The organism is Thioalkalivibrio sp. ALE25, assembly GCF_000377285.1.
Taxonomy (GTDB): Bacteria; Pseudomonadota; Gammaproteobacteria; order Ectothiorhodospirales; family Ectothiorhodospiraceae; genus Thioalkalivibrio.
Genome location: NZ_KB897931.1, coordinates 145206 through 201290 on the forward strand (window position 1 = coordinate 145206; position 56085 = coordinate 201290).

Consider the following 56085-nt stretch of genomic DNA (forward strand, 5'->3'; position numbering starts at 1 on the left):
GGGCTGGCCAAGGGCAAGACCGTGCTCGAGGTGGAGAAGCGCCTGATGCGCCTGACCCCGAAGGCCTACTTGCAGGACGCCCATCACTGGCTGATCCTGCACGGCCGCTACGTCTGCAAGGCGCGCAAGCCGGAGTGCTGGCGCTGCCCGATCGCCGACCTGTGCGAATACAAGGCCAAGACCCCACCGCCCGCGGGCGCCTGACACCCCCAACTCCGAGGACAACCCGCATGTACGGCAACCGCGACCAGATCCGCACCCAGTTCGTCGACGCCTGGCAGAAGGCGCAGGCCGGCGAGCCAGTCACCGACCTGGAGCAGCAACTGGTGGACGTGATCTCGGAACACCCCGAGTACCACGAATACCTGAAGGACCGCGAGACCGCGCTGACCGGCGAGTTCCCGCCCGAGCTGGGCACCTCCAATCCGTTCCTGCACATGGCGATGCACCTGAGCCTGCGCGACCAGGCGCGTACCGACCGGCCCGCGGGCATCCGCGAACTGCACCAGGGCCTGTGCGCCCGGTTTGGCGTGATGGACGCGGAACACCGGATGATGGAATGCCTCGGCCAGACCCTGTGGGAGGCCCAGCGCAGCAACAGCGCACCGGACGAGAACGCCTACCTCGAGTGCCTCAAGCGCCTGGCGAGCCGGTAGCCGACTGTTCGGCTGGCGCCGGCTGCCGGTCCAGTCCCAGCCGATCCAGCAGCACCAGCATCGCGGGGGTGAACAGCAACGTCAGCGGCGTGGCGACAAACAGCCCCCCGGCGATCGCGGTCGCGAGCTGCACCCAGAAGCCGGTCACCGGCGCCCCGACGTAGAAATCCCTTCCGGCGAAGTCCACGGTCCAGGCCAGCACCATCGGCATCAGGCCGAGGATGGTGGTGATCGCGGTCAGCAGCACCGGCCGCATGCGCTGGGCCGCCGCGCGCAGGGCCGCCTCCAGGGCATCCAGCCCGCGCCCGCGCTGCTCGTTGTAGGTGTCGATCAGCACGATGTTGTTGTTCACCACGATCCCGGCCAGCGCCAGCACCCCGATCCCGCTCATCACGATGCCGAATGGCTCGCCGCGCAGCAGCAGGGCCAGTAGCACCCCGGCGGTGGAGAACACGATCGCCGACATCACCAGCAGCGCCTGCGAGAACCGGTTGAACTGGGTAACCATCATCGCGAGCATCAGGAACAGCGACAGCGCAAAGGCCGCGAGCAGGAAGCGCGCCGCCTCGGCCTGCTCCTCGGCCTGGCCGCGAAACCGCAGCTGCACCTCCGGGTCCAGGTCCATGCCGGCGATGCGCGCCTCCAGCGCGCGCTGGCGCTCGTCCACCAGGTAGCCACTGGCCGCATCCGCCTCGAGGCTGTAGGCGCGATCGCCGTCGCGGCGCTTGATCAGACCGGTGGCCGGTACCGGCACCAGTTCCGCGAAATGCGCCAGCGGCACCAGCCCGGTCGCGCCGGGCAGGTTCAGGGTGGCCAGTTGCTGCAGGTGGCGCTGCTCCGCCGGCAGGCGCAGGCGGATATCCACCTCCTCGTCGCTGTAGTCCGGGCGGTAGCTGCCGAGCTGGATGCCGCGGGTCAGCAGCTGCACCCCCTCGCCCAACAGCGGCACGTCCACGCCGAAGCGCGCCGCCTGCTCACGATCGAAGCGCACCTCCAGCTCCACCCCGGGCAGTGGCAGGTCGTCGGTCACGTCCTCGAAGCCGCCCAGCTCGTCCATCGCACTGCGGATCTCGCGGATCACCGGCGCGATGCGGTCAGCCTGGCGGCTGGAGGCCTCGACCACGATCGGCCGGCCCTCGCGCGGCCCGCGTTCCTGGGCGCGAAACTGCAGGCGGATGCCCGGCAGGTCGGCGGTACGCTCGCGCAGGTCCTCGATGATCGCGGCCGCCGGCGGGCGCTCGCGCCAGGAGATCAGTTCCAGCTGGATCAGGCCGACCAGGTCTTCCGGGTAGTCGCCCTGCAGCCGCCCGAGCTGGGTACCGATGGTCCGCGCATAGACATGCTGGATCTGCGGCACCCCCTGCAGGCGCCCCTCCACCTGTCTCACCAGGGCGTCCGCCTCCCACACCGACAGGTCGCCGCGCGCCTGTACCTGCACCTGCACGAAGTCGGGCTCCACCTGCGGGAAGAACTCCACCCCGCGCCCCTGCTGGGCATACAGCGCATAGGCGGCGGCGACCAGCGCCAGCGTGCCCGCGAGCGTCCAGACGGGGCGACGCACCAGCGGCTGCAGCAGGCGGATATAGGCGCGGGTCAGGCCCTGCAGTTCGTCATAGCGGCCATCCTCGGCCGCGCGCACGTAGCGCGTCTGGGCCGCGTTGATCGGGTGGCTCTGGCCGATCACCGACCCCAGCGCCGGAATAAATACCAACGCCATCGCCAGCGAGGCGATCAGGGTCACAATCACCGTGGCCGGCAGGTAGACGATGAACTCACCGACCATGCCGGGCCACAGCAGCATCGGCGCGAACACCGCCAGCGTGGTCCCGATCGCGGTGGTGATCGGCCAGGACATGCGCTGCGCCGCGGCGCGGAAGGCCTCCCGCCGCGGCATGCCCTCGGCCACATAGCGGTCAGCCAGCTCCACCACCACGACCGCGCCATCCACCAGCATGCCGACCACCAGAATCAGCCCGAACAGCACCACCACATTGAGCGTGAAGCCCATCAGATAGATCGCCAGGATGCCGCCGAGGAAGGCCCCGGGGATGGCCACCCCCACCAGCAGGGCCGCGCGCGCGCCCATCATTGCCAGAATCACCAGCGCCACGATCAGCACCGCAGCGATCACGCTGTTCTCGAGATCGCCCAGCAGGTCGTCGACATCGCGCGCCATGTCCTGCAGGTAGGTGACCTCGACCGTCTCCGGCCAGTCGGCCCGCGCCACCTCGATGGTCGCGCGCGCGGCCGCCACCACCTCCAGGATGTTGGCCTCCGAGGCCTTGCGGATCTCCAGCGACACCGAGGGCTGGCCGTCGATGCGGGTGAAGCCTTCCGGGTCCAGATAGCTCTGGCGGACCTCGGCGACATCGCGCACTCGCACCACCGCGTCGCCCTCCACCCGGATCGCGGTATCCAGCACGTCGTCGACGTCATCGATGGTGCCCGGCACCCGCAGCGGGATGCGCCCGGCGCCGGTATCCAGCGCCCCGGCCGCAACCAGACGGTTGTTGCGTTCGATCGCCCGGGTCAGCTCGTCGAACGACAGCTCGAAGGTCTCCAGCACCAGCGGATCGACCAGCACCTCCATCTGCTCCTCGCGATCGCCGCCGACATCCGCCTCCAGCACCCCGGGGATCGCCTCCACGCGGTCGCGCAGGTCGCGCGCCAGACGCACCAGCGTGCGCTCGTCCAGCGGCCCGGACAGGTTCAGCGTGAGCACCGGGAACAGCGACAGGTCGACCTCGGAGACGCTCGGGTCCTCGGCCCCGGCGGGCAGTTCCGGGCGCACCTGGTCGACCTCCTCGCGCAGGTCCGACAGGGCCCGGCGGTTGTCCCAGCCGGGCTCGAAGTCCAGCCGCACCAGGGCAAAGCCCTCGCCGGCCCAGGACTGCATCTCGTCCACCCCGGGCAGGGTCTGCGATTCGCGCTCCAGCGGGCGCAGCATCAGGCGCTCGGCATCCTCCGGACTGACCCCCGGATAGGGCACGGACACGAAGAAGATGGGGATGTCGATCTCGGGGGCCGCCTCCTTGGGCACCACCTGGTAGGCGGTCGCGCCCAGCACCAGGATCAGTAGCAGGAACAGCAGCACCGTCCGGGCGTGCTCCACCGCCCAGGCGATCAGGGCCTTCACCGCAGGGCCTCGCCCACCGGTTCCGGCCCGGCCGCGCCCGTCGATGCCTCCATGGGCCGGGGCCGCACGGTCTCGCCCGGGGTCACGAAGCCGTGGCCGATGGTGATCACCCGCGCGCGCTCCGGCAGCCCGGTAACCCAGACGCCGTCGGTGGCGGCACGGATCACCTCGACCGCGTGGAAGACCACCCGGTCGTCGTCATCCACCGTCTTCACCCCGACCCGGCCGCTGTCGTCCAGCCCCATCCAGGCCGGCGACAGCTTGTGCGCCGCGACCGTCTCGGTCGGGATCTCGACCCCGGCGCTGATCCCCGAGGGCAGCGCCTCGTCGGCATTCGGGACCTCGACCTCCACGCGGAAGGTCTGGGTGCCAGCCTCGGCCACCCGCGAGACGAACCGCACCTCGCCCTCGGCGCGACGCCCGTCGAGGAAGCGAATACGCGCCGCCTGGCCCGACTCCACCCGCCCGATCTGGTGCTGCGGCACGTGCACCACCGCCAGCAGCGGGTCGTTGTCCACGATCTCCGCTACCGGGTCTCCACGGGCCACGAAGTCGCCCCGTTCCGCCAGACGCTGATTCACCACCCCGGCCACCGGCGCGATGATGCGCGTGTTGCGGATATCCAGCTCGATCGCCTCCAGCTCCGCGCGGGCGGCCTCGCGCTCGGCCTCGCGGGCCTCCAGCTGGGTGCGCGACACATGGCCCTGATCGTGCAGCCGCTGGGCGGCCTCGAATTCGCTCTCGGCGCCGCGCAGCCGCGCGATCGCCTGGCGCCGGCGCGCCTCGCGGTCATCCATGCGCAGCCGCGCCAGCGGCGCGTCGGCCGCCACGCGTGCCCCGCGGGCCACCTCCCACTCGGCCACCTGGCCGGCGGTCTCGGCGCGCACCAGCACGCGCAGATCCGGCTCCACCCGCCCCTGCAGCACCAGCAGGCGCTCCACCGGCTCCGCCTCCAGCGCGGTCACGGCCACGGCCATCGGCTGCGGCTCGGCCGCCCGCGGCGCCTCGTCGGCCTCGCGCCCGAACATCCCCGAGGCGATCCAGAGGATCACCAGCAGCAGGATGCCCAGCGCGATCAGCACGCGCGCCTGCCCGCGCAGGCGCTGCCACCAGGAATCAGCCATCGCCGCGCCTCCGCTGGGTACCGGCGGTACTCATTTCGCCCCGCCGAACAGACGCTGCCACCAGCGCCGGCGGCTCCCGGTCGGCGGCATCGCCGCCTCCAGGTCCACCGGCGGCACGCGCGACAGCACCCAGCCCGGCAGCACCCGCAGCCCCGAGGAGCCGCAGCTGGAGCCGAGGTTGTTGGGGTCGAAGATCTTCACGAATTCCGGCGCCTCGCGGTCATCGACGTAGACGATCCCGCAGTAGTCCTCGTCGTGATCCTGCCGCAGCAGGGTGTCGACCTCGTCGATGAAACGCCGGAAATCCTCTGCGGAGACCGGTTCCACGGGCACGGTATCCCCTACCGCGTAGATGTACCAGCCGCCATCGGCGCGGTCGCGCAGCCGCGTCCACAGCCGCTCCAGCTGCTCCCAGTACAGGATGCCGGTGGAACCGGCCTCGAAACGTTGCAGGAAGTCGGGCACGGGCCCTTGGGACGCTGGATTCATACGGAGATCCGTTTATCCGGAAAAGACCCTTATCCTAGGGAAACACTGATCAATGTACACACTCGCGTTGGCACCCCAGGTTCTTCGAGACCAGGCGCGTCGTGCGGCGGGTAGTGGTTCTACCCGCCCGTTTTTGATGGATTCGGGGCGCAACGCAGGATCGGGGAACCTGGGGTGCCAACCCCACAACCTATTGAACGAAGGGGCTCGGCCGCCCGTTGTTGACAAAAACGGGCGCGGGAACGGCGTTGCGGCTCCCTTGTGCAGAATGACTGCACGGCAGTCACCGCGCCTTGTTCGCACGCAAAAGCGACTCGAGCGCGAGCGTGCACATTAATCAGTGTTTCCCTCGGGAAACAGCGGTGAATGTACACGCTCGTGTAGTTCCCGCATGGCTTGCAGGGAACCCCCGACCGGGGCCAGGCTCTTAAACGGAAAGCCTTTAGCCAAGAAGACTGCGCCATGCGAACCATCTCCCACGCCACTTCCCTGCGCGCCGAGCCGGAACGGGTCTTCGAGTTGCTGAGTCACGTGCCCAACTTTGTCGACCTGTGCGACCACGTCGAGCATATCGAGTGCCTGGGTGACGACTGCTATCGCTGGACCATTCGGGCCGCCGGGATGCGCATGGATTTCGATGTCGAGGTCTGCACCGCGATCGCGCCGGAGCACTTTGCCTGGCGCTCCATCCGCGGGGTGCAGAACCGGGGCAGCTACCGCCTGAGCCCCGAGGGCGAGGACCGCACGCGCGTGGAGTTCGAACTGGAGTACAAGCTGAACCCGCTGCTCGACGCGGCCGTGCGGCGCGCGGCCCAGTCGCTGGTCGACCGGGTGTCGGGCCAGCTGATGGCACGGGCCCAGCAGCGGCTGGACGCCGAGGCGGCCCGTTCCTGACCCCAAACCTGAACCCAGCGTGGCCGGGTGTCAGGCGGTCTCCGCCGCGGCACTGGCATCGGGGCGCGCCAGCAGGTCGCGCAGGGTGCGCCCGTTCAGGCGCTCCTCGCGCGCCTGATCCACCTCTTTCAGCGTCGTCTCCACACTCAGGCTGCCGCGCAGACGACGAATGGCGTGGTCATCACTGTCCTCGCGCAGCGCCTCCAGGATTTCGTCCACGCGGATCGCGTCCAGGTCGCGGGCCGGTACCAGATGCTGGCCCTCGCTTCCCGCCTTCAACAGCAGACCGGCCTCTTCCAACCGGCGCGCCGCATCACCCAGGGCATTGCCCGGCACCGCCAGGGTCGCGGCCACCTCGTCCAGGGTGGGTGCCGGGCGCCCGTCGTGAAAGCGCTGGCCGACCTGCTGCATCAGGTGCAGCCCCATGCGTTCGCGTGCCGCCCCGGACAGGCGCAGGCGGATGCCGCGCACGTTCATGTACTCCGGGTGCTGGACGAAGAAGGCGACATTGGCCCCGATCAGCAGGATCAGCCAGGCGAGGTAGATCCAGATCAGCAGCATGATCATGATGGCGAAGCTGGAATAGATCGCCGCATAGCGCGTTGAACCCGCCACCATGTTGGCGAATACCCAGCCCACGCTCTGCCACAGGAAACCGGCCACCACCGCGCCGATCAGCGCCGGGAGGATCTTGACCCGGGTGTTCGGCACGAACACGTAGATGAACGCGAACGCGGAGATGATCAGGATGTACGGCACCAGCCGCGAGATCTCGGTAATCAGCATGCCGAAGGGTTCGACCCCGGCAATCGCCTGCATCGCGGCCGATGACATCACCGTGGCGGTCAGCCCCAGCGCCGAGACCACCAGCACCGGACCAATCAGGATCACCGACAGGTAGTTGGAAAAGCGCTGGGCCAGGCTGCGGCTGTTCTCCACCCGCCAGATGGTGTTGAAGGCCAGCTCGATCTTCTGCACCAGTGCGATCACGGTGTACACGAGGAACAGCAGGCCCACGAAGCCGAGCACGCCCACGCGCATATTGTCGACAAAGTCGAGCACGTTGTGGGCGATCTCCACCCCCTGCTCGCCCAGCGGCTCGAGCACGCCCAGCAGGAACGGCTCCACCGCATTGTGGGCACCAAAGGCCTTGAGCACCGAGAACGACAGCGCCAGCAGCGGCACCATCGACAGCAGGGTGGTGTAGACCAGGCTCATCGCCCGCAGCGTCAGCTGGCCCTCGGAGACCTCGCGGGCCAGGCCGAACAGGCCCCGCACGACACCCAGCGGGACCGCCTTCCACCAGGGCAGCGCCGAGAGTTCCATGTCCTGGACCAGCTCGACCAGCTGGCGCCGGCGGGCATCCAGGCGTTCGGCCCAGGCTACGCCCGCCACGCATTACTCCCGTGGGTATGTGGCCCCGTCACCAGGCCCTACTTCTGCCGCCACTGGCCGTTACGGTCCTGGTACCAGTAGCCCGCCGGGGCCTCTTCCACCCAGACGCGGGCAAAGGTCTCGCGGATCTGGCGTTCCCAGTCCGGGCGGTCATTGGCGCGCGCGATCTCGCGGTAGAGCGAATCGCGGTCGGAGTTCTCCTCGCTGACCTGGCGCTGTACGGTGCTGCGGTCCCGCAGCGGCACCTCGGAGAGGTCACGGATCACCACGTCGCCGTTGTTGCCGAACCCGATCGCCCCGCTGCGGAAATGCGGCGCCAGCTGCGGCGCCCGCTCACGCATCGAGGCCCGGATGCGATTGATCGCCGGGGTCTCGATCTGCAGGTCCGGGCTCTGCGCCGCGGCCGGGCTGACCAGACGCTCCAGCACCCAGGCCAGCACCGGCGTGCTGCCCGTCGCGGCGCCGGCATGACGCGGCTGGGCCGGAAGCTGCGCGCCGGACTCGGACTGCGGCGCGGCCTCGCTGTCCGGCACCTGCAGCGCGTCGCGCACGATGGCGCGCGCCGCCTCCTCCGCCGCGGCGGTGGGGAAGTAGATATTGATGGTCACGCAGCCGGCCAGCAGGGCAAACACCAGCGCCAGTCCCGGAACACTCCACAAAGCCTTCATGCCTGTCATCCCTTGTTCGAGCGGGTCCGTCCCGCATGTGCCCAATCTACACCATCATCCTGAATGGCAACCAAACGCTGAATGCGTGGTTACTGCACCACCGGGTCCTCGCCCGCCTGGATCGTGGCCAGGCGGTTGATCAGCTCCGGCCAGTCGACCCGCCGGTTGTACCCGATCACCTGGATCTGCGGCAGCCCGCCACCCTGGACCAGTACGAACCCGTCATCAGGGCGATCGGCGACGCCAGAGGCGGTGCATACGTCCCCGCGCAGCTCGCAACGGAAACCCAGGCGGCGATAGCTGAAGTTCTCGAAGAAGCGCAGAAAGATCGACGACGCCGCCGCCTGGATCCCGCCGCCCAGCTCGGTGATGTTTTCCACCGCGCGCTGGCTGATGCGCCGCCGCCCCGGCGCGTCCATCGGCGTCATCAGCTCCAGATCCATATGCACCGGCGACCAGTCCACCATCACCAGGTCGTTCACGTGGCCCGACAGACGGCCCTGGATACGCCCGAAATCGAAGGCACGGGTGACCAGTTCCAGATCCAGGCGCTGAATCTGCGTCGACAGCCCCAGCTCCGGGGCGTAGCCGAACAGATCGTGGATGTAGACATCGCGCAACACCACCTCGCCGTCAAACACCTGCACCAGCAACCGCCCGTCCACGTTCAGGTCGCCATCCTCCAGGCGGACGCGCGGGATCATTCCCGCCACCTGCCCGGAGAACCGGGGCCATCCCAGCACCTCGGTCAACGGCTCCAGGCTGATGGCCCGGATGCCGCCCTGAAACTGCACATCCGGCCCGGTCTCCGTCTGCTGCAGACTGAAGGCCCCGACCCGCAGCCCACCATCGAGGATCGGGATCTCGGTCGCCTCCAGTAACTCCAGTCCCTGTGGCCGCGCCCGCACCTGCGCGCTGAAGGCATCGAACGGGAGCCCGTAGAGATGGGCGGCATCCACTTCGATGCGCCCCGGACCGCCCGGCACCGTGTCCGACCAGTCGAGACCACCCCGCGCCCCACTGAGACCGAAGCGTCCCCGGCGATCCTGCGCCTCCACCCCGGACCACTCCGCACGCATGTAACGCGGCATGGAATCCTGCAGTTCGATCTCGCCCGCCAGGTGACCCGCGACATCCAGCTCGCCCAGCGGGGTCCCCACCAGCCAGGGCGACAGTAGGGTGTCGTAGATCACCCCCAGCGCCGCGATCTCCGCCTGGACCCGGCCCTCCAGCCCGCGCCCGGGCGCGAACGCCAGGTCCTGCCCCTGCAGGGCCGCCGCCGCCCCATAGTCCAGCGAGAGCGAATCCGTGCGCGCCGAGCCGTTGTCGGCGTCCGCCACCAGGCCACGGGCCTCCAGCACGACCGGCCCCTCGGCGTCGAGATCCACGAACCAGGGATCCACGAACACCACGCCTGCCGTCACGGCCGCCTCCACATCCCAGCCGTTCGCGTCCCCCGCGACCCACAGTCGCGCATCCAGCTCCTCGCCCGCCTGCAGCCCGAGGTCATCGCTGAAGGCGAGGTCATGGACCCGCAGGGTGCCTTCCGAACGGCCGCGTTCACGCCAGCGCAGCGCAACATCCGCCCGGCCCTGCCCGAGGTGCACGGGCAGCTCCATCGGCAGGCGCGGGGAGGCGGCCAGCGCCGCCAGATCAATGCCGTCGAGATCGGCCCGCACATCCCAGCCGCGCGCCGGGTCGCGGTGCACACGAACATCCCCGCTGGCCCCGAACCAGCCCGGCCAGGCGCCCGCCAGGGTCAGCTGACCGCTCTCGCGGCCCCAGACCAGGCGCACCCGCGCGCCGCGCAGGTCCAGATCCCCGGCATCCCCCCAGAGCCGGGCGGCCTCGCAGCGGACCTCGGTACGGCCGAGCCGCAGGTCGCCACATTCCACCCGCAGTCGTCGCAGGGTCCCGATCGGGGCGGGAAGCTCGACGCGTTCCGCGCGGATTTCCAGCGACAGGCCTTCGCGCGTCCATTGCACCCGCGTACTCAGGCCGCGGGCATCGAGATCCTCGCGCAGCAGGGATTCGATCTGCAGGTCGAGCTGGACACCGCCGGCAGCCGATGGGGATTCGGCGGCCGTCACCGACCCCGCCAGCAGGAAAAACACCAACCCGGCCGCCGCGGCCACTGCGCCCGGTGCACCGCGCCGCGCGTGCATCAGGCCGGGTCGCCCCGCTCCGGCAGGCGATCGCGCAGCGGGCGCGCCAGACGCGCCAGCCACTCGCGCAGGGCGAAGCGGGAGGTCTCCAGGGCGTCCAGTCGCGGCAGGAAGTCCTCGACCCGGATCGGGTCACCGGTCGGGCCGCGGAAACCGGCCGGGGCCGGGTCGGCGGCCAGTCCCGCGCGCTCGAAGCAGGCCAGCGCCCGCGGCAGATGTAGCGCCTGGGTCACCACCAGTACCCGCTGCACATCACTGTTCTGGAGTCGCTGGCGGGTGTGGGTGGCGTTCTCGCAGGTGTTGCGCGAGGTGTTCTCCAGCCAGCGCACCGGCACCCCCAGATCGCCCTGCAGGCTCGCCGCCATAAGCTCGGCCTCGGAGCGCCGCCCCGGCAAGGCACCCGGACGCCCGCCGGAGACCAGGATCGGCAAGCCGGTATCGCGGTGCAGCCGCGCCGCATGGCGCAGGCGCTCGTGGGTCTGCGGGTTCAAGGCGTCACGCCCGCCGTCCTCGGCGCGCCCGGGCCAGCGGCCACCCCCCAGCACCACGATGGCATCGGCCCGACCCACCGCGATCACGCCGTCGCGCAGATCACGCTCGATGCTGTGGGCCAGCGGCTGGGCCACGATGTTCAGGCTTGGCAGCACCAGCGCCAGCAGGCCCAGGGCGAGCAGCGCCCGCCCGCCCCGCCAGTCGGCGCGCCACAAGGCCACGCCCACAAGGGTCAGCGTGATGCCCAGCCCGGGCGGCAGCAGCAGGTGCTCGGCGATCGTCTGCAGGGTGGCGAGCACGAGAGTCTCCGCCCGCGACCGGGGTTACTTCTTGCCCGGGGAGTAGAGATAGTGGGCGTAGGTGGCCACGTCCTCGGAGACCCGGCGGATCAGGTGATCCAGGCTGATGATGGCAAACTCGAGCAGGTTCACCGCGATGTACGGCTGCTCGACACGCAGGCGGTCGTACATGGAGCGCGACAGGCGCAACAGGCGGGTATTGTCGCTCAGGGCACGCATGCGCACGCCGCGCGGCACGCGGTCGAAGAACGACATGGACCCGGCCAGTTCGCCGGTCTGCATGCGGCCGACCTCGATCTCCTGGCTGCCGTCGTCGTGGTACAGCGCAGCGGTCCCGCTGACCACGAAGAACAGCGACTCCCCGACCTCGCCGATGTCCGCGATCACCTGCTTGTGATGGGTCTCCACCACTTCCAGGTACTCGAGCAGGACTTCGACCTCGGCCGGCGTCAGGGACGCCGAGATCGGGTGCTTGGAGAGGAATTCGGTCAGCAGTTCCTTGGACATGGAGAGGGTTCCTTCTGACGGGTCCGCGGTAGAAGTGAGAGTGCTTTAGAGTATAACGAACACGGCCCCGGGACGGGGCCGACACGCCACGGAACGCCGGGGAGGTAGCCCTTGATCGACATCGACGTCCTGCGCCGTAACCTGCCGCGACGCCTGCGCGAGGGGCGCACCCTCCTGCTGGTCGCCGCCCCGGAGACCACGGACAGTCCACCGGATGTGGAGCAGGAAACGGTGGCAGCGTTTCTCGAGCATCCGCCCGAGCCACGAGTGCCGCTGGTCCTGCTCCCGGACACCCTCAGCGCGCTGGATGTGACCACCGGACAACAACTGCTGGGCGGCCTGCGCGACCGCTGGGCCGACGAGGTGCTGATTCTGCATCGGCTGGACGACCAACGCTGGGACCTGAACGACTTCCTGGCGCTCGGATTCCGGCGCGACCCCGAAGCCGAGACCGCCGCGCCGGATCACGCGGTCTATCGCACCAGCCTGTACGACTACAAGCTCACTCCCGACTGGCTGAACGCCCGGTTCTGGGCGAACCCCGAGATGTGGGACAAGGCCCGCTGGTAACGCTGTGCCGGGCGAATCGCGACGCGGGGACTACTCGTCGCGGGGGTTCAGGCGCGGATGCGTCTCGTCACCCCACCACCAGACCAGCGCACCGGATGCAAACATCGCGATCACCACGAACCAGAAGCCCCAGATCACCGAGCCGCCCAGGTGGGCCACGATGCCCAGGCCCAGGGCCCCAACGCCGTAGCCGAGATCGCGCCAGAAGCGGTAGGTACCGATGGCCGAGCCGCGCCAGTTCGGGTGCGCAATGTCCGCCACCGCCGCACTGAGGTTCGGGTACAGCAGCGCCATGCCGAACCCGGTCACCGCCGCCGCGAAGGACCACCACAGTACGCCCTCGCCGAGCAGGGTCAGGGCGACCCCGCCGCCACAGATCCACATCCCCCAGATGATCGGCTGGCGTCGCCCCACGTGATCCGACAGGCGCCCGGTGAGGAACTGCGAACCGCCCCAGACGAAGCCGTAGATCCCGACGACCCAGCCGATCGCCGCCAGACTGAGCCCCTGCTGATACAGGAACACCGGGTAGAACACCCAGACCAGCGCATCCACGAACTTCTCCACCAGCCCGGCCTGACTGAACGCCGCCATGCGCCGGTCGCGCCAGGACATCAGGGTGAACACCTGCCAGGTCGTCGGCGTGTCGGGGATATTCGTCGGGTAACGCGGCACCGGGCCGGTGGACTGACCGGCCGCATGCCGGGCACCCTCGGCCTTTGCCCAGTCGAGGGTCTCGCGCACGAACACGGCGGTCATCACGATCGCCAGGGCGATCACCACCAGGCCGAAGATCAGCAGGCCCCAGCGTGGCCCGAACCCGGCCGCCATATAGCCGGTCACGATCCCCGCCACGGCAACCCCGACATACCCGGAGAACTCGTTCATGCCCATGGTGAAACCGCGCTCGTCGGCGCGGGTGATATCCATCTTGGCGGTCTGCGTCATCGACCACGCCAGCCCCTGGTTCACGCCCAGCAGGACGGTCGCCGCGACGATCCAGCTCCAGGACGGTGCGTAAAGGATCATGAACGGGATCGGGATGGCCGCCACCCAGCCCAGCATCAGGACCGTCTTGCGCCCCAGCCGCTCGGACAGGCGCCCGGCAACGAAGTTGAGCGCCCCCTTCACGACCCCAAAGGCGACCACGAACGCGGTCAGCAGCATGAACGAGCCCTCGGCCACACCGAACTCGCTCTCCGCCAGCGCCGGCACGACCGTGCGCATCATCCCGATGGTCAGACCAACGAAGAAGACCTGGATCAGTTGCTGCCCGAACTGCCCGAGGTTCTCCCGAATCCCGTGCGTCAGATGGGCGTAGGCCTCCGCGGTCTTGTGATGGTCCGTCATGAAGAGTCCCTCTGCTATCGGATCAGGAGGCGATATTCGCCGCGACGTAGGCATCCATTCCCACCGGGCGCGGGGGGATGTTCTGGGTCAGAAAATCGACGAACGCCTCCCGCTCACCGATCGCAAGCCCCGGGTTGAAGCGCTTTTCGAACCCGAGCGTCGACGACGGCTTCCCGGACAGCCCCGCGCCGCAGGCACTGCCGGCATAGTGACCGGGATAGATCTCCAGTTCGTCCGGAAGGCCCAGGAGGCGCTCGTGAAGGCTGTCGAACAACCGTCCCGCCATCTCGCGCTCCCGCCCGGCCAGATCGGGGCGTCCAACACTGCCGATGAACAGCGTATCGCCCGTAAGAACGAACCAGGGCTGGTCCCCGCGGCGTTTGTCGGTCACCAGAAGACACAGGCTGTCCTCCGTGTGACCGGGGGTATGGATCACCTCGACCTCGACGTTGCCGACCTCGAGCCGATCGCCATCCTCCAGCGCATGGAAGTCGAACTCCACCACCGAACGATCCGACGCATGCAGGCAATACTCCGCCCCGGCACGTCGGGCCAGGTCACGGCCACCGGAATAGTGATCGGCATGCACATGCGTGTCGATCACATGCGTGATGGCAACACCCGCCTCGGCGGCCCGCTCCAGGAACCATTCCTGGTCCCCGTCCACGACATCCACCGCGATGGCCTTGCCCAGCGATCCACAGCCGAACAGGTAGGACAGCGACGACTCCCGGGTGGGCAATTGATGAAAAAACATGACACTCCTCCTGGACCGTTCACCGGTCGCGTTCTTTTTGTCGGTTGTCCTCATCGGCGCTCACGGGCAGACCGTGGTAGCGCCACTCCGCGATGCCGTCCTCGAGCCGGCTGGCCCGGATGCCGTGCCGACCCAGGATCTGGACGGCCTCGCTCGCCATCAGGCAGTACGGTCCTCGGCAGTACGCCACCACGGGGCGGTCAGTCGGCAATTCGCCCAGCCGGTCGCGCAATTCGCTGACGGGGATGGATCGGGCATAGGGAAGATGGGCGCTGGCGTATTCCATGCCCGGACGTACGTCGAGCACGATCACCTCGCCGCGCCGCGCCCGCTCGAGTAGCTGTTCGCCCGCCATGGGGGCCAGATCGCCCGCACCCTCGGCGATCTCTCGAGTGGCGGCCTGCAGCTCCAGCAGCCGTTCTTCGGCCAGTGTTCGCAGCATCACCCAGAAATCGGCGACATGCCGATCGACCAGGCGGTAGAACATGTACCGGCCTTCGCGCCGGGCCTCCACCAGCCGCGCAAGGCGCAGCTCCTTCAGGTGGGCACTGGCCAGCTTCACACTGATCTCCGCGTCCGACGCCAGTTGTTCGACGCTCTTCTCCCCCTGCACGAGGATCTCGATCAGCTCCAACCGCTTGGGACTGGCGGCCGCGCGGGCAATGCGGGCCACCTGCTCGTACAGGAGATCTTTGAGTTCGCGTCCGGACACCGCACACATTCCAATATTCGTTGGAATATAAGCTAACCAACGCGCGCCGCCAACGCAAGCCCTGCTTACGCACCCGCGCGGGACCGGACCCTCCGGTTTTTGGGGCATTCTGGCGAACGAAGTAATTCCTGAGTACGGTACTCGGGAACTTCGATTAGAAGTTGCTTACTAACTGAATGACTATCCCGTGCCCACGGGCACCCTTCCCCTGCAAAAGGAGGACGTCATGAGTCAGCTGATCAACAACTTCCCGGCCGACGGCGTGGTCACCATCAACCGCGTGATTCTGAAGCCGGAGTACACCATCGACGACCTGCAGGAGCGTGTCGCGGTCCTCTGCGAGAACGTGAAGACCTACCACTCGGATACCGGCTTTGTCGGCGGCTTTGTCGCCCTGAACTCCGGCGCGGTCTCCAACGAGGGCTCGACGATCGGTCAAGCGGTCGAGAGCCCGATGAAGGACAAGGAAGCGCTGATCATTACCTTCTGGAACAGCTTCGAGGAACACGAGGCGTCGCATCAGAGCGAGACCTTCCAGCCCCTGTTCCAGCAGGTCCTGGAACTTTGCGAGAACGGGAACGAGGAGATCGCCTACGAGATGCTCTGGTCCGGCGCGGCCTACGACCCGGAACAGGCCAAGGCCGCCCGCCAGGCCAAGGAAACCCACGCGGCCTGACGGCTGCATGCCGGGAGCGATCCCGGAACAAGGAACTGTCGTCTCTCCAACGACTGTACCCATTGCCGGGGCCTAACGCCCCGGCTTTTTTGTCGGCCGCCCTGGTCGCGCCTCCATAGCGCCCTGCAGGAGCCTGCTTGCAGGCGAATTCCCCTGACCACGTCTGACTTTGGCAGGGGCTTCGCCTGCGAGCAGGCTCCTACGATGTTTGGGGTGTGCTGAACCGGGGGTCATCTCAAGCATCCGGGCTCTTTCTGACGCCGGAGATCCCGGCTCTGCGCTTCACCCCGGCCGGGTGACCGCATGGCCTCCGAACGCAGATGGGTGTCCTCTCGCCCCGGCCGCGCCAGCCCCAAACGAACGAACCCCGCGGCATGGCCACGGGGCTCACTGGGTATACCGAAAAGCATCGGTCTCAGCGCGATGCGTCGTCCCGATCCTCGGGCTCGTGCATCTCCGGCGGCGAAGACAGGGTGTGAGTCTTCTCGTCGTAGCGTCCCTTCAGCTCGTCGGTCTTGCTGTGTTCCCACAGCGGGACACCGACGAAATAACCCGCGCGCCCGATCGCATGGGCGGCCACCGGCGCGGTCAGCAGCAGGAAGCCGATCACCGCCACCGCGCGCGTGGTCACGCCGCCGTCACCGAAGTACACCGCGACCCCGACCATCATCAGGCCAGCCCCCAGCACGCCCGCCTTGGTGGTCGCGTGCAGGCGCATCGGCAGGTCGGGCATGCGCACCAGGCCCAGCGCCGCCACGACCATGAACGCCGCACCCACCACCAGAAACAGCCCCGTGAAGAACTCAGTCATCGTCGCGATGCCCCCCTTTCTCCAGATAACGGGCAAAGCCGACCGCCGCGAGGAACGCGGTCAGCGCCAGCACCATAGCCACGTCGATGAACGGGGTGCGGCCGCTGGAGATTACATACACCGCGATAAAGCCAATCGTCAGCGATGCGATCAGTTCCAGCGCGACCACGCGATCGGGCAGGGTCGGCCCCAGATACAGCCGCCAGAACCCCAGCAGCAGGGCGATACTCAGCAGCACATTGGAAGCGATGATGGCGATATCGAACATCTGCATCCCCTGCGCCTAGCGCAGGACCTCCAGCGCGCGGTGTTCCAGGTACTTGATGGAGCGGATCACCTCGTCCCGATCCTCGATGTACATCACGTGGATGTACAGCACCTTCTTGTCGGTGGACACGTCGAGGCTCAGCGTTCCCGGGGTCAGCGAGATCAGGTTGGCGACGATGGTGATCTCGCCATCGGTCCTGGCATCCAGGGGGAAGGCGATCACGCCCGGCACCATGTGGTGGGTCGGCGTCATCACGTCATACGCCACCTTCAGATTGGACAGGAACAGCTCCCAGAGGAAGTAGCCAATGAACGCGATGAACTTGGGCACCCGCCGCGCGTAGCTCGAGAAACCCGGCTTGTCGCGCAGCGCGAAGGCCAGCAGCACATAGCCGAGGAAGAACCCCACGAGCAGGTTGCCGGTGCTGAACGTGCCGGTCAGGAAGACCCAGATCAGGGCCAGCGCGATATTCCAGGTCAGCGCGATCATGGCTGTGCCCCCAGTACCGCCTCGATGTACTGCGACGGATCCAGCAGCTGTTCGGCCGACATCAGGGCCATCTGGTAGATCGGCTCGCCGTACAGGCCAATGGCCACGGTCATCAGCGCCAGCATGATCACCGGGAGCCACATCCAGATCATCGGACCGGAGGTCACGTCATCGGTCTCCACGCCTTCCGGCTGCGCCTTCCAGAATACCTCGGCCCAGATCTTGATCATCGAGTAGAGCGTCAGCAGCCCCACCACCAGCGCGACCGCCACCACCCAGTAGGCCTCGGCCTCGATGCCCGCGCGGATGATGATGAACTTCGCGAAGAACCCGGACAGCGGCGGCAGCCCTGCCAGCGACAACGCCGGGATCAGGAACAGCACACCCAGCATCGGATTCGTGCGGTAGATCCCGCCCATCTGCTTCAGCTCGTGGGTGCCCTTCATCACGAAGGTGATCCCGCTGATCAGGAACAGATTCGCCTTCACGATGATGTGGTGCATGATGTAGAACACCCCGCCGACCAGCGCCAGCGGCGTAAACAGCGCCAGCCCCATGATCATGTAGCCGATCTGGCTGATGATGTGGAACGACAGGATGCGCCGGAACTCGTAATGCGCCGCCGCCCCGAGCACGCCGGTCAGCATGGTCGCGGCCGCGACCCACAGCAGGATCTCGTGGGTGTAGTCCACGTCCTGATTGAAGATCAGCGTGAACACGCGGAACAGCGCATATACCCCGACCTTGGTCAGCAGACCCGCGAAAAGCGCGGATACCGCGACCTTGGGCGTGTGATAGGAGGCCGGCAGCCAGAAGAAGAACGGGAACGCCGCCGCCTTCACCCCGAACGCGACCAGGTACAGCATCGCGATCACGGTGATCAGCCCGGTGTCCTCCACCGTGGCCAGCTTGTCCGCGATGTCGGCCATGTTCAGCGTGCCGGTCAGACCATAGGTCAGGCCGATCGCGGTCAGGAAGATCATCGACGACAGCAGGTTCAGGGTGACGTACTTGATCGCCCCCTCCATCTGCGCGCGTTCCCCGCCCAGGATCAGCAGGGCGAAGGACGCGACCAGCATCACCTCGAACCACACGTAGAGGTTGAAAATGTCGCCGGTCAGGAAGGCGCCGTTCACCCCCGCCAGCAGCAGGTGCAGCAGCGGGTAGTAGCCGAACTTCTCCGACATCTTGCCGATGCCGGAGAGCGAATACAGCGCGGTGGCAAAGCCGATGATCCCGGTCAGCACCACCATGATCGCGGCCAGCATGTCGGACACCAGCACGATCCCGAACGGAGCGGGCCAGGAGCCCATCTCCATCACCACATGGCCGTGCTCCCAGGTATCCGCCAGCAGCCAGACGGAGACCGCCAGCATTGCGCCGGTGCCGAGCACGCCGAGCGAGCGCTGCGCGAAATGCGAGCGCCAGAACATTACGGACAGTGCGCCGAACAGCAGCGGCAGCACGACCGGAAGGGCTACCGACATCATCATCGATCGGTGTCCTTCATCTGATCCATGTCATCGGCCTGCACCACCTCGTAGGCGCGGTGAATCAGCACCACGGCGAACGCCAGCACCCCGAACCCGATCACGATCGCGGTCAGCACCACGGCCTGGGCCAGCGGATCGGCGGATACGCCCTCGGGCACCGTGTCGCCCGGCGCGATCAGCGGCGGCGCACCGGAGGTCATGCCGGCCACGGTGAAGATCAGCAGGTTGGCGGCATTCGACAGCAGTACCAGCCCGATCACCAGCTTCACGATCGAGCGGCGCAGCATCATGTAGATGGCCGCGGCATACAGGCCGCCCACCACAAAGGCCATGACGACTTCCATCAGTCTTCCGCCTCCGCGAGGTTCAGCATGATGGTCAGCACGGACCCGATTACCACCAGGTACACCCCGATATCGAAGATCAGCACGGTGGAGAGCTTCATCTCGCCGAACAGCGGCGCGGTGAACTCCCACCACTGGGCGGTGAAGAAGGCCTCCCCGCGGAACACCCCGGGGATCGCGCTGATCACGGCCAGCACCATGCCAACGCCCAGCACGTCGCGCGGGTCCACGCGCAGCACCTTGCGCGCCGACTGGATATCCATCGAGAACAGGTAAAGCACGATCGCCGCGGCCGCGACCAGGCCGCCGATGAAGCCGCCGCCCGGTTCGTCATGACCGCGCAGCAGCAGGAACACGGAGAACAGCAGCAGCAGCGGCAGCAGGAAATGCCCCGCAGTGCGCAGGATCAGGGAATGCATGTTCATCGGCGGTCCTCCGCGCGGAAACGCAGCATCGCGTACACCCCGATCGCCGCCAGCGCCAGCACGAAGATCTCGCCCAGCGTATCCAGCGCACGGAAGTCCACCAGGACCACGTTGACGATATTGCGGCCGTAGCCGGAGGGCACCGACTCGTCAATGAAGTACTGCGAGATCGACGGGAACAGGCGCGCATCCAGGGTGCTCAGGATCAGCAGCGTGATCATGCCGCCCATCACCAGCGCGATCCCGGCATCGCGCACCCGCAGCGCGGTGGACGACAGGTTCAAGAAACCCGGCAGGCGGAACAGCACCAGCACCAGCAGGATCACGGTCAGGGTCTCGACGAGCACCTGGGTAATACCGACATCCGCCGCGCTGTAAAGCACGTAGACCAGGGCCACGGTAAAGCCCAGCGACCCCAGCGCCGCCACCGCCCCCAGACGCGAGCGCGTCAGCACCGCGAACAGCATCGAGGCCACCAGGATCGCCAGGATCGCGACCTCGTGGATCTTCAGCGCGGCCCAGTCGAGGCCGCCCACGCCGACGTCGAACAGCTGCGCCGTCACCCCGACCAGGCCCGCGGTCATCGCGACGATCACGATCACGTAATAGCGCAGATAGCCGTTCTGCAGCACGCGGGTCTGCCACTCCGACAGTGCCACCAGGCCGTCCATCATCTTGAAGTAGCCCTTCTCCGGGCCGTATTCGGCCGCGCGATCCACCCACGCCAGCGCGCGGCGCGCCTGCTCCCAGCGCCAGTACAGCACCCCACCGGCCACCAGGCTGAACGCGGAGATCGCCAGCGGCCAGTTGATCCCGTGCCACAGCGCCAGGTAGCCATCCACCGGCGCGCCCTGCACGCTGGCCGCCGCGGCATTGATCAGGCCTTCGTCCGCCAGTCCCGGGCCGAGACCGAAGATCAGCCCCAGACTCGCAAGCACCGCCGGGCCGGCGAGCATGGCCACTGGAGCGTCATGGTGCGGCGTCTTCGGCGTATCCACCTTGGGCCCGAACCACGGGCGAATACCGACGATCGCGGCCACCGCGACCCCCAGGATCGCGGTCAGCACCGCCAGCAGCGCGAGGATGCCGCCCAGGCTCGGGGCATCGAGCACGGCCTCCAGCATCAACTCCTTGGCGACGAACCCGAACAGCGGGATCACACCCCCCAACGACAGCGCCGCGAGGATCGCGAACGCCGCCGTCACCGGCAGCGCGCTGCGCAGCCCCCCGGTCTGCAGGAAGTCCTTCGCCCCGGCCTCGTGATCCAGAATGCCGGCGACCATGAACAGCGCACCCTTGTACAGCGAGTGCGCCAGCAGGAAGGCCATTGCCGCCATCAATGCGGTCTCGGTGCCGATCCCGATCAGCATGGTCAGCGTACCCAGAGCCATCACCGTGGAGTACGCCAGCACCTTCTTCACCCCGGTCGAGCGGAAGGCCAGGAACACACCGGTGAACATGGTCACCGCACCGAACAACGCCAGCGTGGTGAACCAGATGTCAGTGCCACCCAGCGACGGGTTCAGGCGCGCCAGCAGGTATACGCCGGCCTTCACCATGGTCGCGGAGTGCAGGTAGGCGGAGACCGGGGTCGGCGCAGCCATCGCGCGCGGCAGCCAGAAATGGAACGGGACCTGCGCCGATTTGGTGAAGGCCCCGATCAGGATCAACAGCAACAACGGCAGGTACAGCGCATGCTCGCGCACCACGTCGCCGTTGTTGAGGATCTCGGACAGCTCCCAGGAACCGCCGGCCATCGCCAGCATGATGATCCCGGCCAGCAGTGCCAGACCGCCGCCCACGGTGACGAACAGGCCCTGCAGGGCGTACTTCCGGGCGTCCGCGTTCTCGTGGTTGTAACCGATCAGCAGATAGGACGTGATGCTGGTCAGCTCCCAGAACACGAACATCGCGACCAGGTTGTCCGCCAGCACCAGCCCCAGCATGGAGCCCATGAAGGCGAGGATGATCACGTAGAAGCGCCCGAGGTCACGGTCCCCCTCGAGGTAGCGCCCGGCGTAGGTGACGATGAAGAAGCCGATGCCCGAGATCAGCAGCGCGAACAGCAGCGACAGCCCGTCCACCAGGAACGAGAGCTGGATATCCAGCCCTGGCAGCCACGGCCAGGCCAGCACGATGGACTCGCCACTGGAGACCGCCGGCAGGAAACTCAGGAAGTAGACGAACAACGCCGCCGGCAACAGACCCAGCACCCAGCCGCTGGCACGGCCGGCCAGGCGGTGCACCGCGGGGGCGGCTGCCGCCAGCAGGAACGTTGAGAGAATTGCGTAGAGCATCCGGCCAGCTCAGTCCTTTTGGTTCCGGGCCAAGGACGCGGCCCGCGGCCACGCATACAAATCGTTCCGTCGCAACCGAGACAGGCCGGTACCTGCCCGTCTCGAACGGTCGCGGAAGCCTACTGACTTGGGTGGGACCGCGCAAGAAACGTGATGTTCCTCGCGCGGACCGTTCCGGGAAACGCGCTGCCGGTCAGACCCAGTCGCTGCGCCGCCTGCGCGTGGGGATGCGCGTCAGGATAATGCCCAGGATCACCGAACCCACGGTGACCAGGGCCCCGGTCATGAACCACTTGCGCTGGCTGTCGGCCTGCATCACCTCGACCTGACGCCGATACTCGTCGGCCGAATCGCGGGACTCGATCAGTTCCTGCTCCAGCCGGCGGTTCTCGCGTTGAATCTCCTGCGGCCGCTCCGCGATATCCCGCAGCTCTTCCAGTTCCGACTCCATATCCGCGATCCGGGCCTGGAGTTCATCTCGCTCGGTCGTCAGTTCGTTGCGCCGGTCCAGCAACTCCGCGATCCGGCCCTCCTGATCATCCGCACCGGAACGGATCTCGGCCAGTTCGGCCTCGACCTCGGCCAGGCGTTCGCGGGAATGCGGCTCGTCCTGCAGATAGCGGGTCAGGATCCACGCCTCGTTGCCGCTGGGCAGGCGCACCCGGCTCCAGCCATCGCCGGATGCCTCCAGCACCGTCAGCGGCTGCCCGGCGCGCACCGCACTGACAATGCGGTTCTGGTTCGAGGGGCCGCCCCGCACGCCGACCTCGAGTTCCTCACTGACATAGCGGGTCTGCTGCGCGGCCGCCCCGCTCCAGGCCACCAGCATCACGCTACCCAGAATCAGCGCCATCGAGCGCATCGACCACCCTTTCATTGTCATCTCTGCTGCCATCTCTTGATTCGCCGGGATCTCCGGCGCCGCATTCTACAGGGGGCAGAAAGCAGCGCACGCAAAGCCGTACCGGGGGTTGATCGAGTTCACATTCCGGCTCCCGGGCGTCCGGGGAAACACTGAGATCAGTGTTTCCTAAGCGAACCGCTCACGCACGGCCCGCGAGGGGAACGTGATCAGATCAAATGCCACCGGCAGCAGACGCCGCACTTGCGCCGCCGCGACCGCCAGCAGGTACAGGATACCCGCCAGCACCGCCAGCACGAGCGTCAGCAGGCCGCCCAGCATGACCCGAGTCGCCTGCAGCACCCCCACCAGCCAGATCGGCGCCAGCGCGACGATCAGGGGTACCAGAAGGCCCAGAACCGCGCCCACCGACTGCTCGAACAGGTTCAGAGTCGGCGGCAGCGCCTCGCCCCCGGCCAGCAGGGTTTCCATCAACTCCTGACGATACGCCACCCACTCCAGATGAAAGCCGCCCAGCGCGGAGATCAGCGCGAGCACGGCCAGCGCAAGGCCTGCCACCACCACCAGTGCCCGGCGCACGCCCTCACTGCCGTCCATCATCGCCTGCGGCAGCAGACGGGAAACGCCGCGGGCCTCGGCCAGCAGCCAGCCCGCGACCGCCGCGGCCCCCAGCAGGGTCGCCACCACCAGATTCGGGAAGGCCACCCCGCCGGCCTCCAGCGAGGCCGGAAACTGCGTCCCCAGGGCCGGATCGAACAGCCGCTGGTACACCACCACGGCCACCGCGGTCAGCACCAGCCCGGCCGCACCCAGCAGCCACTGACTGCCGGCCTGGGCATACGCGGGCAGGTGCCGCTGCGCCGGATGGTCCCGGTTCTCGCAGTTCGCCAGACCGTTATCCAGGCGCTCGCCCTGGCGTTGCAGGTCGGCCAGGCGCCGTTGTACCTGCTCCAGGCGCCCGGTCAATTCGTGCAACGGGGCTTCCAGGCGTCGCCGCGCCGACAGCAGGCCACGCGCCATCTGTCGGTGCTCCTCCATGCCGAGCCGTGCAATCCGCAACACCGTTTCCTGAATGTCCTGCGCCAGGCGCTGCCCCTGCGGGCTTTCACTTACCGGCGTACTGACCAGCGCCTCCAGGCGGCTGACCCAGCCGGGCTCGGCGGAAAGACGCCCCTCGTCGCGGGCATAGGCATCCTCCAGCTGGCGCAGGGTCTCGTGAACCTGCTGGCGCAGATCGGGGATCTCGGCCAGATCGTGGCCCACCAGGCGAGCGTAACGCCGCTCCAGGGCATGGACCGCCACATGAACGCGTTCGGCCTCCAGCCGAGCCAGGTGGGCGTGGTGCCAGCGCTGGGTCGCGTCGCGCAGATGCAGCACCTGCCGCCGCAGGGCACACGTCAGGCGTGTCACGCCGCCGGTCAGCCCCACCAGCAGGCGGCGCAAGGGCCGCCGTGCCAGGTCCAGCACCACGATTGCGACCACGATCCCCAGCACCCACAGCATTACAGTGACGGCCACGACTCCCCCTCGCTTGTTGTTCTTTCAGGCATGGTCCGCGCCCGCCACCTCGGGCGCAACTCCGGGCCCCACCAACCGGTTACCTGATTATGTCGAATCGTTCCGGTTCCCGTCTCCACGCCGGGCCAATCACGCTCAAGTTTGCCGCGCCCGCGCCGATACCCGAATTAAATCCCCGGAGACCTCGCGATGCTCAGCCTCGACCTCATGCCGGCACCCGAACCGGCCCGCACCGAGAACCCCGCCTGGCTCGACGCCGGCTTCACCGCCGGCTGGCTCCCGGCCTTCCGCAACCGCCGCACCGGCGAGGTTCGCGCCAGCCACCTGGAAGACGGGCGCCTGGCCTGTACCCACATCCTGGATACGGTCCCGACCGCGTGGGTGGCCGAGCACGACGATCAGGGCCGCCCCGGCGCCCTGATCGCCGACATCCAGGCCGGCTACCTGCGCGGCGACCGCTTCTTCACCCTCGCGGAACTGCTACGGTATCCCTCCGACGCCTGATCCGGGGCACGCAGAGCTCTCGACAGGTTGTCCCAGGACGTTCCGAGGACAACCTAATCAGCCCCACCCCCGGGACCATCGGCGCACCGCCGAATCCCGCCGTAATTGCTTTTGGGCGCGGGTTTCGGTCCAATACCGGCCTTTTCCCCGAGCGGCGCTCCCATGCAGAAGAATCAGTACGATCGCGACGAACTCCTGGCCTGTGGCTACGGCAACATGTTCGGTCCGGGCAACGCCCAGTTGCCGGTCCCCAACATGCTGATGATGGACCGGGTCCTGGAGATCAACAGCGACGGCGGCCAGTACGGCAAGGGCGAGATGATCGCCGAGCTGGATATCAATCCCGACCTCTGGTTCTTCGCCTGCCACTTCCCCGGCGACCCGGTGATGCCCGGCTGCCTCGGCCTCGACGCCATGTGGCAGCTGGTCGGCTTCTACCTCGCATGGCTCGGCAATCCGGGACGCGGGCGCGCCCTGGGGGTGGGCGAGGTCAAGTTCACCGGGCAGGTCCTGCCGACGGCCAAGAAGGTCACCTACCACATCGACATGAAGCGGGTGATCTCGCGCAAGCTGGTCCTCGGCATCGGCGACGGCATCGTCAAGGTCGACGGCCGCCCGATCTACGAGGCCCACGACCTCCGCGTCGGCCTGTTCACCTCCACCGAAAACTTCTAGGCCCACCGGCTTCCGCCATCGCTAGCGCGGGAGCCGGTTTTCTTCGGGTTCCTACCTTTCCTTGCTTTCTACCCGCCGCCTGCCTCGTGGTGGCTGGTCCTGGAGTGGCATCCGGTGTTTACGAGCCTTCGGTCCGCGTACCGCCGATTGTTGGCTAGGCCTGGTTCGGCATCCGGTGTTTATGGTGCCTTCGTCCGGCCACCTGCCAGGCGCTGACTCGCCAGCGCGCCCCGAGGTACTTCTTTGCTCGTGCAAAGAAGTACCCAAGAAACACGCCCGACTGCCGCGACCCCGGCCCGCTGCGCGGGCTGGGTTTCCCTCGCTCCGAGGGTTTTCGCGGGCGGCGCTGAACTCGCTGCGCCTGCGGCTCCGCTCAGACATCCAGCGCCTTTTCCCCGCGAAAACCCTCTCCACTCGGCGCGACGACAACGGGGGTTCAAGGTCAAGACAACAGCCGTCCCGACGGTCGTGCCAGTGAAGGATGGCAAGGTCTTCGCACATCTTGGGCACGCTCGGCCTTCGGCCGTTGCTTGCCGCGCCCGCGCAGCGGGCGCCAGGGGCTTTCGGACGGCGTTGCCTATGGTTAGGCATAAAGGTGGGGATTTGTTCGGATTTGACCTTCGCTTCCCGTATAGAGCCCCTTGCGGAAGGGTTCTCGGGCCGGCCCGTTTTCTATAAATTCGGGGCGCTGGGTGTCTGAGCGAAGCGCAGCATAGCGAGTTCAGCGCCGCCGGCCCGAGGACCCTGGAGCAAGGTTCCCGGGCGAAATCCGGGTGCCCTTCTTTGGGTGCTTTCTTGGGCAAGCAAGAAAGCCAGTTGTTGATCAAAAACGGGCGGGGCGCGCTGGCGAGTCAGCGCACGGCAGTATGTGGACCGAAGGCACGTAAACACCGGAGGACGAACCAGGACCAGCCACAGAAGGGCATGCGGCTGAACGAAGTCCCCGGATACACCCGATGCCGAACCAGGGTCTTGATGGGGCCGGGCAACCGAGGTGCTCGGCCGACGGCGGACAAGCCGCGTCACCCGTCCACTTCGGATGACGCGCCGAACGCCTCGCGCAGCCAACCTCGCAGGGCATCAAACCCGTCTTCGGCAGACTCGGACGGCGGCTGCATCCCCGACACAAAGCCGCGCGCGCGGAACGGCTCCAGCAACTCTGGATCGCCCGAGATCACATGCACCGGCACCGCCCAACTGGCGTCCTGCCCGGTGATCAACGCCGCCGGCTGGTGGTCCCCCAGCAGGAAAAACAGCGTGTCCTCGTCCGCATAGCGGGCCGCATAGTCCCCGGTCACCTCCAGCGAATAGCGCACCGACTCCGCGTAGAAATCGCGCACCCGGTCGAAGTCGCGCCAGAGCACCTCCGGCTCCGGCCCCCTCCCCGCCCACTCGTGGAACCGTTCACCATCCCCGATGCCCTCCCAGTCCTCCAGGACCGGCAGGATGGGGGTCCACGGCGCATGCGAACTGACCAGCGCGAGCATCGCGAACACCGGTGCATCGGAAGGCGACCGAACCTGCTGTTCGAAGAACGACCAGGTGTACTGGTCCGGCATGGTCACCCAGAAGAACGGCGGGCCGGCGTAGTCAAAGCCATGCTTGTCCACGATCCGATCCCAGCCGAACCAGCGTCCCTCGGGCCAGTCGAGCTGGATGGCCGGGGACAACATCGCCGTGTGATGGCCAGTCGCCACGAAGTCCTGCACCAGGGTGTCCCGCGGCGCGTCCTGCAGCGCCTCGTAATGCCCGGCGTAGCGCACCTGCAGGCCGGAGAGCAGGGAGGCATGGGCCAGCCAGGACTGGCCGCCGGCGATCGGCGCCTCCAGTACGCCGCTCACCACGTGCAGGTCCGCGGCCTCCAGGTCCTCTTCCAGCCGGTCGAGCGCGGGCACGATGACCGGCGCGTAGCGCGCGTCGAAAACGGCGGAGACGCCATAGGACTCCACCAGCCCGAGGATCACGTCGACCCCCGCGAGCCCCGGAAGGGCTGCCGCAGCGGCCTCTTCGCGGGTCGCCTCCAGACGGGCACGAAAGCGCTGGTTCTCGGCAAGGGCCGACCGCCCCGCCGCGACCTGCTGCTGGATCATCGCCATACCCGGCGCAGCCGTTCCCGGGGGTGCTGCTCCGCGCTCGGCTGCCAGCACGCCCCCCAGACCGACGCCAAACGCCCCGATGGCGATGGCCAGCGGAACACGACGACCGCCCCCCGCAGGCGCCGCGAGGGCACCGAGCCCCCGCCCGGCTCCCCAGATGACCGCCACCAGCAGGGTCACCAGTAAAATCCCCAGCAGCCCGGTCGCCAGCGCGCCCAAGTTGCCGGTCACCAGGCGGTAGACGGCGTCCAGCAGCACCCAGTCCTGCACCACGTTCAACGGTCGGGACAGGCTCGCGCGGGTCAGGGCATCGAACAACGCCAGCACCACCAGGATCAGGAGCACCGAAGCAACGAGCCAGGCCAGCCCCCGCGCAAGCCGGCCCGCCGGCAACAGTGCGAACAGGCCGACCAGCACGAAGGCCTCCCAGGCCAGCCCGTACGGCGCGAGCCCCGCATGACGCGGAATCTCCAGCCCCAGAAGGACCGCGTTCAGCGCCACCAGCGTCAGCAGCCACCGCGTCATCGGTATGCCGGGATCAGGATCGGCCTCGCCCGAAGGTCATGCGCTGCATCACCCCGTCGCGGCGAATGCGCCAGTGGTAGAACGCGGCAACCACATGTCCCGCCACCAGGATCAGGGTCACCCGGCCCAGGGCCTGATGCCAGGCGAACAGCGTCTCCGACAACGCCTCGTTCTCCGGGAACAGGCCCGGCAGGATCAGCGGCCCCAGTTGCACTGGGTAGCCACCGGCCGCGGTCGCCCACCACCCGATCACCGGCATCAGGATCAGCAAGACGTACAACAGCCCGTGCACGGCCTCGGAACCCATCCGCTGCCAGCGAGCCAGCGCGACCGCATACTCCGGCTTGCCGCGCCGCAGGCGCAGTCCGATCCGCACCAGCATCAAGACCAGAATCAGCACCCCGAAACTCTTGTGCCAGGTATAGAGCGTGTTGGTCGCCGCCTCGCCAAAGCGCGCCTGCAGACCCTCGAAGCCGAACCAGCCAATGGTCCCGCCCAGCCCCAGCGCCCCCAGCACCAGCACGGCCACCAGCCAGTGCAACACCCGCTGCGCGAGGCTGTAGCGCGGCCAGACGGCCGCATCCCCTTGCTGTCGCATCCCGAACCACCTCCTCGAGTCGGCTTTGCTGTCCGAAGGAAACACCCTATCAGTCCGCCACGCCCGAAGTATCCCCAACGACATCGGCCATATAACCGCTGCGTGCGGTGCCCGCGCTACCCTTGCGTGGATGAACCGTTCCCCCATCAGCGGACCGTCCCGGTCACATCCACTCGACCCGACCCGCATCCGCTGCCTGACGTTCGACCTCGACGACACCCTGTGGCCGGTGATGCCGGTCATCCACCACGCCGAGGCGCGCTTCTACGCCTGGCTGCGGGAACAGGCCCCCGCGGTCTGCGAACGCTTTGATCCAGACGCCCTGATCCAGTCCCGCACGGCCTTCATGCGCGCGGCCCCCGACCACGAGCGCCACGACCTGACCCGCCTGCGCAAGCGCTGGCTGCGCGAACTGGCCGAGACCTGTGGCTGCTGCCCGGAGCGTCTGTCGGGTGAAGGCTTCCAGGTGTTCTGGGAGGCGCGCAACGAGGTCACGCCCTACCCCGAGGCCGCGGGCGTGCTGACTACCCTGGCCCGCCACTTCCGTCTGGGCGCAATCAGCAACGGCAATGCCGACGTATTCCGCACCCCCCTCGGGCGGCACTTCGACTTCGCCATCGCCGCAGGCGAAGCGGGTGCGGCGAAGCCCGACCCGCGCATCTTCCACCAGGCCCGCGAGCAGGCCGGAGTCGAACCCGACGCCATCCTGCACGTTGGCGACGACAGCACCGCGGATGTCCTCGGTGCCCTGCAGGCCGGCTTTCGCGCCGCCTGGTTCAACCCGGCGTCCCTGCCCTGGGAGCACGGCCAGCCGCGCCCCTGCCTGACCCTCGGGCGTCTCGGCCAGCTGCCCCGCCAACTCGGCATCCCCACCTGACCCTGCACCGCCTTCCGTAGGAGGCCAGCCCCCTGGCCGATTCGGTGTTCATCAGCTCCCCATCGGCCAGGGGGCTGGCCTCCTACAGGGGGGGAGACCCATGGGATGCGGGCCCATCCAGCGATCCGGGATTGGCTTTGCCCCGCGATTCTTCCAAACTGCCGCCATGATCCCGACTGCCTCCCTGCGCCCATGAAGCTCCTGTGCGTGGGCGATATCCACCTGGGCCGCCAGCCCTCGCGCATCCCGCCCGCGGTCGATGACGCGGTCGGCATTGCGGCGCTCGGCCCCGCGGCGGCCTGGCGGCGCAGCGTCGACTACGCCTTGGAACAGCCGGTCGACGCCGTCCTGCTGGCCGGCGACGTGGTGGAACAGGAGGACGACTTCTTCGAGGCCTACCGCGACCTGCGCGAAGGCGTTCAGCGCCTGACCGCTGCCGGCATCCGCGTACTCGGGGTCGCCGGCAACCATGATGTCCAGGTGCTCCCGCGCCTCGCGCAGGCCCTGCCGGCGTTCGAGCTGCTGGGCGCCGGTGGTCAGTGGGAGACCCGCGAGCTTCAGGGCCGCGAGGGCGGCCGCGCGCGTATCGCGGGCTGGTCATTCCCGCAGGCCCGCGTCAGCGAAAGCCCACTGGAGTCCGGCTTTCCCGAGCCCGTCGACTGCCCCACCCTCGGTCTGCTGCACTGCGATCGTGACCAGATGCGCAGCCCGCATGCACCGGTGCGCAGCAGCGCGCTGGAGGCGGCCCCGGCGGAGGCCTGGCTGCTCGGCCATATTCACCGCCCCGACGCCCTCGCCGCGCCACGCCCGATGGGCTACCTCGGCTCCCTGACCGGCATGGACCCGGGCGAGCCCGGGCGCCACGGCCCCTGGCAGCTGGAACTGGCCGCGAACGGCACGCTCTCCATCCAGCAGGTCCCGCTGGCACCGCTGTACTGGGACACCCTGGAGATCCCGGTCGACGGCCTGGACGTCGCCGCGGACATCCATCACCGCGTAACCGAGGCCCTGGAACGCCTGCACACCGAAATCGAGCAATGGCCGCAGCGGCCACGGGCGGTCGGCTGCCGGCTGCGATTCACCGGCCGCAGCGACCAGCGCGCGGCACTGGAGCGTGTCTTGCATGCGGACGATCCGCGCGTCACGGTGCAGACCCTGGGCGATCGCCTGTACTTCGTCCACGACTGGCGCCTGGAGGCCCAGCCGGCCGTGGATCTCGAGGCGCTGGCCGCGGGGAATGACCCGGCCGCCCTGCTCGCGCGCAAGCTTCTGCTGCTGCAGGGGGCGGACAGCGAGGCGCGCCGCGCCCTGCTGGACGCCGCGCGCGAGCCCCTCGCCGAGGTAACCCGCGCCCCGCACTACCGCGCGCTGGGGCGCGAGGCCCCGGATGACACCGCGCTCGCGGCGACCCTGGAGGCCGCGGCCCTGCACGCACTGGACCGCCTGCTGCTGCAGCGCGAGGGCGACCAGTGAAGCTGGAATCCCTGGACATCCACCGCCTCCCCGGCATCCATCCGGGCTTCCGGCTGGAGGCCCTGGGACCGGGCGTGAACGTCGTGGTCGGCCCCAACGCCTCGGGCAAGTCCAGCCTGCTGCGCGGCCTGCGCGCCGCCCTCTATCCACAGGAACAGCGCAACAGGGGCGTGCAGGTCGCGGCCCGTTTCAACGACGCACAGGGCCGGCTCGAGGCGCAGCGCGTCGGCACCGACCTGTACTGGCTGCGTGACGGGCAGCGCAACGACCCGCCGCCGCTGCCGGATCATCGTTTCATCGACTGCTACACCCTGCACATCGAGGACCTGCTGGCCGCGGACCACGCGACCGAACGGGCGATCGGCGACTGGCTGGCGCGCGAACTGGCCGGCGGCTACGACCTCCCCGCCCTGCGCGCGGACCCCGCCCTGGCCCTGAAGACCACTCATGCCCGCAACGAAGCACAGGCCCTGGCCACCGCCGAGCAGGAGCTGCGCCAGCGCACGCGCGAACAGCGCGCCCTGCAGGAGGACGAACAACGTCTCGCCGAACTGGAGGCGCAGCGCCAGGACGCACAGCGGGCCAGCGACGCGGCCGCCCAGTACGAACGCGCCCTGGAGCTGCTGGAGGCCCGCCGCGAACGCCAGTCCCTGGAGACCCGGCTGGCGGCCTTCCCGGAGGGCCTGGCCCGGCTGCGCGGCGACGAACTGGACAGCCTGGAACAGCTGCGCAAGACGCTGCGCCGCCTCGACCACGAGCGCCAGCAGGCCCAGGCCCGGCTCGATGCGGCCCGCGACCAGCTGGATACCAGTGGACTGTCCGAAAGCCCCCTGGAAGCCGCCGCGTTCGACGACCCGCGCGCCCGCGTACGCGAACTGCAGGGACTGGAGAGCCGCGCCGACCAGGCCGCACGCGAGCTGCAGTCCGCCCGTTCGGCCGTCGCCTCGGCAGCTGACGCTCTGGGCGCCGACCCGGCTGCCGTCCCGACGCTGGACCCGACCGCGGTCCACACGACGGAACAGGCCCTCGAAACCCAGCGCCAGCTGCAGGCCGCGATCCGCCGCCGCGAGGACGAACTGGCCGGCCTGCCCGCGGCCGACCCCGACCGGCCCGACCCGGAGGCGCTGCGCCGCGCACGGGACGAACTGCTGCACTGGCTCGGCGCCCCGCGCCCGCCGGCGAACTCCGTCCTGCACCGAGCGGCGCGGATCACGGCCCTGGCCGCAGCTGCGGCGGCCATCGGGAGTGCGGCCCTGTGGGTCCACTGGGGCTTCCTCGTCCTGGCGCTCCCCGTGGCCTGGTCGGGCTGGATACTGGCACGACCGAACCACGACGCCGTCCCGCGCCAGGCGGCCGAGGCGCGTTACCGCGATACCGGCATCGAGCCACCCTCGGCCTGGACGCCGGAGGCGGTGCGTGAACGCCTGGAGGCCGTGGAACGGGAACTGCGCGCAGCCGAGGCCGACCGCCACGCGGCCGAACGCCGCACCCGGCTGGAGCGTGAACTGGAGGAGAAGCACGACGCGCTGGCAGCTGCTCGGGAACAACTGCGCCAGACGGCCGCGGCGGTCGGCTTCGACCCCGAGTGTCTGGATGCCTCGTTGCAGCGCTGGATCCACCTGAGCGCGGAACTGGACCGCGCCCGTCGCGACGAGGCCACGGCCCGGGGCGAGCAGGAGCAACTGACGGCCCGTATGGACGAACTGCGCACGGCCCTGGTGCGGTTCCTGGACGCGTACGCGGCCGCCCCGGAGGACGCGCAGCCCACGGCCGACGCCCTGGCGCAGCGTCTGGAACGGCTGGCCCGCCGCCTGCAGGATCGGGACGAGGCACGCCGCGAACAGCACGAGGCGCAGCGCGAGCTCGAGCGCCTGGAAGTCGAGGCCGACACCACGCGCGCACGCGTCACCGAACTGTACGCCCGGGCCGGGCTGGAAGAGGATGACGAAGCGGGACTGCGCGAACACCTGCGGCTGCGGCCGGAATGGCAGCGCCTGCAGGATGAGCTGCGCGACGTCCGCGCCCGCGAAGGCGATCGCAGCCGTCACCTTGAGGCACAACCGGACCTGGTGGCGCTGGTCGATCAGGACGCCGAGGCGGCGCTGCGCGAAGCGCTGGCCGAATGCGAACACCAGGCGCAGCAGCGCGACGAGCTCACCCGCGAAATCACCCGCATCGAGACCGAGATCGACCGCGCCGGACGGGATCGCGCACTGGAGACCGCGCGCGCCCGGTGGGCCCAGGCCCGCGACGCCCTGGACACGCGTCTGGACGAGGCCCTGTTCGCCACCGCGGGCCAGTTTCTGCTGGACCAGGTCACCATCGAGCACGAAGAGACCGCGCAGCCCGCTGCCCTGCGCCGGGCACGTGACTGGTTTCAGCGTTTTACGCGCCATCAATACGAGCTGCTGTTCAGCCCCGGCGAGACGGCCACGCCATTTGGCGCGCGCGAGACCGCCAGTGGCGACACCCGCGGCCTGTCGGAACTCTCCAGCGGCACGCGCATGCAGCTCGTGCTGGCCGTGCGCATCGCCTTCGCGCTGGAGGCCGAACGCGGGCGCACGCCCCTGCCACTGTTCCTGGACGAGGCCCTGGGCACCGCCGACCCCGAGCGCTTCCGCGCGGTCGCCGAAAGCCTCCAGCTACTGGCACAGGAGGATGATCGGCAGGTCTTCTATCTTACGGCCCAGCCCGAGGATGCGCGCTACTGGTCCGCCCGGGACGCCACGGTGCGGATCATCGACCTGCCGGCCGTGCGCGGCGCCCAGCACGCCATCACCGATGCCGGTGACCTGGCCCTGCCCGAACGCCTGGCGATCCCGAGCCCGGGCGACGCCCGCCCCGAGGACTACGCCACCACGCTCGGCGTGCCCGCGATCGACCCGTGGCAGGATGCGGCGCGGATCCACCCGTTCCATCTGCTGCGCGACGACCTTGACGCCCTGCACCGGCTGCTCACCCTGGGGGTGGACAGCATCGGCACGCTGGAGACCGTCCTGCGCGGGCCCGATGCCGAACTCCTGGGGGACCCGGCGCGGCGCGAGCAGCTTGCGGCCCGGGTCGAGGGCGCGCGCGCCTGGCTACGCGCCTGGCGCCAGGGCCGCGGGCGCCCCGTGGACCGTGCCGCGCTGGAGGTCTCCGGCCTGATCAGCGATACCTTTATCGAAGCGGTCAGTGAACTGGCCGCGCAGGTGGACGGAGACGCCGAGGCCCTGGTCCGGGAACTGGAGCAGGGCGCGGTCAAGCGCTTCCAGAGCGCGACGCGCGAGCGCCTGGAGGCATGGCTCGGCGAGCACGGCTACATCGACCCGGAACCGACCAACAGTGACACCACCCTCGAGCACCGGGTGATCGCCACACTGCAACCCTTCAGCCCCTCCCCGGACGCCGCGACCCGCGACGGCCAGGCCCTGGCGCGCAGCATGCAGGCGGGCCTGCGCTCGAACTGAGTCCGCGGGCGGGGATCAGGCGCGGGCGCGCCCGGACAGGAAGGCGTCGACGCGGTCCAGGTCTTCCGGGGTATCGACGCCGGGCGGATGGGCCTCGGCACGGCGGCCGACCTGGATCCACGCGCCCATGTCGAGGGCACGCAGTTGCTCCAGCTGCTCCAGTTGTTCCAGCGGGGCCGGCGGCTCGGCGCTCATACGCCGCAGGAACCCGGCGCGGTAGGCGTACAGCCCCAGATGGCGGGTGGCCTGCTCTACTGCCGGTACCTGCCCGGCGCGGTGGGCCTCGCGATCCCAGGGGATCGGGGCACGGGAGAAGTACAGCGCCCGGCCTCTGCGGTCGGTCACCAACTTGACCTGGTTGGGGTCCGCCAGGTCCTGTGCGCAGCGGATGGGCACGCCGAGGGTGGCCATGTCCGCCTGCGGGGTCTGCGCCAGCAGGGCCGCCAGGTCATCCAGCAATGGTCCAGGTGTCAGCGGCTCATCGCCCTGCAGGTTGACCACGATGGACTCGTCCCCCCAACCCTCGGCGGCCGCGACCGCGGCGATGCGGTCGGTGCCCGAGGGCAGCGCGGGATCGGTCAGGAAGGCCTCGGCCCCGCACTGGCGCGCGACCGCGAGGATGCGGTCGTCATCCCCGGCCACGATCACGCGGCCCGCGGCACTCTCCTGCGCCCGGCTGATCACATGCGCGATCAGCGGGCGCCCGGCGACCGCCGCCAGCGGCTTGTCCGGCAGCCGGCTGGAGGCCATGCGGGCCGGGATCACCACGACGAAGCCCGTCATGCGGCGACTCAGGCCTCGCGCCAGCGTTCCTTCTCGTCCTCGGAGAGCACGCGGGCCTCGTCCTCCAGCATGACCGGGATGTCGTCGCGGATCGGATAGGCGAGCCCGGCGGAGACCGAGATCAGCTCCTGGTTCTCGCGGTCATATTTCAGCGGACCCTTGGTGACCGGGCAGACCAGAATATCGAGCAGACGCTTGTCCATGCATTACCCCAGGTGTTTGAGCCGACTGACGGTCTCCAGACGCGCGAGCAGCGCCGGCTCGAAAGTGGTTGGCAACCGGGCCGCGATCGGCCAGTACCAGTGATTGTCCTGCGCAAACGACCGGCATTTTACGGCATCCTTCTCGGTCATCAGAACCGGCAGTTCGTCGTCGAAGCGGATCTGGTGCGGCAGGAAGCGATGATGGTCGGGAAACGGATGTCGAATGATACCGATCTTCGCCGCCTCCAGGGTACGGAAGAAGCGCTCCGGATCGGCAATACCGGCGATCGCGTGGGCATCGCGCCGGGCAAACCGGTGGGGCTTGCGTGACTCGTCGGCCCCATCCACCCGCAGCAGCCGGCTGGCCGGGACCAGTTCCATCGGAATCTCGCCGGGGCCGGCTTCGCCCCCGGTCACGATCACGAAATCCGCCCGCTCGCGCGCCCGCCTGGGCTCGCGCAGCGGCCCCGCCGGCAGGCACAGCCCGTTACCGAAGCGGCGCTTGCCGTCGACCATCAGGATGGTGATGTCGCGCGGCAGGCGGTGATGCTGCATGCCGTCATCGGCGATGACCACGTCCACCCCCTGCTCGGTCAGGGCCCGCGCCCCGCGGACCCGGTCGCGGTCCACCTGCACCGGCACCCCGGTGCGCCGCGCGATCAGCAGGGGTTCATCCCCCACCACCACCGGATCGGAATCGGGGGTCACCGCAATCCCGGCGACGTCCCCGCGCCCGCCGTAGCCACGGCTGACAATACCCGGCCGATACCCGGCGGCACGCAGACGCTTGGCCAGCCAGACGGTCATCGGCGTCTTGCCGCTGCCACCCAGCGTGAGATTCCCCACCACGATCACCGCCTTGGCCGGGATGGTGATGTCGCGCCGCAATTGTTCCTGGCGCTGACGGTTCCACTCGGCCAGCCCGGCATACACCAGCGACAGCGGAAACATCGCCGCCGCAAACGGCCCGCGCTGGCTCCACTGATCCCACAGCCGGGCACCAAGCCATGCCTGCAGCGAGCCCATGGCTACCAGTCCCAGACCTGCTGCAGTACGGCGTCGAAATTTGCATCCACCTGGCGTCGCTCCTCCCAGAAGCGCCGGCGGGCCGCGTCACCCTGCTGGCGCCGCGCGGCCGGGTCGTCCCGCAGTGCCTGCCAGGCCGCCAGCACCGCGGCCGGCTCGCCCAGCACCGGGCAGGGCACCTCCGCGGCCGGCGCCTCGCCCAGGCTCACGGCCGCCCCGCCAGCCAGGCCCTGCCACAGGGCCTGGCGATCCGGCGCGGCCAGATGTACTGCATGGGCGGCACTGGCCGCGGCCGCGAACCAGCGCCGATCATCCAGGTGCAGGATGGTCCCCGGCGGCAACGCCGACCGGTCCCAGCCCGAGACCACCTGATCGGCACCCGGCAACGGGGCGGCGTCCGTCTCCCCGCGCAGGCTGGCCAGCAGGATGTCGGTCTGACCCCAGCCGGAGGCCTCCCAGGCCGCCCGCCAGGCCGGCCACTGCGCCGGCGTGCCATGCCACCACCACAGGCGTTCCACCCCGCCCCCAACCAGCGAGCGCAGCACCACATCGGCCTGCGCCTCGACGAACCGGGCCTGGGGGTCGGCCGGGTCCAGCGCCCGAACGCGGGCGGCCGGCCAGCCATCGGCGGCGACAGGATCGACGGGCCAGTGGCAGGCCACCGGGGACATGGCCCCGGTAGCCGGCGCGGTGTTCACCGCGATCACCGGCGCTTCGGTCTCCTGCAACAGATGGACCGGCGCCCGGCCACCGGCCAGCAGGATGCCGTGGGGCTGAAAGCGCCGCAGCACCCGGCGCACCACCCGCGGCCTGTCGCAGGGGCCGTAGCCCACCCCGACCTTGCGAAACGGCTGCATGTGGCGCTCGAAGAGCTCCGGGTAATCCTGCTCGAATGTCAGGACGATGCGCACGTCCTGGCGCTTGTCGCGCACCGCACCCAGCAGCTCGATCCCCAGGCGCACGTCCTCGGGGCTGCCGCCGGCCTTGATCCAGATCAGCCGACCGCGATCCACGGGCGGGGTGAGGAAACCCCGCCGGGCGCGTGCCCGGCTGCCATCGCCGCGGCGGTAATCCCGCCAGGTCGCGCGCCAGACCGGGAGCGGACGATCCCCGTAGCCCCCGGCATCAGCCCCCATCCCCCGCCTCCTCGCGGAACTGCAGGCGGTGCAGGTGGGTGTAGACCCCGCCTCGGGCGATCAGCTCCTCGTGCCGCCCGCTCTCCACGATGCGGCCGTTGTCCATCACCAGGATGCGGTCGGCGCCCTCGACCGTGGAAAGGCGGTGGGCGATGACCAGCGTGGTGCGCGTGCTCACCAGCGCATCCAGCGCGGCCTGCACCTGGCGCTCGGATTCGTTGTCCAGGGCGGAGGTGGCCTCGTCCAGGATCAGGATCGGGGCGTCCCGCAGCAGGGCGCGGGCGATCGCCAGACGCTGGCGCTGCCCCCCGGAGAGACGGGTACCGTTTTCCCCCACCAGGGTTTGCATCCCGTCGGGCAGGCGCTCGATGAATTCCAGTGCATGCGCGGCGCGCGCCGCCTCGCGGATCTCCGCCTCGGTCGCCTCGGGGCGCCCATAGGCGATATTGGCGGCGACGGTGTCCGCGAACAGGGTGACGTTCTGGCCGACATAGGCAATCTGCCGACGCAGGTCGCGCAGGCGGATGGTCTCGAGGTCGTGGCCGTCCAGCAGGATGCGCCCCTCGGTCGGGTGATAGAAACGCGGCAGCAGATTGACCAGCGTGGTCTTGCCGCTGCCCGAGCGCCCGACCAGGGCCACGTTCTCGCCTGGCTCCACCGCGAAGGAGATGGCCTTCAGCACATCCGGGCCGTCCGCGCTGTAGCGAAACGCCACGTCCTCGAATGCCAGCTGACCCTCGGCGCGGTCCAGCGGCACGTGGCCGGTGTCGCGCTCCGGCGTCTCGTCCAGCACCGCGAAGATGTTCTGCCCGGCCGCGATACCCCGCTGCAGGGTCGCGTTGATCATCGACAGCCGGCGGATCGGGCTCAACAGCAGCAGCATCGCGGTCAGGAAGGAGACGAACGTGCCGGCCGTGACCGTGTCGTCGCCGAAATCCGAGGTCGCGACCCAGATCACGAAGGCCAGCACTGCCGCGACCAGGAACTGGATGGTCGGGGTATAGGCGGCCTTGATGCCCTCCATGCGCATATGCAGCCGGCGGTTGCGCTCGTTGATGTCCTCGAAGCGCCCGCGCTCGTAGGTCTCGCCGCCAAAGATGCGCACCACCCGGTGGCCCTCGATCACCTCCTGGGTCACGTGGGTCACGTCGCCCATGTTGTACTGCAGGCGGTGCGAGATGCGGCGAAAGTGCTTGGTGACGACGCGCACCAGCACGGCCAGCACCGGGGCGATGATCAGGATGGTCAGGGTCAGGGTCGGCGTCAGCCAGAACATCCAGGCCAGCAGCGCGATGATCGTCAGGGTGTCGCGCACCAGGGTACTGAAGCCGTCGGTCGCGGCCGTCGCCACCTGCTCCACGTTGTAGGTCACGCGCGAGATCAGCTCGCCGCTGCTCTGCTCCTGAAAGCGCTGCACCGGCATGTGCAGCAGCCGCTCGAACAGCTCCTCGCGCAGGCGCTTGACCACCTGCCGCCCGACATAGCGCATCGCATAGACCGACCCGAATTCGGCCACACCGCGGACCAGAAACAGGCCGATCAGGGCCAGCGGAATCCACGCCACCAGGGGATGGCCCTCGCCCTCGGCGAAGGACTCGTCCATCAGCGGCTTCATCAGCGCGGCGAAGCCCGCCTCGGTCGCCGCCATGCCCAGCATCGCGACCGTGGCAATCGCCAGCAATGGCCAGTAGACGAAGGCATAGCTCAGCAGGCGACGGTAGACCGTCCAGCCGGAATCGAAGTGCTGCGCATGCTGCTCGTCAGTCGTCATCGGCAGCCTCGCCCAGCGTGGCGATCGACACGGACGTAATGCCCAGGCGGCCCACCACGTCCAGGGCTCGCACGACCGACTGATGGCTGGCGTTGGCGTCCGCGCGGATCAGCACCGGGTCATCCTCGCGACCCTCGCGCGTCTCGGACAGCACACGCTCCAGGGTCTCGGCGCGGCGATTGATCAGCTCCTGGCCGTTGATGAAGTAGTTGCCGTTGGCATCCACCACGATGTCGATCCAGGCGCGCTCCACCGCTTCGGCCTCGCGGTCGGCCGAGGGCAGGGTCAGCTCGATGTCCGCGTGCTGGTCAAAGGTCGTGGAGACCATGAAGAAGATCAGCAGCAGGAAGACGACGTCGATCAGCGGCGTCAGATTGACGCCCGGCTCCTCCTGTCGTCGCGGGGTACGGAAATTCACGCCGTGGCCTCGCCCTCGGCCGTGCCGGCCGCGCGCTCGCCGTGGATCACCTCGACCAGCTTGGTGGCCTCCTGCTCCATCTCCAGCACCAGCTCGTCGATATGCCCGCGGAAGTAGCGGTGGAAGGCCAGTGCCGGGATCGCCACGCCGATACCGGCGGCGGTGGTGATCAGGGCCTGGGAGATCCCCCCAGCCAGATCGCGCGGGCTGCCCACGCCGATCTCGGTGATTACGGTGAACACCTCGATCATCCCGACCACGGTGCCGAGCAGACCCAGAAGCGGCGTGATCATCGCGATGGTGCCGAGCGTGTTCATGTAGCGCTCGAGCTCATGCGCAACGCGCCGGCCGGCCTCCTCGATGCTCTCCTGCGTGATCTGTCGGGCCCGGTCATGGGTCGCAAGCCCCGCCGCCAGGATCGCGCCCAGGGGCGAGCCGGCCCGGAGGCGCTGGATGTCGTCGAGCTTGAGCCCCTGGGTGCGCATCTGCTCCCACACCGAGGTCAGCAGGCGCGGCGGGACCACGCGCGAGCGACGCAGCGTCCACAGCCGCTCCAGCACGATGGCGACGGCCAGTACGGAACACAGCAGGATCGGCAGCATCAGCCACCCGCCCGCTTGTACGATCTCCAGCATTCGGTCTCTCCCTCTTGGCTCGTCGGGCCGGCGCGTCAGTCGCGCCGGAACACGGCCATGGATTCCACATGGGCGGTATGCGGGAACATGTCCATGATCCCGGCCCGCTCCAGGCGATAGCCATGATGATGTACCAGGCGCTCGGCGTCACGGGCGAGCGTGGCCGGGTTGCAGGACACATACACCATGCGCTCGATCCGCTGCGGCGCCAGGGCCTCGATTACCGCAGCCGCGCCGGTACGCGGCGGGTCCAGCAGTACGCGTTCAAAGCGTTCGGCCAGCCATGCGGCGTTCTTCAGGGCCTCGACGTCATCCAGATCGGCGCGTTCGTAGCGGGTGTTGGCGATGCCCTGGTCGCGGGCATTGGCGCGCGCCCGTGCCAGCATCGCGTCGTCCACCTCGACGCCAACTACTTCGCCGACCACCTCGCCGTTCGTCACGCTGCGCGCCAGCGGCAGGGTGAAGTTGCCCAGCCCGCAGAACAGATCCAGCACCCGCTGGCCCGGCTGCAGGTCCAGCGCGGCCAGCGCCTGCGGGACCATCTTGCGGTTGATGCCGGCATGCACCTGGATGAAGTCCGTGGGCATGAACGGGACCGACACGCCGTAGTCCGGGTGGCGATAGACCAGTGGCTCGATCGGCCCGGCCAGCGGTTCCACCGTCTCCGGGCCGCCGGGCTGCAGATACACCTGAATGCCCTCGCCCTCCGCCCAGGCGGACAGGCGCGCGCTGTCCGCCTCCGACAGCAGATCGAGGTTGCGGAAGATCAGCGCCACGCGCTCGTCGTCATCCACCGCCACCTCGATCTGCGGCAGGCGGTCGCGCGCCTCGAGGCCACCGATCAGCTCGCGCAGGGCCAGGATGCGCTGCCCCACGGCCGGGTGCAGCACCTCGCAATGGGTCATCTCGGCCAGATACGGGCTGCCGCGCTCGCGAAAGCCAACCAGCACCCCGCCCTTCTTCGGCACGTACTTCGCCCCCAGCCGCGCGGTGCGGCGGTAGCCGAGGGTGGTGTCGGTCAGCGGCTCGAAACGGGCCTCGGGGGTCACGTGGCCGATGCGCTCCAGGGCATCGAACAGGGCCTGCTCCTTGATCGCACGCTGGGTCTCGATCGATGCATGCTGCAGCTTGCAGCCGCCGCACAGGCCGAAAAACTCGCAGGGCGGTTCGACCCGACCCGGGGCCGGATCCAGCACCTCGACCACCTCGGCGGAATCGAAACGGCGCTTGCGCCCGGTCTGCTGGGCCATCACGCGCTCGCCCTTCAGCGCCCCGTGGATGAAGCAGGCCTTGCCCTCGCGGCGGATCACGCCCTGGCCATCCAGCGTGACCTCCTCGATGGTGGCCTCGAAGGGGGTCTTGTCAATGCGTGCCATCAGTCCGCGCGTCCGGCCGGCTGCCAGGCGTCGAGGAATTCGCAGTGGTGTGCGGCACCGCTGGCCTCCAGATACTCGGCCAGCTGCTGCTGCCGGCTGGCCAGGGCCGCGTCGGTCAGATTGCCGCGCATGTACTCGAAGCGCAGCCAGACCAGATAGGTGTTCAGCACGTCGTGCTCCACGTAGTCGTGGATCTCGCGGGCGCGGCCGTCGCGCCAGGCCGGCCAGACCTGGGAGCCGTCCATGCCCAGCTTGCCGGGGAAGCCGAGCAGGCTCGCCATCATGTCGAGGCTGGTGACCGCGCGGCCCTGGAAGCCGGCCAGCACGTCCATCAGGTCCACATGGCGCCAGTGGAAGCGCGACAGGTAGTTGTTGTAGCGAAACTCGCGGTCGTCGTCGCCCTGCTCCCAGTAGCGTGGGGCCTGCACGCCATTGACCAGCGCGCGGTAGTGCAGCACCGGCAGGTCGAAGCCGCCGCCGTTCCAGCTGACCAGCTGCGGCGTGCGCTTGTCGATCACGTCGAAGAACTGGCGCAGCAGCTCGGCCTCGGTCGGCGCCTGGCCGTCATCGCCCTCGCGCCCGAAGGCAGAGAGCTTCAGCGCATCGCCACCCTGGTAGAGCACGCCGATGGAGACGATGCGGTGCAGCGGGTGCTTCAGGAACTCCGTGCCGGCCTGCGCCCGGCGCAGGGCGAACAGCGCCTCGGCCACCTCGTGATCGCTCAGGCCCTCGAAGTCGTGCAGGCGCCGGGCGCCGTCGATGTCGGGGACGGTCTCGAGATCGAAGATCAGGATCGGGGCACTCATGACGGAAACACGCCGGTGGAGATGTAGCGGTCGCCGCGGTCACAGATGATCGCGACGAAGGTGCCGCCCTCGGTCGCGGCTGCAAGCTTCAGGGCCGCGGCCACGGAACCGCCGGAGGAGACCCCGGCGAAGATGCCCTCCTCGGCGGCCAGCCGGCGCATGGTGTCCTCGGCCTCCTCCTGGGTCACATCCACCGTCTGGTCGACCCGCGAGGCCTCGAAGATGGTGGGCAGGTACGCCTCCGGCCAGCGCCGGATGCCGGGGATCGACGATCCCTCAGTGGGCTGCACACCGACGATCTGCACACTGGGATCGCGCTCCTTCAGATAGCGCGACACGCCCATGATGGTGCCGGTGGTCCCCATCGCCGAGACGAAGTGGGTCACCGTGCCCTCGGTGTCGCGCCAGATCTCCGGCCCGGTCCCGATGTAGTGGGCTTCGGGGTTGTCCGGGTTGCCGAACTGGTTCAGTACCCGACCCTTGCCCTCGGCCTCCATGCGGTCGGCCAGATCGCGCGCGCCCTCCATGCTCTCCTCGCGCGAGACCAGCACCAGCTCGGCGCCAAAGGCCTTCATCGACGCGCGGCGCTCGGCGGACATGTTGTCCGGCATCACCAGGATCATGCGATAGCCCTTCATCGCCGCGACCATCGCCAGCGCGATGCCGGTATTGCCGCTGGTCGCCTCGATCAGGGTATCGCCGGGCTGGATGTCGCCGCGGCGCTCGGCCGCCTGGATCATGTTCAGCGCGGGCCGGTCCTTGACCGAACCGGCGGGATTGTTGCCCTCGAGCTTCACCAGCACGGTGGACGGCAGATCCGCCGCCATGCGCTGCAGGCGCACCAGCGGCGTGTTGCCGACAAAGTGCTCGAGGGTCGGGAAGGATTCAGGGTGCAGGCGTTTCTTCATGCGCGCAGAGTATAACGACCGGGCCCCGTTCCTGCCCACGCACGCGACGGTCCGGCGTCGGGGCTTCCCATGGAGATTGCTTCGTCGCGCTGCTCCTCGCAATGACGCGAAGGGGGCACCGCCATCGCGCGGCGCGCAGCGCCGTGGCGATCGGTGTGACCGGGCCACCTGCGCAAGCCCATCTCGCAACCTCCCGGGTTCCGGCCTAAGCTCGAACACATGCTTGTGTTACTCGAATACCTGGTCGTCACCTTCCTGGCGGTGTTCGTGATCGTGAACCCGCTGACCACGGCGTTCATCTTCATGGCGATGCTGCCGCGCGCATCGGAGGAGAAGCGCCGGGCGATCGCGCTGCGCTCGGTCAAGGTCGCCACCTCCCTGCTGTTCGCCTTCGCCCTGCTGGGCGGGGTGATCTTCCAGCTGTTCGGGATCACCCTGGCGGCGTTTCGTATCGCTGGCGGGATCATCCTGTTCGGTATCGCGATCGGCATGATCCGGCAGAAGGGGGCGACCGAGAAGGAGACCGCCGAAGAGGTGAAGGCCGACAAGGGGCACGTGACCGAGGACATCTCGGTGATCCCGCTGGCGATCCCGTTCATGAGCGGCCCAGGCGCGATCGCCACGGTGATGATCCTGACCAGCGAGGCCCCGACGGTCTACCACACGGGGCTCGTGTTCCTCGGCGTGCTGGCCTGCATGGTCGCCTGCTACTACGCGATGGTCTACTCGCGTTATATCGTCCAGTACCTGGGCGATACCGGGAAGGACATCCTGACCAAGGTCTTCGGCCTGATCCTCGCGGTGCTGGCCGTGCAGTTCGTGATCAACGGCATCAGCGACGCCGCGATCGGCTTCATGCTGGATACGCAGATGCTGGACGAGACCGAGATCGAGGACCCGCGCATCCCGCCGCGCGACCACGACTGACCTGCCTCCCCCGCTACGACTGGGCGCTGGCGAGCCAGGCCCGCAGCGTGGCCACGTCCACCGCCGGGCCCGACAGCGCAGGACCGGCCAGAACCCTCGCCGGTGCGTCCGGCTCGCCGAACCCGTCCAGCACCGCCAGCGCGCCATCGAAGTCCTGTTCCCGGGTGTAGTCGTTGGTGGTGACCACCACCTCCAGCCCGGCGGCGCGCGCGGACCGGACGCCGTTGTCGGAATCCTCCAGGGCCAGACAGGCGCTGGCGGGCAGGTTCATCGCCTCCAGCGCATGGGTGAAGATATCCGGCGCGGGTTTCTTGGCCGGCACCACGTCCCCGGCGGAGATCACCTCGAAGCGGTACGGCCCCGCGCTCCCCAGCGTGGCCTCCAGCAACGCGGTCACGTTCTCGGGGGTGGTGGTGGTCGCAATGGCCAGACGCAATCCTTCGGCCTCCGCCTCGTCCAGCAGGCGGCGAACGCCCGGGCGCAACGGGATCGCGCCGGACTCCAGCATGGCCACGTAGTGACGCGTCTTGGCCGCATGCAGCTCGCGGATGCGGGCATCGATCCCCGGCTCTTCGAGGGCCTCGGGATGATCTTCCGACAGGTACTGACGAATGCGTTCCTTGCCGCCGGTGACCCGCAGCAGTTCGCCGTAGCGCGCCACACTCCAGTCCCAGTCCAGGCCCGCCTCCGCGAACGCCTTGTTGAACGCCACCCGATGCCCGTCCCGCTCGGTGTCCGCCAGCGTGCCGTCGACGTCAAAGATCAGTGCCTGCAATTCCGCCATCGTGATTCCCGGTCCCTTCCCGTATCTCGCTGAAAATAGTGCCCCGCCGCTCGCAGCCCATGCAGGTCCGGAGGCGACCGGGCGCAAACCGTCATGGCACGGGACTTGCCCGCCCCGTCCGACTCTGGTACTAAGTGCGCCTCATTTTTCCAGCCGGAGAAAGCCCGCATGGCTGCAGACGAAAAGACCGACAAGCCCTCCACCCAGCACATGGTCGCCGGGGGCATTGCGCCCTACGAGCCGAAGCCGGACGAAGAGTACATGAATCCGGATCAGCTGGACCATTTCCGCAGCCTGCTGCGGGCATGGCGCCAGGAACTGGCGGAGGAAGTCGATCGCACCGTGGGGCACATGCGCCAGGACGCGGCCAACTTCGCCGATCCGGCCGACCGCGCCACCCAGGAAGAAGAGTTCGGCCTGGAACTGCGGGCCCGCGACCGCGAGCGCAAGCTGTCGAAGAAGATCGACGAGGCCCTGCGCAAGATCGAAACCCACGACTACGGCTACTGCGAGACCTGCGGCGTGGAGATCGGCATTCGTCGCCTGGAGGCCCGCCCGACGGCCACCATGTGCATCGACTGCAAGCAGCTCGACGAGATCAAGGAAAAGCAGCGCGCCTGATCCCGGCCGGGCCGTGACCCCCACGCCCGAACCGCAGTCCCCGGTCGACGGCTACGTCGGCCGGTTTGCCCCGACCCCTTCCGGCCCGCTGCACGCGGGCTCCCTGCTGGCCGCCGTCATCTCCTGGCTGGACGCCCGGAGTGCCAATGGCGAGTGGCACCTGCGTATCGACGACATCGACGCCCCCCGGGTTCGCCCGGGGGCGGCCGATGCCATTCTGCGCACCCTCGAGGCCTTCGACCTGGGCTGGGACGGACCGATTGTCTGGCAAGGCCAGCGCGGCCCCGCCTACCAGCGGGCCCTGGATACCCTGATGGACACCGACCGGGCCTTCCCCTGCGGGTGCACCCGCAAGGACCTGGCTACCCACGGCCGCCCTGGCTGGGAAGGCCCCGTCTATCCGGGCACCTGCCGCCACGGCCTGCCGCCCGGTCGCGAGCCCCGCGCCCTTCGCGCCCGCGCCAGCCGACGCCACTGGACCATCAAGGACCGTTTTCTCGGTGCGGTCGCCTTCGACCTGGAGGCCCTGGGCAGTGACTTCATCATCCGCCGCGCGGACGGCATCGTGGCCTACCAGCTCGCCACCGTGGTCGATGACCTCGACCTGGGCGTCACCCATGTGGTCCGCGGGATCGACCTGCTGGGCTCTACACCGCGCCAGATGCAGCTTTACCGGGCGCTGGGACACCCCCCGCCGGCCTATGCCCACCATCCGGTGCTGGTCGCGCCCGGCGGCGACAAACTCGCCAAGGCCACGGGTGCCACGGGGATTCGAGCGGATGCGGCGCGGCGCCACCTCGCCGACACCCTGGGGCAGATCGGACTCGCGCCTTCCGACCGGCAGGCCCCGGACGCGCCCGGTGCCCAGCTGGCGGAGGCCCTGGAACAGCTACGGCGCCGGCCGCTCGCGGCATACCTGCCGCTGCACGCCGCGCTGCCCGGAGCCACCGCCGCGGTGTAGACTCGCCGCATGCTGTCCCGCCGCGCGCCAATCCGGAAGGCCCCGCAGGAACCCGTGCCCCGCAGCGGCCCGGCACGGGGGAACATCTGACCATGGACGCCCCGCGCGCCATCCTGATCGCCCTCCTCGGGGCCCTGCTGTTCCTGAGCCCCCTGGTGATCTGGGTCGCCCATCTGAGCCCCGCCTGGTGGTGGCCATTCGCCGCCTGGGCAGTCTTCATCCTGGCCATCGCGGCCCTGAGCCGGGGCGGTCGCCGTGACCCTTAGCCTCGGCCTGCTCTATGCCGTGGGCGTGGCCTACCTGGCCCTGCTGTTCGGCATCGCCTTCCTGGCCGACCGCGTCCCCCGGGTCGGCCGGCTGGCGGCAAACAGCTGGGTCTTCAGCCTGTCGCTGGGGGTCTACGCGACCTCCTGGACCTTCTACGGCAACCTCGGCTTTCTGGCCGACCAGGGCTATCTGTACCTGACGATCTATCTGGGCGTAACCCTGGCCTTCGCCGCCACGCCCTGGCTGCTGCGCCCGATCCTGCGCGTGACCCGCGAACAGCAACTGACCTCGCTGGCCGACCTGTTCGCCTTTCGCTACCGCAGCCGCCTGACCGGCCCGGTGGTGGCGCTGTTCATGCTGGCCGGGGTGCTTCCGTACATCGCCCTGCAGATCAAGGCGGTGGCCGAGTCCGCCGCGGTCCTGACCGCGGAAACCCCGCCCCACCTGCTCGCCCTGACCTTCAGCGCCACCATCGCACTGTTCGCGATCCTGTTCGGGGCCCGCCACATCGCCCCGCGCGAGAAGCACGCCGGCCTGGTGCTGGCCATCGCCTTCGAATCCATCGTCAAGCTGATCGCCATCCTCGGCATCGCGGCGGTGGCCCTGTACGCGGTGTTCGGCGGTTTCAGTGGCCTCGACGACTGGCTGGCCGCGCACCCCGAGGCGGTCGATGCGCTGTACGCCCCGGTACGCGAGGGTGGCTGGTTCGCGATGATGATTCTCGCCTTTGCCGCGGCCTTCCTGCTGCCGCGCCAGTTCCACATGCTGTTTACCGAGAACATCAACCCGCAGGCCCTGACCACCGCCGCCTGGGCCTTCCCGGCGTTCCTGCTGCTGCTGAACCTGCCGATGCCGATCCTCTACTGGGCCGGCGAGGCGGTCGGCCTCGGCATCTCGCCGAACTACTACGCCATCGGGATCGCCGGACTGCTGGAGTCGCCCAGCCTGGCGCTGCTGGTCTTTATCGGCGGCCTGTCCGCCGCCAGCGCCATGATGATCGTGACCACCCTTGCGCTGGCCCACATGGGGACCAACTACCTCTCGCCGCTGACCCGGCTGCACGAAGAGGAACGCAGCGCCAACATCTATACCCGCCTGCTCTGGGGGCGGCGCATCTGGATCGTGTTCATCATCGGACTGGGCTATGCCTTTTACGGCCTGTTGCAGGTGGTCGAGGGGCTGGCGCAGCTGGGGCTGATCTCGTTCGCCGCGGTGGCCCAGCTGCTGCCGGGCCTGATCGGTCTGATGCTGTGGAAACAGGCGACTCGGGTCGGCTTCCTGCTCGGACTGGCCGCAGGCATCGCCGGCTGGGCCTTCACCCTGGTGATGCCGCTATTGTCGGATGCCGGCATCGCCACCGGACTGCCGGACCCGCAACAGTGGCTGCTGGCCGGGATGCTGGACCCGTGGACCTTCGCCCTGATGCTGAGCCTGGGCATCAACGCCCTGCTGTTCGTGATCGGGTCGCTGCTGACCCGCCCCAACCGCGAGGAGATCGAGGCCGGCCGAGCCTGCTGCCCCAACGAGTCCACCGGGGCCGGGGCCGGCCTGCCCCTGGCTGGCGACGTGACCGAGATGGAAACCGCCCTGGCGGCCACCCTGGGGCCGGGTGCCGCGCATCACGAGGTCCAGCGCGCACTTGACGACCTCGGCCTGCCGCGGCACACGCGCTCGCGCAGCGACCTGCGCCACCTGCGCGAACGTATCGAGCGCAACCTGTCCGGTCTGCTCGGGCCGGTCCTCGCGCGCATGATCGTCGACCAGCACCTGCGCCTGGATGCCGCCGGCCGCCAGACACTCAGCGAAAGCCTGCGGCGCATCGAGGAGCAGCTGGAGACCCGTTCCCTGCCACTTTCCGGTCTGGCCGCCGAACTGGATGCCCTGCGCCGCTTTCATCGCCAGATCCTGCACGAGCTGCCGCTGGGGGTGGCCAGCCTGACCAATAGCGGCGAGATTACCGGCTGGAACCAGGCGCTGGCGCAACTCACCGGTGTGGCCACCGAGGACGCCGTGGGCCAGAACATCGGCCGGCTCGACAGCCCCTGGAGCGGCCTGTTGACGGCCTTCCTCGAGAGCCCGGACCGGCAGTGGTACAAGCTGAACGTGGATCTGCCCGCCGGCAATCGCCGCCTGAACCTGCACCGTTCCGAGCTGCAGGATGCCCATGGCCAGGTGGAGGGGCGCGTGGTCCTGATCGAGGACGTAACCGAGCGCGCCCAGCTCGAGTCCGAGATCGCCCACGGCGACCGCCTGGCCTCCATCGGCCGCTTTGCCGCCGGGGTCGCCCACGAGATCGGCAACCCGCTGACCGGGATCGCCTCGCTGGCCCAGACCCTGCCGCTGGAGGATGATCCCGACGAGATCCGTGGCATCGCCGACGACATCCTCGCGCAGACCCGGCGCATCAATGCAATCGTGCAGTCCCTGATCACCTTCGCCCACGCCGACGAGGGGCCGTCCGCGGGGCACTTCGAGACCATCGCGCTGGACGAACTCCTGGCCGAGGCCATTCGCCTGACGCGCCTGGCCGGGCGCAAGGACCTGCAGTTCTCCACCACCGGTCTGGAGGGGCTGCATGTCCGCGGGTCGCATGCCACGCTGCTGCAGGTCTTCATCAACCTGCTGACCAACGCCGAGCAGGCCTCGCCCGAGGGCTCCACGGTCGTGATCGCCGCGCGCGTCCATGGCCGCCACATCCAGATCACCATCGACGATGCCGGCCCCGGGATCGACGAATCCAGTCTGGAGCGCCTGTTCGAGCCCTTCTTCACCACCAAGCCGGCCGGTCAGGGCACCGGCCTGGGCCTGCCGGTGGCCTACAGCATCGTGCGCGACCACGGTGGTACCCTGATGGCCGCCAACCGCCCCGAGGGTGGGGCCCGATTCCTGCTCATGCTGCCGCACCAAGACCGATGACCCGCATCCTGCTCGTAGACGACGAAGCCCCGATCCGCCGCGCCGTGCGCCGGTTCCTGGAGCATCACGGCTTCGAGGTCGGCGTGGCCGAGAACCTGGCCGAGGCGCGCGCCCTGGCCGCGGCCGACCCCTACGACCTCCAGCTGGTGGATCTGCGCCTGCCGGACGGCGAGGGCATCGAGCTGCTGCCCGAGTTCACCCGCTCGCCCACGGTCATCATGACCAGCTACGCATCGGTCCCCTCGGCGGTGAACGCGATGAAAGAGGGCGCGGCCGACTACATCGCCAAGCCGTTCGACCACGACGCCCTGCTGCTGACCCTGCGCGCCTCCCTGCGCGAACGCGAGGCGCGCGACCGCCTCCCGCCCGAGCCGCCCGACGCCGGGACCGAAACCCTCAGTCACCCGGGCCTGGGCCTGATCGGCGACAGCCCCGCGATGCAGCGGCTGCGCGACCAGATCCGGCGCGTGGCGGCCACGCACTCCACCGTGCTGCTGCGGGGGGAATCCGGCACCGGCAAGGAGCTCGCCGCGCGCGCCCTGCATGAACTGAGCCCGCGCGCCGGGGGGCCCTTCGTGGCCGTCAACTGCGCCACCATCCCGGAGGGCCTGGTGGAGGCCGAGCTGTTCGGGCACGCCCAGGGCGCCTACACCGGGGCGGTCAAGGCCCGCACCGGCCTGATCCAGAGCGCCCATGGCGGCACCCTGTTCCTGGACGAGATCGGCGAACTCGCGCCGGCGGCCCAGGCGCGCCTGCTGCGCGTGCTGCAGGACGGCGAGATCCGTCCGGTGGGCGCCAACGAGAATCAGAAGGTCGACGTGCGCCTGCTGGCCGCGACCCATCGCGATCTGGAGGGCATGATCGAGGATCAGGCCTTTCGGGCCGATCTCTACTACCGCCTGCGGGTACTGGAGCTGGCGATCCCGCCCCTGCGCGAGCGGCGCGAGGACATCCTGCCGCTGGCGCAGCATTTCCTCGAGGGGCTGGCCGGATCGGGAACGGTCCCCCGCCTGACGCAAGCGGCGCGGGATGCCCTGGAGGCCCAGGACTGGCCGGGCAACGTGCGCGAACTGGCCAATGCCCTGGAGCGCGGATGGGTCCTCTGCCCCGATGGACACATCGCGCCGGAGCACATGGGCCTGGAGGCCCCGGAGGCCGGCGCGGCCGGGGAACACCCCAACCCGGCCTTCCCGACGCGCCGCAAACCCCGGGGCTCGAGCCTGAACGAGTACTTCCGCCAGTTCGTGCAGGAGAACCAGGACCGCATGACCGAAACGGAGCTCGCGCGGGCGCTGGGCATCAGCCGCAAGACCCTGTGGGAACGCCGTCAGCGCGAGAATCTGCCGCGACCACGCACCTGAACCCGCCGCCGTGGCCGAGGCCCCCGAGTTCCGACGAGTCTTCCTCGCCCTGTGGCCCGACACGGCCACACGCGAACGACTGGATCGGCTGGGACGCACCCTGGATGGTCCCGGCCGTCCGATCCCGCCCGAACATCTGCATCTGACGCTGGCCTTCGCCGGCACGGTTCCCGCCGGGCAGGCCGATTGCCTGGCCGGTCACCTCGGGAGCCTCGCCAGCGACCCACTGGAACTGACTCTGGACCGACTGGGGCACTTCGCGCGGCCGCGCATCACCTGGGTCGGCCCCGACGATCCGCCGGCGGCCCTCCTGGACCTCGCGGATCGGGCCCATGCCCTCTGCCGGGAGTGCGGCATCGACACCGGCCCGCCCCGCCCGTTCCGGCCTCACGTTTCGCTGCGCCGCCACGCGGCGCCGCCCGCCCGCGAGCGGATCGAAACGCCGCTGCACTGGGCGACGGACACGATTGCCCTGATCGAGTCCGGCCGCGACGGGCATCCCGGGCCTTACCGCATCCTCGCCCGGACGTAAGGCGGGCCCGCTTCGGGCCCTCCCGGACGAAGCGCGATGTCCCGGGCCGCCGCGATCAGTCCACCGGCGGGAGATTGCCCGTTTCTGCCGGGTCCGCCGGCTCTGCCGGATCGGCGGGTTCGGCCGGGCGGTTACCGGTGTCCGGCCGCGTCGGGGTCTGGTCCCCCAGCGGAGGCGCATCCGCGCCGCGGGGCTGACGCTGCTGGCCCAGCGGCGGCGCGTCCTGGGGCTGCCCCTGTCCTTGCGGCTGCCCCTGGCCACCGGGCGGCTGGCCCTGCCCCTGAGGCGCGGTCGGCGCGCCGCCCTGACCGGGGGCCGGCTGACCACCACGCTCCATCTGGCTCGGGGCCTGCTGTCCCTGGCCCGGCGGCTGGCCGGGTGCCTGCTGTGGCTGCCCCGGGGGCATGCCCTGACCACGCTCCTGGCCCTGGCCGCGCGGCATACCCTGACCGTGCTCCTGGCCCTGGCCGCGCGGCATGCCGCCGTGCCCCGGGGTGTCCTGCCCGCCCGCCGGAGGGGCACCCCGCTCGGCGGGGGGTGTACCCTGGCCCATGCCCCCCTGCTGGCCGCCTTGCGGCGCCTGGGCATGGGCCGTTCCCACGGCGAAGAGCGAGCCAAGGGCAATGATCAATGCGGTACTGCGAAACCGGGTCATGGGAAACTCCTTGCGGCCGTGAAGCCATTGGTTCAGGCCCCCGGTGATAGCAGCCGAGCCCCGCGCCCCCCAAGGCGCAGGGGCGAGTTCCCGGGCATTTCGTGAAGTACTTCACTGCATGGAGGCTGCCTGACTGCCCCGCCGGATCAATTCTTCAAGGCGACGGGCACAGTAAACATCAGCAATCCGTAGTCCGACTCGTACTGTTCCTTGAACCGGGCCGCGATCCGCTCGCACAGCTCCGACGAGGCCACGACCTCCAGCTTGATGTTGCCGCCGGCCCGCCAGTTGCCCCGGCGCTTGCCGTGCCGGCCCCAGCCGCGTGCGTCGGTCACCGTGTAGCCGGCCGCCCCCATGGCGCGTACCTCGTCGATCAGCATCTCCTCCAGGATCGCCTCGGCCACCACCGTCAGCAGGTACATGTCATCGCCTTGCATCGAGCTAGCCTCCGAGCGAATAAAGGGTCTGGGCCATCCAGAAATACAGCGGAACGCCCAGGAAGATATTGAACGGGAACGTCACACCCAGCGAGGCCCCGATCGACAACGCGGGGTTGGCCTTGGGCACGGCAATGCGCATCGCGGCCGGCGCCGCGATGTACGACGCACTGGCATACAAGGTGGCCAGCAGCAGCGTGCCCCCCAGGCTCATGCCCAGGCCCCATCCGAGCAGGATCCCGAGGATCGCGGAGACGATCGGCATGACGATCGCAAAGACGATGAGGAACAGCCCGTACTGGCGGACATCCGCGATGCGGCTGGAGGCCACCAGCCCCATCTCCAGCAGGAACAACGCCAGCACCCCCTTGAACAGATCAAAGAACATCGGCTCCAGCGGCTCGATGTGATCCGGGCCGGCAATGAACCCGATCACCAGCCCACCGGCCAGCAGGAAGATGCTCTTGCCAAAGATGACCTCGTGCAGGGTCTTGCCCCAGCGAGTGGGGCCCCGGCTGCCCATGCGCGCCAGCAGGATCCCGATGACCAGCGCCGGCATCTCCAGGAGTACGAGGAACACCACCATGTGCCCCTCGTAGTCCAGACCCCGGGACGCCAGAAACGCGACCGCGACCGAGAAGGTCACGACCGACACCGAACCGTAGTGGGCCGCAATGGAAGCCGAATCCGCCCGCGGCATCCGCCCGAGAAGGTACAGCACCGGAAACGCGATCAGCGGGATCAGCGAACCCACGGCGAGCACCGCCAGGCCCGGCAGCAGCAACGGAAGCAACTCGCTTTCCGCCAGCTTGACCCCGCCCATCAGGCCGATGGCCAGCAGCAGGTAGATCGACAGCGCCTCGTAGATCGCCATCGGGATCTTGAGGTCCGACTTCGCCAGACCCGCGATCGCCCCCAGCAGGAAGAACAGCACAACCGGATCGAATGCCATTTCGCCTCCGCGTCCCGACGCTACAAGCCACCGCAGCGCACCCCGTTATGGTAGGCAAGACCCTCGTGCCAGGGAACCGGTTTCCGGAGGCGTTTTTGGCGGCCAACCAACCGCCCCCTCACACCACGGCCCGTACCGGAACCACCGCGTCCGCCGGCTGGGCTACGCTTGGGAAACGGGCTTAGCCATCACGAGGGCCAACGCATGACGCGAATCCTGATCCTCCAGGGGCACCCGGACCCGGCCGGCGGCCATCTCGACCACGCCCTCGCCGACGCCTACCGCGAGGGGGCCGAACAGGGCGGCTTCGCGGTGGACACCTACACCATCGCCCATCGTGATGTCCCGCTGCTCAGGAGCCAGGCCGAGTTCCTCGACGCAAGCGTCCCGCCCGCGATCCTCGAGGCCCAGACCCTGATCGAGGCCGCCCACCACATTGTGCTGATCTACCCGCTGTGGCTGGGCGACATGCCGGCCGGGGTGAAGGCCTTCCTGGAACAGACCCTCAGGCCAGCCTTTGTCGCCGATGGCGACATGAACCGTCTGCGCCACACGCGGCTGAAGGGCCGTTCCGTACGCATCGTGGTCACCATGGGCATGCCGGCCCTCGCCTACCGCTGGTGGTTCGGCGCCCACAGCCTGAAGAGCCTGGAGCGGAACATCCTGCGCTTCTGTGGCTTCGGCCCCGTCCGCCACACCCTGATCGGCCAGAACGGCGGCAACGCGGCTGCGCGCGAGCGCTGGCTGCAGCAGCTGCGCACGCTCGGCCGCCAGGCGAAGTAACCGACCAGTCGGTGCACTTGGGGACCATTCCCATCCAGCCGGCCTGTGTGTACCCCAACGACCTCCCACTGAGCGAAGGACGGGAGCACCGATCGGGACGTCCGAAATGAATTGACCACTACACGGTCAAACGGAGACCGCCCCACCCCGGGAACACGTGCGCAGGGCGGATCCGCCGCGCTCGGTCAGAGCCCCGGGAGATCCGGGCTCGGCGGGGTGGGCGGCTCGGGGAGATCGGACGGGTCCGGCAGCGGCGCGTCGTCCGGGGACGGCGGCGAGGACGGATCCGGCGCCCGCGGAAGGTCGGGCCCCCGATCGGGGCGCGGGTCGCCGCGGCGCTGCCCGGGCGGAGTACCGCCGTGTCCGGGTGGCAGGTCGCCAGCGGCCGGCGTGTCGCCACTGGCGCCCGGGGCGCCCGAAGGCGGCCCGCCCGCCGGCTGCGCCTGGGCGCCGCCAGACGCCAGGAGGGCACTCACGAACAAGACTTGAAGCCAATGACGCATGGAGATCTTCATGCCACACACTCCTTTGGTGGATATCTGACCCTGAGGCGTTGCCGTATCCGCACGAGTTCCCGTCATCGCGCGACTCTGCCGACCCGTTCACACCCGGGCCCACCCCAGCGCTGTCCTACGCCTCGACCACCAGTTGCTGGAACAACCCGCCCAGGATCACCAGGGCGAAGCCTGCGTACAGGCCGGCGACCACATCGTCCATCATGATCCCGTGGCCGTCCTGCCACTTGTGGTCGAAATAGTTCGCCGGCCAGGGCTTGAGGATGTCGAAAATCCGGAACAGCAGAAAGCCGACCACCACCCACATCAGCCCCGCGGGGGCAAAGGCCAGGGTAATCAGCATGCCCGCCCATTCGTCCCAGACGATGCCCGGGTGATCGTGCACACCGAGCTTGCGGGCACTCTCGCCACAGATGTGGAAGCCGGCCATGACCACGATCACGGTCACGGCGATGTAGGCCCATTCCGGGAAATTCATGATCGCGAAGTACAGCACCAGCGCGCCCAGCGAGCCGGTGGTGCCCGGGGCCCAGCGCGACAGGCCGCTGCCGAAGCCGAAGGCCAGCAGGTGGATCGGATCGCCGAATACGGTCTTCGCCGATGGCATCTGCGGCTTGCGGCTCTTCTGCTCCGTCATGGCTACCCTGTCCCTAGTGTTCTTCGGTGTCCGCGAAATGATCGTGCCCCGCCCGCGTCACGTCCAGTCGCCGCCCGTCCG

57 protein-coding genes (2 of these 57 running past the window's edge) are annotated in these 56085 nt (G+C 68.9%); 19 read left to right on the forward strand and 38 right to left on the reverse strand.

The genetic code is table 11. The features are described from left to right. Positions 1-204: the 3' end of an endonuclease III gene (gene nth / locus C996_RS0107760; RefSeq protein WP_018866886.1), read on the forward strand. It extends 444 nt beyond the left edge of the window; 204 of the gene's 648 nt are visible here — the last part of the coding sequence; its start codon lies off the left edge, out of view; its stop codon occupies positions 202-204. Positions 205-230: 26 nt separating this feature from the next. After that, the gene (locus C996_RS0107765; RefSeq protein WP_018866887.1) at positions 231-656 is read left to right on the forward strand and encodes a DUF1841 family protein; all 426 of its coding nucleotides are present in this window, start codon (positions 231-233) and stop codon (positions 654-656) included. Here the strand turns inward: C996_RS0107765 and C996_RS0107770 are convergent. Genes C996_RS0107770 through C996_RS0107780 form a run of 3 tightly spaced genes read right to left on the reverse strand, consistent with a single transcriptional unit; the run spans position 634 to position 5405 of the window. Further along, entirely contained in the window at positions 634-3792 is a 3159-nt protein-coding gene (locus tag C996_RS0107770) for an efflux RND transporter permease subunit (protein WP_018866888.1), read from the reverse strand. The genes C996_RS0107765 and C996_RS0107770 overlap by 23 nt on opposite strands. After that, positions 3789-4916 (reverse strand): efflux RND transporter periplasmic adaptor subunit, encoded by a 1128-nt coding sequence (locus C996_RS0107775; RefSeq protein ID WP_018866889.1) that lies wholly within the window; start codon positions 4914-4916, stop codon positions 3789-3791. Before C996_RS0107775 ends, C996_RS0107770 begins: the two co-directional genes overlap by 4 nt. Positions 4917-4946: 30 nt before the next feature. Continuing rightward, positions 4947-5405, reverse strand: coding sequence for a hypothetical protein (locus C996_RS0107780; protein WP_026279246.1), 459 nt, complete (start codon positions 5403-5405; stop codon positions 4947-4949). A 462-nt stretch (positions 5406-5867) separates the two neighbouring features. Here C996_RS0107780 and C996_RS0107785 point away from each other — a divergent pair, with 462 nt between their 5' ends. Next, the gene (locus C996_RS0107785; RefSeq protein WP_018866891.1) at positions 5868-6299 is read left to right on the forward strand and encodes an SRPBCC family protein; all 432 of its coding nucleotides are present in this window, start codon (positions 5868-5870) and stop codon (positions 6297-6299) included. A 30-nt stretch (positions 6300-6329) separates the two neighbouring features. On the opposite strand, the gene C996_RS0107790 is transcribed toward C996_RS0107785, so the two are convergent. The 5 genes from C996_RS0107790 to C996_RS0107810 form a co-directional block, all read right to left on the reverse strand. Continuing rightward, positions 6330-7694, reverse strand: a complete 1365-nt coding sequence (locus C996_RS0107790) for a YihY/virulence factor BrkB family protein (RefSeq protein ID WP_018866892.1) — start codon at positions 7692-7694, stop codon at positions 6330-6332. Positions 7695-7732: 38 nt separating this feature from the next. Further along, on the reverse strand, positions 7733-8362 hold the full coding sequence (locus tag C996_RS0107795) for a YdbL family protein (protein ID WP_018866893.1): 630 nt from the start codon (positions 8360-8362) through the stop codon (positions 7733-7735). An 89-nt stretch (positions 8363-8451) separates the two neighbouring features. Continuing rightward, positions 8452-10527, reverse strand: a complete 2076-nt coding sequence (locus tag C996_RS0107800) for a hypothetical protein (RefSeq protein WP_018866894.1) — start codon at positions 10525-10527, stop codon at positions 8452-8454. Further along, positions 10527-11318 (reverse strand): YdcF family protein, encoded by a 792-nt coding sequence (locus C996_RS0107805; RefSeq protein WP_018866895.1) that lies wholly within the window; start codon positions 11316-11318, stop codon positions 10527-10529. The genes C996_RS0107800 and C996_RS0107805 overlap by 1 nt, the downstream gene beginning before the upstream one ends. A 24-nt stretch (positions 11319-11342) precedes the next feature. After that, positions 11343-11825: a Crp/Fnr family transcriptional regulator gene (locus C996_RS0107810; RefSeq protein ID WP_018866896.1), complete on the reverse strand. Its 483-nt coding sequence runs from the start codon at positions 11823-11825 to the stop codon at positions 11343-11345. 111 nt (positions 11826-11936) lie between these two features. Between C996_RS0107810 and C996_RS0107815 the strand changes: the two genes are divergently transcribed. Further along, a complete protein-coding gene (locus tag C996_RS0107815) occupies positions 11937-12395 on the forward strand; it encodes a DUF6231 family protein (RefSeq protein WP_018866897.1) in 459 nt (152 codons plus the stop codon). A 30-nt stretch (positions 12396-12425) separates the two neighbouring features. On the opposite strand, the gene C996_RS0107820 is transcribed toward C996_RS0107815, so the two are convergent. From C996_RS0107820 to C996_RS0107830, 3 genes are read right to left on the reverse strand one after another with little or no spacing between them, the layout of a single operon-like run. Then, a complete protein-coding gene (locus C996_RS0107820; RefSeq protein ID WP_018866898.1) occupies positions 12426-13745 on the reverse strand; it encodes an MFS transporter in 1320 nt (439 codons plus the stop codon). Positions 13746-13767: 22 nt separating this feature from the next. Next, a complete protein-coding gene (locus C996_RS0107825; RefSeq protein WP_018866899.1) occupies positions 13768-14502 on the reverse strand; it encodes an MBL fold metallo-hydrolase in 735 nt (244 codons plus the stop codon). Positions 14503-14521: 19 nt separating this feature from the next. After that, positions 14522-15223 carry a metalloregulator ArsR/SmtB family transcription factor gene (locus tag C996_RS0107830; RefSeq protein ID WP_018866900.1) on the reverse strand — a complete coding sequence of 234 codons (702 nt, stop codon included), beginning with the start codon at positions 15221-15223 and terminating at the stop codon, positions 14522-14524. Positions 15224-15440: 217 nt separating this feature from the next. Between C996_RS0107830 and C996_RS0107835 the strand changes: the two genes are divergently transcribed. Then, positions 15441-15890 (forward strand): hypothetical protein, encoded by a 450-nt coding sequence (locus C996_RS0107835; protein ID WP_018866901.1) that lies wholly within the window; start codon positions 15441-15443, stop codon positions 15888-15890. Between the two features lie 415 nt (positions 15891-16305). Here C996_RS0107835 and mnhG read toward each other — a convergent pair whose 3' ends face one another. The 9 genes from mnhG to C996_RS0107880 form a co-directional block, all read right to left on the reverse strand. Then, complete coding sequence (gene mnhG / locus C996_RS0107840) at positions 16306-16701, reverse strand: monovalent cation/H(+) antiporter subunit G (protein ID WP_018866902.1); 396 nt, start codon at positions 16699-16701, stop codon at positions 16306-16308. Further along, positions 16694-16969: a monovalent cation/H+ antiporter complex subunit F gene (locus C996_RS0107845; protein ID WP_026279247.1), complete on the reverse strand. Its 276-nt coding sequence runs from the start codon at positions 16967-16969 to the stop codon at positions 16694-16696. The genes mnhG and C996_RS0107845 overlap by 8 nt, the downstream gene beginning before the upstream one ends. Before the next feature lie 15 nt (positions 16970-16984). Continuing rightward, positions 16985-17458: a Na+/H+ antiporter subunit E gene (locus C996_RS0107850; RefSeq protein WP_018866904.1), complete on the reverse strand. Its 474-nt coding sequence runs from the start codon at positions 17456-17458 to the stop codon at positions 16985-16987. Then, a complete protein-coding gene (locus C996_RS0107855) occupies positions 17455-18951 on the reverse strand; it encodes a Na+/H+ antiporter subunit D (protein WP_018866905.1) in 1497 nt (498 codons plus the stop codon). Before C996_RS0107855 ends, C996_RS0107850 begins: the two co-directional genes overlap by 4 nt. After that, positions 18948-19295, reverse strand: a complete 348-nt coding sequence (locus tag C996_RS0107860) for a Na+/H+ antiporter subunit C (protein ID WP_018866906.1) — start codon at positions 19293-19295, stop codon at positions 18948-18950. The genes C996_RS0107855 and C996_RS0107860 overlap by 4 nt, the downstream gene beginning before the upstream one ends. Next, positions 19295-19720 (reverse strand): Na+/H+ antiporter subunit B, encoded by a 426-nt coding sequence (locus tag C996_RS0107865; RefSeq protein WP_017942333.1) that lies wholly within the window; start codon positions 19718-19720, stop codon positions 19295-19297. The genes C996_RS0107860 and C996_RS0107865 overlap by 1 nt, the downstream gene beginning before the upstream one ends. Further along, positions 19717-22017 carry a putative monovalent cation/H+ antiporter subunit A gene (locus tag C996_RS0107870; RefSeq protein WP_018866907.1) on the reverse strand — a complete coding sequence of 767 codons (2301 nt, stop codon included), beginning with the start codon at positions 22015-22017 and terminating at the stop codon, positions 19717-19719. The genes C996_RS0107865 and C996_RS0107870 overlap by 4 nt, the downstream gene beginning before the upstream one ends. Positions 22018-22210: 193 nt before the next feature. Continuing rightward, positions 22211-22912 carry a TIGR04211 family SH3 domain-containing protein gene (locus tag C996_RS0107875; protein WP_026279248.1) on the reverse strand — a complete coding sequence of 234 codons (702 nt, stop codon included), beginning with the start codon at positions 22910-22912 and terminating at the stop codon, positions 22211-22213. A gap of 135 nt (positions 22913-23047) precedes the next feature. Continuing rightward, positions 23048-24382, reverse strand: coding sequence for a hypothetical protein (locus tag C996_RS0107880; protein WP_018866909.1), 1335 nt, complete (start codon positions 24380-24382; stop codon positions 23048-23050). 204 nt (positions 24383-24586) lie between these two features. Here C996_RS0107880 and C996_RS0107885 point away from each other — a divergent pair, with 204 nt between their 5' ends. From C996_RS0107885 to C996_RS14785, 3 genes are all read left to right on the forward strand, one after another. Further along, positions 24587-24901, forward strand: a complete 315-nt coding sequence (locus C996_RS0107885; protein WP_018866910.1) for a hypothetical protein — start codon at positions 24587-24589, stop codon at positions 24899-24901. A 162-nt stretch (positions 24902-25063) separates the two neighbouring features. Continuing rightward, a complete protein-coding gene (fabA, locus tag C996_RS0107890) occupies positions 25064-25576 on the forward strand; it encodes a 3-hydroxyacyl-[acyl-carrier-protein] dehydratase FabA (protein ID WP_018866911.1) in 513 nt (170 codons plus the stop codon). Between the two features lie 481 nt (positions 25577-26057). Beyond that, complete coding sequence (locus C996_RS14785) at positions 26058-26276, forward strand: hypothetical protein (RefSeq protein ID WP_081619670.1); 219 nt, start codon at positions 26058-26060, stop codon at positions 26274-26276. Positions 26277-26598: 322 nt separating this feature from the next. Here C996_RS14785 and C996_RS0107895 read toward each other — a convergent pair whose 3' ends face one another. Next, entirely contained in the window at positions 26599-28197 is a 1599-nt protein-coding gene (locus C996_RS0107895) for a hypothetical protein (protein ID WP_018866912.1), read from the reverse strand. Positions 28198-28210: 13 nt separating this feature from the next. Continuing rightward, positions 28211-28795: a cytochrome b gene (locus tag C996_RS0107900; RefSeq protein ID WP_018866913.1), complete on the reverse strand. Its 585-nt coding sequence runs from the start codon at positions 28793-28795 to the stop codon at positions 28211-28213. A 130-nt stretch (positions 28796-28925) separates the two neighbouring features. On the opposite strand from C996_RS0107900, the gene C996_RS0107905 reads away from it, so the two are divergent. From C996_RS0107905 to C996_RS0107915, 3 genes are all read left to right on the forward strand, one after another. Further along, entirely contained in the window at positions 28926-29672 is a 747-nt protein-coding gene (locus tag C996_RS0107905) for an HAD family hydrolase (RefSeq protein WP_018866914.1), read from the forward strand. Positions 29673-29864: 192 nt separating this feature from the next. Continuing rightward, positions 29865-31145, forward strand: a complete 1281-nt coding sequence (locus C996_RS0107910) for a metallophosphoesterase (protein ID WP_018866915.1) — start codon at positions 29865-29867, stop codon at positions 31143-31145. Continuing rightward, positions 31142-34594 carry an AAA family ATPase gene (locus C996_RS0107915; RefSeq protein ID WP_018866916.1) on the forward strand — a complete coding sequence of 1151 codons (3453 nt, stop codon included), beginning with the start codon at positions 31142-31144 and terminating at the stop codon, positions 34592-34594. Before C996_RS0107910 ends, C996_RS0107915 begins: the two co-directional genes overlap by 4 nt. A 15-nt stretch (positions 34595-34609) precedes the next feature. On the opposite strand, the gene kdsB is transcribed toward C996_RS0107915, so the two are convergent. From kdsB to cysM, 10 genes are read right to left on the reverse strand one after another with little or no spacing between them, the layout of a single operon-like run. Next, the gene (gene kdsB, locus C996_RS0107920) at positions 34610-35377 is read right to left on the reverse strand and encodes a 3-deoxy-manno-octulosonate cytidylyltransferase (RefSeq protein ID WP_018866917.1); all 768 of its coding nucleotides are present in this window, start codon (positions 35375-35377) and stop codon (positions 34610-34612) included. Between the two features lie 8 nt (positions 35378-35385). Beyond that, positions 35386-35580 carry a Trm112 family protein gene (locus C996_RS0107925; RefSeq protein ID WP_018866918.1) on the reverse strand — a complete coding sequence of 65 codons (195 nt, stop codon included), beginning with the start codon at positions 35578-35580 and terminating at the stop codon, positions 35386-35388. Positions 35581-35583: 3 nt separating this feature from the next. Then, on the reverse strand, positions 35584-36606 hold the full coding sequence (gene lpxK / locus C996_RS0107930; RefSeq protein ID WP_018866919.1) for a tetraacyldisaccharide 4'-kinase: 1023 nt from the start codon (positions 36604-36606) through the stop codon (positions 35584-35586). A gap of 2 nt (positions 36607-36608) precedes the next feature. Continuing rightward, positions 36609-37742, reverse strand: coding sequence for a glycosyltransferase N-terminal domain-containing protein (locus C996_RS0107935; protein WP_018866920.1), 1134 nt, complete (start codon positions 37740-37742; stop codon positions 36609-36611). Then, positions 37732-39513 carry a lipid A export permease/ATP-binding protein MsbA gene (gene msbA / locus C996_RS0107940; protein ID WP_018866921.1) on the reverse strand — a complete coding sequence of 594 codons (1782 nt, stop codon included), beginning with the start codon at positions 39511-39513 and terminating at the stop codon, positions 37732-37734. Before msbA ends, C996_RS0107935 begins: the two co-directional genes overlap by 11 nt. Further along, entirely contained in the window at positions 39503-39931 is a 429-nt protein-coding gene (locus C996_RS0107945; protein WP_018866922.1) for a biopolymer transporter ExbD, read from the reverse strand. The genes msbA and C996_RS0107945 overlap by 11 nt, the downstream gene beginning before the upstream one ends. Then, entirely contained in the window at positions 39928-40566 is a 639-nt protein-coding gene (locus C996_RS0107950; protein ID WP_018866923.1) for a MotA/TolQ/ExbB proton channel family protein, read from the reverse strand. Before C996_RS0107950 ends, C996_RS0107945 begins: the two co-directional genes overlap by 4 nt. 35 nt (positions 40567-40601) lie before the next feature. After that, positions 40602-41942: a 23S rRNA (uracil(1939)-C(5))-methyltransferase RlmD gene (rlmD, locus tag C996_RS0107955; protein WP_018866924.1), complete on the reverse strand. Its 1341-nt coding sequence runs from the start codon at positions 41940-41942 to the stop codon at positions 40602-40604. Next, the gene (locus C996_RS0107960) at positions 41942-42748 is read right to left on the reverse strand and encodes a 3'-5' exonuclease (RefSeq protein ID WP_018866925.1); all 807 of its coding nucleotides are present in this window, start codon (positions 42746-42748) and stop codon (positions 41942-41944) included. The genes rlmD and C996_RS0107960 overlap by 1 nt, the downstream gene beginning before the upstream one ends. After that, the gene (cysM, locus tag C996_RS0107965) at positions 42745-43656 is read right to left on the reverse strand and encodes a cysteine synthase CysM (protein WP_018866926.1); all 912 of its coding nucleotides are present in this window, start codon (positions 43654-43656) and stop codon (positions 42745-42747) included. The genes C996_RS0107960 and cysM overlap by 4 nt, the downstream gene beginning before the upstream one ends. A 219-nt stretch (positions 43657-43875) precedes the next feature. Between cysM and C996_RS0107970 the strand changes: the two genes are divergently transcribed. After that, complete coding sequence (locus tag C996_RS0107970) at positions 43876-44583, forward strand: MarC family protein (RefSeq protein WP_018866927.1); 708 nt, start codon at positions 43876-43878, stop codon at positions 44581-44583. A 13-nt stretch (positions 44584-44596) separates the two neighbouring features. On the opposite strand, the gene C996_RS0107975 is transcribed toward C996_RS0107970, so the two are convergent. Further along, positions 44597-45367 (reverse strand): HAD family hydrolase, encoded by a 771-nt coding sequence (locus tag C996_RS0107975; RefSeq protein WP_018866928.1) that lies wholly within the window; start codon positions 45365-45367, stop codon positions 44597-44599. A 168-nt stretch (positions 45368-45535) separates the two neighbouring features. On the opposite strand from C996_RS0107975, the gene dksA reads away from it, so the two are divergent. The 6 genes from dksA (at position 45536) to thpR (ending at position 52025) form a co-directional block, all read left to right on the forward strand. Then, complete coding sequence (gene dksA, locus C996_RS0107980) at positions 45536-45988, forward strand: RNA polymerase-binding protein DksA (protein ID WP_018866929.1); 453 nt, start codon at positions 45536-45538, stop codon at positions 45986-45988. 13 nt (positions 45989-46001) lie between these two features. Next, entirely contained in the window at positions 46002-46949 is a 948-nt protein-coding gene (gluQRS, locus tag C996_RS0107985; RefSeq protein ID WP_018866930.1) for a tRNA glutamyl-Q(34) synthetase GluQRS, read from the forward strand. Positions 46950-47041: 92 nt separating this feature from the next. Continuing rightward, positions 47042-47215: a hypothetical protein gene (locus tag C996_RS14660; RefSeq protein ID WP_018866931.1), complete on the forward strand. Its 174-nt coding sequence runs from the start codon at positions 47042-47044 to the stop codon at positions 47213-47215. Further along, complete coding sequence (locus tag C996_RS0107995; RefSeq protein WP_018866932.1) at positions 47205-50132, forward strand: sensor histidine kinase; 2928 nt, start codon at positions 47205-47207, stop codon at positions 50130-50132. Before C996_RS14660 ends, C996_RS0107995 begins: the two co-directional genes overlap by 11 nt. Next, on the forward strand, positions 50129-51493 hold the full coding sequence (locus C996_RS0108000; RefSeq protein ID WP_018866933.1) for a sigma-54 dependent transcriptional regulator: 1365 nt from the start codon (positions 50129-50131) through the stop codon (positions 51491-51493). The genes C996_RS0107995 and C996_RS0108000 overlap by 4 nt, the downstream gene beginning before the upstream one ends. Before the next feature lie 10 nt (positions 51494-51503). Next, entirely contained in the window at positions 51504-52025 is a 522-nt protein-coding gene (gene thpR, locus C996_RS0108005) for an RNA 2',3'-cyclic phosphodiesterase (protein ID WP_018866934.1), read from the forward strand. Positions 52026-52080: 55 nt separating this feature from the next. Here thpR and C996_RS0108010 read toward each other — a convergent pair whose 3' ends face one another. The 3 genes from C996_RS0108010 to C996_RS0108020 all read right to left on the reverse strand — a co-directional run bounded on the left by C996_RS0108010 (position 52081) and on the right by C996_RS0108020 (position 54069). Continuing rightward, entirely contained in the window at positions 52081-52680 is a 600-nt protein-coding gene (locus tag C996_RS0108010) for a hypothetical protein (protein WP_018866935.1), read from the reverse strand. Positions 52681-52826: 146 nt separating this feature from the next. Beyond that, positions 52827-53117, reverse strand: coding sequence for a hypothetical protein (locus C996_RS0108015; protein ID WP_018878581.1), 291 nt, complete (start codon positions 53115-53117; stop codon positions 52827-52829). Positions 53118-53121: 4 nt separating this feature from the next. Then, a complete protein-coding gene (locus tag C996_RS0108020; RefSeq protein WP_018866937.1) occupies positions 53122-54069 on the reverse strand; it encodes a sodium-dependent bicarbonate transport family permease in 948 nt (315 codons plus the stop codon). A 204-nt stretch (positions 54070-54273) separates the two neighbouring features. On the opposite strand from C996_RS0108020, the gene C996_RS0108025 reads away from it, so the two are divergent. Beyond that, positions 54274-54852 (forward strand): NAD(P)H-dependent oxidoreductase, encoded by a 579-nt coding sequence (locus tag C996_RS0108025; RefSeq protein WP_018866938.1) that lies wholly within the window; start codon positions 54274-54276, stop codon positions 54850-54852. A 630-nt stretch (positions 54853-55482) separates the two neighbouring features. On the opposite strand, the gene C996_RS0108030 is transcribed toward C996_RS0108025, so the two are convergent. Together C996_RS0108030 and thiL are read right to left on the reverse strand one after the other, a co-directional pair. Then, complete coding sequence (locus tag C996_RS0108030) at positions 55483-56004, reverse strand: phosphatidylglycerophosphatase A (protein ID WP_018866939.1); 522 nt, start codon at positions 56002-56004, stop codon at positions 55483-55485. Positions 56005-56017: 13 nt separating this feature from the next. Further along, positions 56018-56085, reverse strand: partial view of a thiamine-phosphate kinase gene (gene thiL, locus C996_RS0108035; RefSeq protein WP_018866940.1) — the 3' portion only. The gene runs 940 nt beyond the window's last position; 68 of the gene's 1008 nt are visible here — the last part of the coding sequence; its start codon lies beyond the right edge, outside the window; its stop codon occupies positions 56018-56020.

Coding starts and splice junctions, on each gene's coding strand:
- C996_RS0107765 (WP_018866887.1), top strand. CDS start 231: ATGTACGGCAACCGCGACCAGATCCGCACCCAGTTCGTCGACGCCTGG.
- C996_RS0107775 (WP_018866889.1), bottom strand. CDS start 4,916: ATGGCTGATTCCTGGTGGCAGCGCCTGCGCGGGCAGGCGCGCGTGCTG.
- C996_RS0107780 (WP_026279246.1), bottom strand. CDS start 5,405: ATGAATCCAGCGTCCCAAGGGCCCGTGCCCGACTTCCTGCAACGTTTC.
- C996_RS0107785 (WP_018866891.1), top strand. CDS start 5,868: ATGCGAACCATCTCCCACGCCACTTCCCTGCGCGCCGAGCCGGAACGG.
- C996_RS0107795 (WP_018866893.1), bottom strand. CDS start 8,362: ATGAAGGCTTTGTGGAGTGTTCCGGGACTGGCGCTGGTGTTTGCCCTG.
- C996_RS0107800 (WP_018866894.1), bottom strand. CDS start 10,527: ATGCACGCGCGGCGCGGTGCACCGGGCGCAGTGGCCGCGGCGGCCGGG.
- C996_RS0107810 (WP_018866896.1), bottom strand. CDS start 11,825: ATGTCCAAGGAACTGCTGACCGAATTCCTCTCCAAGCACCCGATCTCG.
- C996_RS0107820 (WP_018866898.1), bottom strand. CDS start 13,745: ATGACGGACCATCACAAGACCGCGGAGGCCTACGCCCATCTGACGCAC.
- C996_RS0107825 (WP_018866899.1), bottom strand. CDS start 14,502: ATGTTTTTTCATCAATTGCCCACCCGGGAGTCGTCGCTGTCCTACCTG.
- C996_RS0107830 (WP_018866900.1), bottom strand. CDS start 15,223: ATGTGTGCGGTGTCCGGACGCGAACTCAAAGATCTCCTGTACGAGCAG.
- C996_RS0107835 (WP_018866901.1), top strand. CDS start 15,441: ATGAGTCAGCTGATCAACAACTTCCCGGCCGACGGCGTGGTCACCATC.
- mnhG (WP_018866902.1), bottom strand. CDS start 16,701: ATGACTGAGTTCTTCACGGGGCTGTTTCTGGTGGTGGGTGCGGCGTTC.
- C996_RS0107845 (WP_026279247.1), bottom strand. CDS start 16,969: ATGTTCGATATCGCCATCATCGCTTCCAATGTGCTGCTGAGTATCGCC.
- C996_RS0107850 (WP_018866904.1), bottom strand. CDS start 17,458: ATGATCGCGCTGACCTGGAATATCGCGCTGGCCCTGATCTGGGTCTTC.
- C996_RS0107855 (WP_018866905.1), bottom strand. CDS start 18,951: ATGATGATGTCGGTAGCCCTTCCGGTCGTGCTGCCGCTGCTGTTCGGC.
- C996_RS0107860 (WP_018866906.1), bottom strand. CDS start 19,295: ATGGAAGTCGTCATGGCCTTTGTGGTGGGCGGCCTGTATGCCGCGGCC.
- C996_RS0107865 (WP_017942333.1), bottom strand. CDS start 19,720: ATGAACATGCATTCCCTGATCCTGCGCACTGCGGGGCATTTCCTGCTG.
- C996_RS0107870 (WP_018866907.1), bottom strand. CDS start 22,017: ATGCTCTACGCAATTCTCTCAACGTTCCTGCTGGCGGCAGCCGCCCCC.
- C996_RS0107875 (WP_026279248.1), bottom strand. CDS start 22,912: ATGGCAGCAGAGATGACAATGAAAGGGTGGTCGATGCGCTCGATGGCG.
- C996_RS0107880 (WP_018866909.1), bottom strand. CDS start 24,382: ATGCTGTGGGTGCTGGGGATCGTGGTCGCAATCGTGGTGCTGGACCTG.
- C996_RS0107885 (WP_018866910.1), top strand. CDS start 24,587: ATGCTCAGCCTCGACCTCATGCCGGCACCCGAACCGGCCCGCACCGAG.
- fabA (WP_018866911.1), top strand. CDS start 25,064: ATGCAGAAGAATCAGTACGATCGCGACGAACTCCTGGCCTGTGGCTAC.
- C996_RS14785 (WP_081619670.1), top strand. CDS start 26,058: ATGGCAAGGTCTTCGCACATCTTGGGCACGCTCGGCCTTCGGCCGTTG.
- C996_RS0107895 (WP_018866912.1), bottom strand. CDS start 28,197: ATGACGCGGTGGCTGCTGACGCTGGTGGCGCTGAACGCGGTCCTTCTG.
- C996_RS0107900 (WP_018866913.1), bottom strand. CDS start 28,795: ATGCGACAGCAAGGGGATGCGGCCGTCTGGCCGCGCTACAGCCTCGCG.
- C996_RS0107905 (WP_018866914.1), top strand. CDS start 28,926: ATGAACCGTTCCCCCATCAGCGGACCGTCCCGGTCACATCCACTCGAC.
- C996_RS0107910 (WP_018866915.1), top strand. CDS start 29,865: ATGAAGCTCCTGTGCGTGGGCGATATCCACCTGGGCCGCCAGCCCTCG.
- kdsB (WP_018866917.1), bottom strand. CDS start 35,377: ATGACGGGCTTCGTCGTGGTGATCCCGGCCCGCATGGCCTCCAGCCGG.
- C996_RS0107925 (WP_018866918.1), bottom strand. CDS start 35,580: ATGGACAAGCGTCTGCTCGATATTCTGGTCTGCCCGGTCACCAAGGGT.
- lpxK (WP_018866919.1), bottom strand. CDS start 36,606: ATGGGCTCGCTGCAGGCATGGCTTGGTGCCCGGCTGTGGGATCAGTGG.
- C996_RS0107935 (WP_018866920.1), bottom strand. CDS start 37,742: ATGGGGGCTGATGCCGGGGGCTACGGGGATCGTCCGCTCCCGGTCTGG.
- msbA (WP_018866921.1), bottom strand. CDS start 39,513: ATGACGACTGACGAGCAGCATGCGCAGCACTTCGATTCCGGCTGGACG.
- C996_RS0107950 (WP_018866923.1), bottom strand. CDS start 40,566: ATGCTGGAGATCGTACAAGCGGGCGGGTGGCTGATGCTGCCGATCCTG.
- rlmD (WP_018866924.1), bottom strand. CDS start 41,942: ATGGCACGCATTGACAAGACCCCCTTCGAGGCCACCATCGAGGAGGTC.
- C996_RS0107960 (WP_018866925.1), bottom strand. CDS start 42,748: ATGAGTGCCCCGATCCTGATCTTCGATCTCGAGACCGTCCCCGACATC.
- cysM (WP_018866926.1), bottom strand. CDS start 43,656: ATGAAGAAACGCCTGCACCCTGAATCCTTCCCGACCCTCGAGCACTTT.
- C996_RS0107970 (WP_018866927.1), top strand. CDS start 43,876: ATGCTTGTGTTACTCGAATACCTGGTCGTCACCTTCCTGGCGGTGTTC.
- C996_RS0107975 (WP_018866928.1), bottom strand. CDS start 45,367: ATGGCGGAATTGCAGGCACTGATCTTTGACGTCGACGGCACGCTGGCG.
- dksA (WP_018866929.1), top strand. CDS start 45,536: ATGGCTGCAGACGAAAAGACCGACAAGCCCTCCACCCAGCACATGGTC.
- C996_RS14660 (WP_018866931.1), top strand. CDS start 47,042: ATGGACGCCCCGCGCGCCATCCTGATCGCCCTCCTCGGGGCCCTGCTG.
- C996_RS0108000 (WP_018866933.1), top strand. CDS start 50,129: ATGACCCGCATCCTGCTCGTAGACGACGAAGCCCCGATCCGCCGCGCC.
- C996_RS0108010 (WP_018866935.1), bottom strand. CDS start 52,680: ATGACCCGGTTTCGCAGTACCGCATTGATCATTGCCCTTGGCTCGCTC.
- C996_RS0108015 (WP_018878581.1), bottom strand. CDS start 53,117: ATGCAAGGCGATGACATGTACCTGCTGACGGTGGTGGCCGAGGCGATC.
- C996_RS0108020 (WP_018866937.1), bottom strand. CDS start 54,069: ATGGCATTCGATCCGGTTGTGCTGTTCTTCCTGCTGGGGGCGATCGCG.
- C996_RS0108025 (WP_018866938.1), top strand. CDS start 54,274: ATGACGCGAATCCTGATCCTCCAGGGGCACCCGGACCCGGCCGGCGGC.
- C996_RS0108030 (WP_018866939.1), bottom strand. CDS start 56,004: ATGACGGAGCAGAAGAGCCGCAAGCCGCAGATGCCATCGGCGAAGACC.